Origin of the sequence: Streptomyces sp. NPDC058741, from assembly GCF_042746715.1 — a bacterium.
Lineage (GTDB): Bacteria > Actinomycetota > Actinomycetes > Streptomycetales > Streptomycetaceae > Streptomyces.
In genome coordinates, this window is record NZ_JBHYQH010000004.1 from 137293 (window position 1) to 193880 (window position 56588).

A 56588-nucleotide genomic window follows, 5' to 3' on the forward strand; every position below is an offset into this window, starting at 1 on the left:
CTGGCCTGTCGCGCCCTCCCCCGCACCCCCGAGCGCGAGCCCCGGTGCCGGTGTCCGGCGGCTTCCCCGTGCGTCCTGGCCTGTCGCGCCCTCCCCCGCACTCCCGAGCGCGTTCCTCGTGTCCCTGTCGTCAGGGACGCCACAGTGGGTGGTTGTCGTTCGCCCAGGTGCGGCTCACCGAGCCCGTGCGCATGCCGCGGCGGGACTCCGGGTCCGCCAGGGCCATGCCGATGTGGCCGGCCAGGACGATGCCGAGGGTGAGGGCCAGCCAGTCGTGGACGAACGTCGCGCTGGTGCGCCACAGGAGCGGGGTGAGGTGGGTGAGCCACATCATCAGGCCCGTGCCGAGCAGCACCACGCTCGCTCCGGCGATCCACGCAGCGTAGAGCTTCTGGCCGGCGTTGAACTTGCCCGCGGGCCGGGACGCGGGGCGTCCGTCGCGGCGCAGGGCGGCGCGCAGCCAGGTGCGGTCGTGCGGCCCGAAGCGGTTGAGGCGGCCGAGGTCGGCCCGGAAGGCGCGGGAGGCCAGGCCCGCCAGGACGGGCGCGGGCAGGGCGAGTCCGGCCCAGACGTGCAGGGTGACGACCAGGGCGCGGCGGCCGACGAGTTCGGCGAGCTGCGGGACGTAGAGGCAGGCCGCCGTGGCGAGGCAGACGCCCATCAGGGCGGCCGTGGCGCGGTGGACCCGGCGCTGGACGCGGGTGAAGCGCCGGATCTCCGCCGGCGGTGACTCAACTCGTGGGGGCATCGTCCCGTCCGTTCGAGCGGCCGACCCAGGCGTCGACGTCGTAGCCGCGCCTCTCCCAGTAGCCCGGCCGGACCTCGTCGGTGACGGTGATGCCGGAGAGCCACTTGGCCGACTTGTAGAAGTACATGGGCGCCACGTAGAGGCGGACGGGGCCGCCGTGGGAGTGGCCGAGGTCCTGGTCCCGCATGCGCAGGGCGACGAGGACGTCGGCGCGGCGGGCCTGGTCGAGGGTGAGGCTCTCGGTGTACGCGCCGTCGAAGCAGGTGAAGCGGATGGCTCCGGCGGAGGGGCGCACCCCGGCGGCGTCCAGGAGGCGGGACAGGCGCACGCCCTCGAAGGGGGTGCCGGGGACGCGCCAGCCCGTGACGCACTGGACGTCGCGGACCAAGCGGGTCTGCGGGAGGGCCTTGAGGTCGGCCAGGGTGTAGGTGGTGGGGCGGTCTACGAGGCCGTCGACCGTGAGGCGGTAGGTGTCGGCGTTCTTGCGCGGCACCGACGAGGTGACCGAGTAGTAGCGGAAGCCGCCGCCGTTCGGGAGCAGTCCGGTCAGGCCGGTGGGGTCCTTGTCGGCGGCGCTGCCGAGGAAGCCCTCCAGGCCGCGCTGCAACGGGGGCGCGGCGGCCACGCCGAGTGCGCCCAGGGCGAGCGTGCCGAGGAAGACACGTCGGCCGACCGGGGTGCCGCGCTGCTCGGGGGGTTCGTCGTTCACACCCTCAGGTACGTCCGCGTTCACGGTTTCATTCGAACACCCGCGGTCCCCGGGGTACAGGGATCGCGGGTGCTCGTCAGAGTTCCGTAACCACTCGCGGCGCGGACGGGGTCAGGAGGACGCGGCCTTGTCCAGCTGGAACGCCTCGTTGCCGAGGCCGATCCGGGCGTGCTTCTCGGGGGCGCGGGCGCGCAGCACCAGGCCCAGGACCAGGCCGGCGAGGAGCGCCAGGCCGATGATGCCGGGCAGCGCCCAGCTCAGCGCGGAGCCGGGGCCGGCGCCGACCAGCACCTCGAAGTCCTTCACGGTGTAGCCGGCGATGACCAGCAGGGCGAGGCACGCGAGCGCGGAGGTGACCAGCCGCCAGGCCTGGGCCCGGACGGCGCCGCGGCGGACGAAGAAGACGACGACCGACAGGGAGGCCGCGGCCATCAGGACGATCACGCCGAGGGCGCCGACGTTGCCGAACCAGGTGAAGAGGTGCAGCACGGGCGCGGTCGGGTCGCCGGACGGCTTGTCGTCGGCGATCGCGAAGGCGGTCACGACCACGACGGCGACGGTGGTCTGGAGCAGTGAGCCGGTACCGGGGGCGCCGCTGCTGCCGCTGGTGCGGCCGAAGGCGGCGGGCAGCAGGCCCTCGCGGCCCATGGCGAAGGCGTAGCGGGCGACGACGTTGTGGAAGCTGAGCAGGGCGGCGAACATGCCGGTGACGAACAGGACGTGCAGGACGTCGGTGAAGGTGCCCCCGAGGCGGGACTCGGTGAGGAAGAACAGCAGGCCGGCGCTCTGCTTCTGCGCGGTGCCGACGATCGCGGCGGGACCGGTGGCGACGGTCAGGGCCCAGCTGCTCAGGGCGAAGAAGACGGCGACGCCGCCGACGGCCAGGAACATCACGCGCGGCACGAGCACGTGCGGGCGGCTGGTCTCCTCGGCGTAGACGGGCGCCTGCTCGAAGCCGAGGAACGCGGCGATGCAGAAGCACAGCGCGGTGCCCACGCCCGCGCCGGTGAGGGTGCCGGGGTCGAAGGCGTGCAGCGACAGGCCCTCGGAGCCGGGGTCGGCGAGGGCGGCGACGTCGAAGATCACGACGAGGAGCACCTCGATGACCAGCAGCACCCCGAGCACGCGCGCGTTGACGTCGATCTTCAGCCAGCCGAGCAGGCCGACGGCGACGGCGGCCGCCAGGGCCGGTATCCACCAGGCGACCTCGATGTCGGCGTAGGTGGCGAAGAGGCCGGAGACCTCGAAGCCGAGGATGCCGTAGATGCCGACCTGCAGGGCGTTGTAGGCGACGAGGGCGACCAGGGCGGCGCCGGCGCCGGCGGTGCCGCCGAGACCGCGGGAGATGTACGCGTAGAAGGCGCCCGCGTTGTGAACGTGGCGGCTCATCTCGGCGTAGCCGACGCTGAAGAGGATCAGGACGACGCCGAGGACGACGAAGAGCAGGGGCTGGCCGACGATGCCCATCACCGCGTATGTGGTGGGCATGACACCCGCGACCACCATCAGGGGCCCGGTCGCGGCAAGGACGGACAGGAGCAGTCCGCCGGTGCCGAGCCGGTCGGCGCGCAGGGCGCGCTCCTGCCCCTTGAACGTGCTGATGCCTCCGCCGGAGGCTGACGCGTTCGTGGTCGTCTTCGTGCTCGAACTGTCCGTGGTCATCGGGAGGGCGTCCTCACTGGTCGGGGCCGGGGGGGTCAGGCCGTGCCGAGCGCGCCGTCGCGGGCGGCGGCGAAGGCGGTGTGCGGGTCGCGGTCCGGGTACGACCAGGGCGCCGGGGTGGCGTACGGGCCGATCCGGTGGAACAGGGCGGCGGCCTCGGCGCCGCGCCCCTCGCAGAACTTGGCGTGCGCGAGGAAGTTCAGGTCGATCAGCCGCCGCGGGTGGCCCTCCAGCTCCCACTCCAGCCACCAGTCGAAGGCTGCCTTCATCACCTGACGGGCGCGGCGGCCGGTCCAGTGGCCCGAGGCGGCCGGGGCGGCGGGTTCGTGCCCGGCGGCGGCCAGCACGCGGTAGCGCTCGGCGTGGGCGATGACCGGCAGGATGGCGAGCGGGGAGTCGGCGGGGGCCTGTTCGGCGGCCCAGTTGGCGAAGTCGTAGACCTCGTGCAGGGGGTCGGGGCCGGCCTCGGTACGGCGTCCGGCGAGCCGGGCGACCATCAGGTGGTGGGCGTGGTGGTGGTCGGGGTACCGGCAGCGGACCTGCTCGAAGGCCCGGACGGCGTCCTGGTCGGTGCCGGCCGCGCACTCCAGCATGAGCAGCCCGAGCCAGGGGGTGGGGTCGGCCGGGACGAGGGCCGCGGCGTCCCGGCAGGCCTCACGGGCACGGGCCGGTCCGCCCTTGCCGCGCAGGGCGCGCCGGACCTCGGCGACCGCGAGCAGGACACGGGCGTCGGCGGACTCAGGCTCGGCCAGCAGCCACTCGCGCGCCCAGGCGGCGGTGTAGCGCTCGCGTGCGAGGACGGTGACGCGGTGGCCGCGCCGGTCCCAGTCGTCCCCGGTGTGCACCAGCAGGGAGCGGGCGTTCTGCCAGCGGCCCTGCGCCAGGGCGGCACGCGCGGCGACGAGCTCGGTGTCGTCGAGTGCCTCGTCGAAGGACTGCGCCGGACGTCTGCGGCCGCGGCCGAGGCGAGGCGGGGGTGGGGGCACCGCTGGTCTTCCTCACGCGCTGTTCTGGTGTTCCGGCTCACGGCGGTGGGGGCGCGGATGCGCAGTGCCATGAAATGATCACGGACAGCCAAACCCCCGCCAACGGTTCACGTCAAGGGCCACCCGGGCGTTACACGCGTCAACTGGCGTCATTCGTGAGGTTGCCGTGATGGAAGGGACCCAAGAGGAGCCTGTGAGCGGCGTCCGACTTTTCCCTTTCATCTCTGTGATGTACGTCATAGCGTGACCCGGAGGCACCCCCGACGATGGGCAGGACGTACGGGGCGCCGGGCGGAGCCGGCCGGTACAGTCGGCCCCTGCGCAACCGTGACCCGGCCTGACGATCGAGGTACACCGCGTGTCGGTCCCCGTTCTCGTGCTCGCCCTGAGTGCCGCCTGCTGTCTGGGCTTCGGATTCGTCCTCCAGCAGAACGCGGCCCGACGGGCTCCCCTGAGCGACTTCCTCTCCGTCCGGCTGCTGATCGACCTGGTGAAGGTGCCGCGCTGGCTCGGCGGCATCGCGCTGATGGTGGCCGGCATGGCGCTGGGCGCCGCCGCGCTCGGCCAGGGGGAGCTGTCCCTGGTGGAACCGCTGCTCGCGACGAACCTGCTCTTCGCGCTCGCCCTCTCCCGCAGACAGACCCGGCAGCCGCTGGGCCGCCAGGGCTGGGCGGGCCTGCTGCTGCTGGGCGGCGGGGTGACCGCGTTCATCGTGGCCGGTCAGCCGCAGGGCGGCGGCGCGACCGCCGGTCCGGTGCGGCAGTGGCTCATCATGGGCGCCATGATCGGGCTCGCCCTGCTGCTCACGGCCCGCGGCAAGCGCTCCCGGCTGAGCTCCGGCCCGGTGCTGCTGGCCCTGGCCGCCGGGCTGCTCTACGGCGTGCAGGACGCGCTGACCCGGGTGAGCGGGCAGACGTTCTCCGAGGGCGGCCTCACCGGGCTGCTCACCGGATGGCAGCCGTACGCCGTCGTCGCGCTCGGCGTGGCGGGGCTGGTCCTGGTGCAGAGCGCGTTCGAGACGGCGTCCCTGCGCGCGTCGCTGCCCGCCCTGACCGCGGCGCAGCCGCTCGCCGGGATCGTCTGCGGCGTCGGTTTCCTCGGCGACCGGCTGCGGACCGACACGATGGCCCTGGCCTGGGAGTCCGCCGGGCTCCTGGCCGTGGTCGCCGGCATCGTGCTGCTGGGCCTGCACCCGGCGATGCCGCAGGGATCGGCGACGCCCGTGCCGGCGGCGCGGCTGCGGACCCAGTGACCCCGGCGTCTCGCGGGCTGCTTGGATGAGGGCATGAGCGCCGCTGAGGAGATCCTCGACATCGTCGACGCCGACGACCGGGTCGTCGGGCAGGCCCCCCGGGGCGAGGTCTACGCCCGGGGCCTGAGGCACCGCTGCGTCTTCGTCCAGGCCCGGGACGCCGGGGGCCGGATCTTCGTGCACCGGCGGACCCCGGTCAAGCTGGTCTTCCCCTCCCTGTACGACATGTTCGTCGGCGGCGTGGTCGGCGCGGGCGAGTCCTACGACGAGGCGGCCCTGCGCGAGGCCGAGGAGGAACTGGGCGTGACCGGCCTGCCCCGGCCGCGGTACCTGTTCAAGTTCCTCTACGACGACGGCGCCGGGCGGAGCTGGTGGTCGGCGGTGTACGAGGTCCGCTGCGCGCTGCCCGTGCGGCCGCAGACCGAGGAGGTGGACTGGCACGACTTCCTGCCCGAGGACGAGGTGGAGCGGCGCCTCCGGGACTGGGAGTGGGTGCCCGACGGGCTGGCGGCGTACCGGCGGCTCAGGGCCTTCCGGCCGGCGGGCTGAGGACCGGGCGCGCCGGGCGGCCGGGTAGGGTCGCGCACGTGATCGAGTTCGTACGGAACCTCCGGTTGTGGTTCGCGCCCGGCGAGGTGCGGCGGGAGGGCGAGACGCCCGACTACCGGTTCTCGCTGGCGAACGAACGCACCTTCCTGGCCTGGCTGCGCACCTCCCTCGCCCTGGTCGGCGGCGGCTTCGCCGTGGACCAGTTCCTGCCGGACCTGCGCTGGGGCTGGCGGGTCGGACTGGCGCTCGCGCTGCTGGCCGCGGGCGTGCTGTGCTCCCTGCGGGCGGTCAACCACTGGCTGCGCTGCGAGCAGGCCATGCGCCGGGGCGAGGATCTGCCGGTGTCCCGGTTCCCGGCGCTGCTGAGCCTGGTCGTCGCCGTCGTGGCCGTCGCCATGGTTCTCGTGGTGCTCCTGGGATGGGAGGCGTGAGGGCCGCGGTGGGCCGGCGGCCGGACCCCGACCGCGACCCCGGGCTCCAGCCCGAGCGGACCCGGCTCGCCTGGCGGCGTACGACGCTGTCGGCCACGATCGTCGCGCTGCTGGCCGTGCGGGCGGCGCTGCAGGGCGGGGCGTCGGCGACCGGCATCCTCGCCTGCGCCCTGACCTGTGTCGTGTGGCTGGGCTTCCTGGGCGTGGCCCACCGCCGCATCCGTGCCCTGGCGGCCACGGCGAGCCCGGCCGGGCTCGCGCCCCGGCACGCCACGGCGGCGGTGCTGTGCGCGGTGGCCATGGCGGCGTGCGGGGCCGGCGTCGTGCTCTGACACGGAGCACCCGGGCGTCAGTCCCACGCGTCGAAGAGCATTCCGCCCAGGTGGTGACGCCGTGGGGGCGCACCCGGCGCCACTCGGCCCGGATCAGGACCGTGGTGTCGACCGTGGTGTCGACCTCGATGTGGAGCGGAAGCGTGAGCCGTGCGCGGTCGAGCACGGCGAACCCCTGATCGGTGAAGGCGCGGGCCCATGGGTGCGGTGCGAGGAACTCGTCGGTTCACCCGTCCCGGCGTTCCCGGGCGGACGCGATCCAGGGTGGTGGGCGTGGCACAGGACGACGTACTCGCCGCCCCCGACGTCGGTGACCGTGGTGTGGAAGGAACGGGGGCACGCCTGTTCCTCGACCTCGCGCGCCCGGCCCCGGGCGGCCCCGGCCGCCGCGTACAGCGCCGCCCGGAACGCCCGCGGGTCGGTCTCCGGCAGCGGCCCGTCCTCCGGCCGGAAGAAGCCCGTGGCGCCGCGCGGCAGGGTGAACGCCGCGTCCTGGTCTGCGGTCACGGGGGCATTCTGCCGGGGGTACCGCTGCCGGCGTCGCGGCGGTGCCCCCTACTCCGGTGCCTCTCCCTCGGCCTCCCAGTCCACCGTCACCACGATCTTGCCGCGGGTGCGGCCCTCCTGGTTCAGCCGGTGCGCGTCCGCCGCCCGCTCCAGCGGGAACGTCTCGTCGACGTGCACGCTCACCACGCCCTGTTCCGCGAGGCCGGCCAGCCGCTCCAGGTCCTCGGCGTCGGGGCGGACGAAGTAGTAGCGGCCGCCGTAGTTCACCACGCCGTTGTCGGCGATCGACACCAGGCGGCCCTCGGGGGCCAGGAGGTTCGCGGAGACCTTCAGCGCCTCCCCGCCGACCGTGTCGAACACCGCGTCCACGCCCTCCGGCGCCAGACCGCGCACGCGCTCGCCCAGGCCCTCGCCGTACGCCACCGGCTCCCCGCCGAGGCCCCGCACGAAGTCGTGGTTGCGCTCGCTCGCGGTGCCGATGACCCGGGCGCCGAGGTGGATGCCGAGCTGTACGGCGACCGAGCCGACGCCACCGGCCGCGGCGTGCACCAGGAGCGTCTCGCCCCGCCTCACCCGCAGCACCCTCGTCAGCACCTGGTAGGCGGTGAGCCCGACCAGCGGCAGCCCGGCCGCCTCCTCCCAGGAGAGGTTGCGCGGCTTGCGCGCGAGGGTGCGCACCGGCGCGGCCACGTACTCGGCGAACGTGCCGCGGGACAGGAAGTCCTCGCGGACGTAGCCGATGACCTCGTCCCCCACGTCGAACTCCGAGACGGCCACCCCGGGCCGCACGACCACGCCCGAGACGTCCCAGCCGGGCACCACGGGGAAGACCGGGGCGAGAACGGGGTCGAGGTAGCCCTCCCGGGCCTTCCAGTCGACGGGGTTCACGGCCGCCGCCCGCACCTTCACCAGCACGGCGTCCGGGCCGACCTTCGGATCGCGCACCTCCCCGAACGCCAGCACCTCGGGTCCGCCGTACCGTGAGTAGCTGATCGCCTTCATGGCTCCGACCCTCCGGGCTGCGGGTGCGGGGTGCAAGCCGGATGGCCTGAACGGAGCGGCCGGGCACTCCCCGGCGCCGCGCGGCCGGGACCGGCGGCCTATCGTGGCCCCGATCACGTTTCGGTCCCGCTCTGGACGACATACCGACCGGTCGGCATCATGAGTCGGGAACGGTTCACCTGCCCGGAGGAGTGACGCATGAGCACCGACCACCCGCCCGGACTCGATCTCGACCGGCTGCGCGGCCTGCTCGACCGGGAGCGGCCCGGCCTGGTCGGCGGCCCGCTGTCCGGCCGGCTGGTCGAGGGCGGACGGTCCAACCTCACCTACGCCGTCGCGGACGGCACCCACCGGTGGGTCGTGCGCCGGCCCCCGCTCGGACACGTCCTGGCCACCGCGCACGACATGAAGCGCGAGCACCGGGTGATCAGCGCCCTGCACCCGACCGCCGTGCCGGTGCCGCGGCCGGTGCTGCTGTGCGAGGACGAGGAGGTGCTCGGAGCGCCCTTCTACGTGATGGAGTTCGTCGAGGGCACCCCCTACCGCACCGCCGACCAGCTGCTGCCGCTCGGACCGGAGCGGACCCGGGGCGCGGTGCTGAACCTCGTCGACACACTGGTCGAGCTGCACGCCGTGGCCCCCGAGGCGGTGGGCCTCGCGGACTTCGGGCGGCCCGAGGGCTTCCTGGACCGGCAGCTGCGGCGCTGGGGCAAGCAGCTCGACGCCTCCCGCAACCGCGACCTGGACGGCATCGACGAACTGCACGCCGCCCTCGGGCGCGAGCTGCCCCGCTCCCCCGCACCGGCCGTCGTGCACGGCGACTACCGCCTGGACAACGTCCTCATCGGGGAGGACGACCGGATCGAGGCGATCCTCGACTGGGAGATGTCGACCCTCGGCGACCCGCTCACCGACCTCGGCCTGCTGGTGATGTACAGCATGCCGCTCGGCATGCCCGAGTCCCCCGTGTCCACGACCGCCGAGGCCCCCGGGCACCCGGCACCGTCCGAACTCATCGAGCGGTACGCCGCGCACTCGGGGCGCGACGTCTCCGCGGTCTCCTGGTACACGGCGTTCGCCTGGTTCAAGCTCGCCGTGATCCTCGAGGGCATCCACTACCGCTACACGCTGGGCCAGACGGTCGGACGCGGCTTCGACCGCATCGGCGACCTCGTGCCCGTCTTCGTCCGGCACGGGCTGACCACGCTCCACGAAGGCCTCCAGGAGGGCTGATCCGCATGGACTTCGCTTTCGACGCGCGCACCGAAGAGCTGCGCGCCAGGCTCCTCACCTTCATGGACGAGCACGTCTACCCCGCCGAGGCCGTCGCGCACGAGCAGCACGCCCTGCTCGACTCGCCGTGGGAGACCCCGGCGATCGTCGAGGAACTGAAGGCCGAGGCCCGCCGGCAGGGGCTGTGGAACCTCTTCCTGCCGGACTCCGCCTACGGGGCAGGGCTCACGAACCTGCAGTACGCGCCGCTCGCCGAGATCATGGGCCGCTCACCGCAGCTGGCGCCGACGGTGACGAACTGCGCCGCCCCCGACACCGGGAACATGGAGGTGCTCACCCAGTTCGGCGACGAGCAGCAGCGCAAGCAGTGGCTGGAGCCGCTGCTCGCGGGCGAGATCCGCTCGGCGTTCGCCATGACCGAGCCGGACGTGGCCTCCTCGGACGCCACCAACATCACCACGCACATCGAGCGGGACGGCGACGAGTACGTCATCACCGGCCGCAAGTGGTACATCTCCGGGGCGATGCACCCCGACTGCAGGATCTTCATCGTGATGGGCAAGACCGACCCCGACGGGGAGGACATCCGCCGCCAGCAGTCCATGGTGCTGGTCCCCCGGGACACCCCCGGCGTCACCGTCCGGCGCGCCATGCAGGTGTTCGGCTACGAGGACCACTTCCACGGCGGTCACGCCGAGGTCGTCTTCGACCACGCGCGCGTGCCGGTGTCGAACCTCGTCGGTGAGGAGGGCGGCGGTTTCGCCATCGCGCAGGCGCGGCTGGGCCCCGGGCGGATCCACCACTGCATGCGGCTGATCGGCATGGCCGAGCGGGCGATCGAGCTCATGTGCCGGCGGGCGGTGTCCCGGACGGCGTTCGGCAAGGCGCTGGGGCAGCAGGGCGTGGTGCACAACTGGATCGCCGACGCGCGGGTGACGGTGGAGCAGCTGCGGCTGCTGGTGCTGAAGACCGCGTGGCTGATGGACACGGTGGGCAACCGCGGGGCGCACACCGAGATCCAGGCGATCAAGATCGCCACGCCCCGGGCGGTGGTGGACATCCTCGACCGGGCGATCCAGCTGCACGGCGCGGGCGGGGTGAGCCAGGACTTCCCGCTGGCGGAGCTGTACGCGGGGGCGCGGACGCTGATGATCGCGGACGGGCCGGACGAGGTGCACCAGCGGTCGCTGGCGCGGCGGGAGCTGAAGCGGTACGTGTGAGCCGGGGCGGGGGCGACGGGGGCGGCCGCCCCCGTCGCCCGCGTTCAGGGACGCAGGGCGCGCAGCAGCAGGTCGGCCAGGTGGTCGGCGACCTGCTGGGGGCTGAGCGGGCCGTCCGGGCGGTACCAGGTGGACAGGTGGTGGACCGAGCCGAAGTGGTAGTCGACCACCAGGTCAGCCGGAGTGGCCCGGGAGAAGACGCCCGCCTCCTGGCCCTCCTCGATGAGCGCGCGGAAGCGCTCGTGGTAGCGCCGGCGCTCGGCTCGGACCTGCTTGTTCTTCTCGGGGCTCAGGTGGTGCATCGAGCGCCAGAAGATCATCGCGTCGTCGAGGTTGTCGATGGTGGTCACGACGACGTCAGCGGCGGCGGCCCGCAGCCGCTTCTCGACCGGCTCGTCGGCGCCCGCGACGGCGTCCAGCCGCTCCTGCTGGATGCGCAGCACGCGCGCGTACACCTCGTGCAGCAGATCGTCCTTGGAACCGAAGTAGTGGTACAGCGCGCCCTTGGTGACCCCGGCCGCCTCGACGATCTCCTGCACCGAGGTGCGGTCGTAGCCCTGCTCGGCGAAGAGCCGGGTGGCGGCGGCCAGGAGCCGCTGCGGGACGGGGGTGCCGTCCGAGTCCGTGGTCCTGGGCACTGCCGCCACCTGCCTTTCCGTTCTGCTGTCAGTTGCCCTGCGTGCGGGAACGCAGTTCCCGACGGAGGATCTTCCCACTGGCCGTCTTCGGCAAGTCCGGCAGGATCTCCACCTGGCGCGGGTACTTGTAGGCGGCCAGTCTCTCCACCCCGCTGGGCGTCGGTGAGCAGGGCGAGCCAGGGTTTGGCGGCGTAGCGGGACCCGGTCACCGGGTGGCCTCCCACTGCTGCTGGATGCGGTTCATGCCGGTCAGCCAGCGGTCGGGATCACCCGCCCGGGCCTGGTGGTACGCGGCGACCTCGGGGTGCGGCAGGATCAGGAACCGGTCGTCCTCGATGCCCTTGAGCAGCGCGTCCGCCACCGCCTCCGGCTCGATGGCGGTCGGCTGCAGCACCAGGTCGCCGGCGCTGCCGGTGGCGGCCAGCATGTCGGTGCGCACGCCCTGCGGGCAGATCGCGTGCACCTTCACGCCCCGGTGACGGTACGTCAGCGACAGCCACTCGGCGAAGGCGAGCGCCCCGTGCTTGCTGACGGCGTAGGGCGCGGCCCCGATCATGGTGAGCAGTCCGGCGGCGGACACGGTGGAGACGAAGCGTCCGCTGCCACGCTCCAGCCAGGCGGGGAGCAGGGCGTGGGCCGCGCGCACGTGGGCCATGACGTTCACGTCCCAGGAGGCGGCCCAGGCGTGCTCGTCCAGCGGCCCGTCGGCGGCGCCGCCCTCGAAGCCGACCCCGGCGTTGGCGCAGTAGACGTCGACGGTCCCGTCGAGCGCGTCGCGGGCTTCGGTGAGGATCGCGGAGGCGTCGCCGGGCACGGCCGTGCCCCCGACCTCGTCGGCGGTGCGCCTGGCCCGCTCGGCGTCCAGGTCGTTGACGACGACCCGGGCCCCCTCGGCGGCGAAGCGCCGGGCGAGCGCGGCTCCGATACCGCCCCCGGCGCCCGTGACAACGACCCCGGCTCCTTGAAAGGCTCCCACCATCGGTCTCCTCAGTCGCGGTGTGGCAATGGCGTCAGACTAACCGGTCGGTATGTTTCAAGGAAGAGGGTGGCGCAGCACCCTACGGGCGCGGGGAACCGCACGCCCAGCCCCATCCGAACGGCACACGACGGATCACGGAGGCCACCTCATGCACCCCTCCAGGCGAGGCTTACTGGCAACGGCCACAACGGCCGTCACCCTGCCCGCCATCACCGCGGCGACAGCAGAGCGCCACCGGAAGCCGCGCACCGGCTTCGAGAACCTCGCGGCGTCCGGCTACGAGGTCCTGCGCGGTCAGCGCGTCGGCGTGGTCACCAACGCCACCGGCGTCACCCGCGACGTCCGCCACATCGTCGACGTCATGCACGCGGACGACCGCGTCGACCTCACCGCCGTCTTCGGCCCCGAGCACGGCTTCCGCGGTACCGCGCAGGCGGGCGGCTCCGAGGGCCGCTACGACGACCCGGCGACCGGGCTGCCCGTCTACGACACGTACCTCAAGAGCGGCCGGCCGCTCGCGGACGTCTTCGCCGCCTCCGGTGTGGACACGGTCGTCTTCGACATCCAGGACGCCGGCGCACGCTTCTACACGTACATCTGGACCCTGTACGACTGCATGGAGGCCGCCGCGCTCGCCGGGAAGCGGTTCGTGGTCCTGGACCGGCCCAACCCGGTCACCGGCCGGGCGGCCCTCGGACCGGTCCTGCACCGGGAGTTCGCCTCGTTCGTCGGACGGCAGCCCGTCTCCCAGGCCCACGGGATGACCGTCGCGGAGCTGGCGCTGCTGTTCAACGGCGAGTTCCTGACGGAGCCGGTGCCGCTGGAGACGGTGGCGATGTCGGGCTGGCGGCGCTCGGACTTCTTCGACGCCTCCGGGCTGCCGTGGGTGCCGCCGAGCCCGAACATGCCGACGCCGGAGACGGCCCTGGTGTACGCGGGGACCTGCCTGTTCGAGGGCACGAACCTGTCGGAGGGGCGTGGCACGACCCGTCCCTTCGAACTGCTCGGCGCGGAGGGCCTCGGCGGGAGCTGGGCGGCCGGGGCGAACGCCCTCGGACTGCCCGGGGTGCGCTTCCGGGAGGCCTACTTCACGCCCACCTTCTCCACGTTCCAGGGGAAGACCGTGGGCGGGGTGCAGCTCCATGTGCACGACCGTGAGGTGTTCGACCCGGTGCGCACGGGGATCGCCCTGCTGGTGACGGCCAGGAAGGCGTGGAGCGGCTTCGCCTGGCGACCCGACCACTGGATCGACAAGCTCACCGGCTCCGCGCGGGTGCGCACGATGATCGACGCGGGTGCGGACACCGACGAGGTCGTGGCCGGGTGGCAGGAGGAACTGGCGGCGTTCCGCAGGATGCGGCGCGCCTATCTGCTCTACCGCTGACCGTCCCGGCGGCGGGAGGCCTGCGCCGCCCCGCCGCCGGACCGGCTCGCCGCGGTGCACGGCGCCGTGGCTCCAGGGCGCGGTCGTGTGGTCCTTCGCCTGCTTGTTGTTCCGGGAGACGTAGTAGTCCTGGTCCATGGAGCCGGGATGGGCGGGGGGCGGGGTGTGGTCGGCCGGGTTGGCCGCCGGGTCCCAGCCCCGCCACTCGTACGCCGACCGCGTCCAGGCCGGGAACTCGGCGTCGACGCCGCTCGCGCGGAACGGGTTGTCGCCGCTGTTGCAGTACGCGGTGTGCTCGGAGTCGGCGTAGAACCAGGTGAAGGTGAAGTTGATGTGCCGCACCGCCTTCTGGAACGCCTCGGGCCCCTCACGAACTCCGGGTCGTTCAGCATCTGCAAGCCGATGATGGAGTCGGCCTCGTGCGGGAAGGACGAGCGCAGGGTGGTGGAGGCGACCTTCTTGCCGCCGACCGTGGCGCGGTACCGGACGGGTCCGTACCGGGTGCGCCAGACCCGCATGGTGTACGAACCGGCCGCGGTGCCGTCGGCGACGGTGGGCTTCCAGGCGTTCTTCCGCTCGACCTTCTCCATAGGCGTGCAGGTCTTCTTGTCCCGGACGATCGTCACGTCGTCGTGCCCGGCGGGCCGGACGGTGGAGGCGACCCGGTCGGCGGGGACGCCGAAGGAGGCGTCGTCGAAGAAGGTGCTGATCTTGCCGTCGGTGAGGCCCGTGTACCCCGTGGCGAGGGCCGCGTAGGAGCCGAGCTGGTCCTCTGCGTGCTCGGGCCGGGTGCCGAAGGGCTGGTTGAGGAGGATCTGGGCGAGGGTGGCGTTGCCGTTCCGGCCCGGCGGGAGAACGTCCGAACACTGTTTCCCACAGCGGTCGTTCGCGGTGGCCGTGACCTGCGGGGTCCCTGTTTCCGAGGCGGCCGCCGGGGCAAGCGGCGACAAGAGACCTGCGATGAGGCGCATATCGAGGCGGTCTTCAGGAACCCGGGGATTCCGCGGGGAGTTCTCATTCCGCCGAGCACGTGACGTGGGGCGCGCCGGGGCATGGGGGCTCCTCCCGAGGGAGGTGGGCGGGACGTTACCGCCGCTGTCCCCGCAGTTGAAGATGAACAAGCGTCACTTCCCGGAGACGACGCAACAGGCTGACAGAAGCAGAGCAGTTGCGCGACGGGCCTCTCCGGGGGCTTATGGAGGCCATTTGAAATCGGATGGAGCCGATTCGCTTGTCGATACGTCTACTCGGCGACGTCCTTACGACGACGCCGAAGTAACCGGATTACAGGTGCAGGTGTGACGGAGGTGCAGGACGATGGCCGGTTTCCGGAGTCTGGCGAGACAGGTCCGAGATCCGCGGTGCGATCTGGCCTTGCGGCGGTATTCGCTGCGCAAGTGCCTCGAGCGGTTCGCCCCCTACGGGCACAGGGCGACCTGGGACCATCTGTGCTCCCGGGCGGGGTTCGGCCCCGAGGACCGCTCCCCCGATCCGGTGCGGCTCGTGGCCGCACTGGACGAGCTGGAGGAGGCGCGGGCCGTGTGGCTGGCCTACGAGGTCGAGTTCGCCGAGCGCCGTAAGAAGGAGAAGTACGACGGACTGCGCAGGCCGGGCAGTGTGGACGACTGGCACCGGCTGACCTGGGGTGGTTTCGGTGTGGCGTGGTGCGACGATCCGGCGGTCCATCCCCGTGGGCCGCTGGCCGAGGTGCTGCGCCGGCTGATCACCGCCCTGGAGCACCAGCCGGGCTCCGGGTGCCCGGTGTGCGGCGGGCACCAGCTCGTCTGGAGGTACGACCTGGACCACGAGCCGTCGGCGGGCCCGGTCTGCACGGACTGCGGGATCCTGGTTCCGCGTCCCGTGCTCACGTCCGAGGCGCTGGCGGACGCCAGGCGGGTGAGGATGCTGGTGTCGGCTTGACGGACGCGGGTGCGCGGGGGGTGCGCCGGGGACGCCGCACCCCCACTGGGAGGACCGTCCTGCACCATCGGGTCATGGTGCAGGTGTGTCTCAACGGTCCGCGGACGGCCGCCGACGGCACGGCGGTGCCGCTGACGCCGGAGACCCTCGCCGACTCGGCCGCCGCAGCGGTCACGGCCGGGGCGACGGACGTCCATGTCCATCCGAAGACGCCGTGCGGTCGGGACACGCTGTCCCCGCGGGTGCTCACGGAGACGCTGTCGGCGCTTCGCGCGCGGGTGACGGTGCCGGCCGGCGCCAGACGGCCCCCGGACGCCGGGCGGCCGGTAGCGAGACGCACACGCACGCGGCGGGGGGTGCCCGCCCGCAGCGGTCGGCGCGTCGACGAACAGTCAGCCGTGACGCAACCCCATCGCGCCGATCCGAGGACGGACACCCCCCGGCACGGCCCCGGCCCACCCCACACGAAGACATGCAAACCGCACCCCCACCGAACCAGCCGCGGGCCCCCTACCCCCGCCCCCGTTCGACCATCAGCCGCGACCCCGCCCGGCTCTCGCCGAAGACGTCCCCCGGGTTGGACAGGACGCAGGTGTCGAGGGAGAGGCAGCCGCAGCCGATGCAGTCGGTGAGGTGGTCGCGCAGACGGTTGAGCTGCTTGATGCGCTCGTCCAGTTCGGCACGCCACGCCTCCGACAGATGCGCCCAGTCCTCCCGGGTCGGCGTCCGCTCCTCCGGGAGCTGCGCCAGCGCCTCCCGGATCGTCGCCAGCGGGATGCCCACCCGCTGCGCCGCCCTGATGAACGCCACCCGCCGCAACGTGTCCCGCGAGTACCGCCGTTGATTACCGGAGGTGCGCCGGCTGCTGATCAGGCCCTTGGACTCGTAGAAATGCAGTGCGGACACCGCCGCCCCGCTGCGCGCCGACAGCTGTCCGACCGTGAGTTCATGGATCTTCTCTGAAATCTGGGGCACCCCTCGAACCCTACCCAGTGGCCGTTGACACAGCCCGCACGACCGACCATACTAAGCAGTTGCTTAGAGATGCGGCGCGAAGGCGCGGACCCCGTACACGAGAGGCCGGAACGACATGGCAGAGCCGAGGATCTTCACCTCCGTCGACGACCTGAAGTCGGCGATCGGCGAGCAGCTGGGCCACACCGACTGGCTCGAGATCGACCAGAAGCGGATCGACCTCTTCGCGGAGGCCACCGGTGACCACCAATGGATCCACGTGGACCCGGAGAAGGCCGCGCAGGGCCCCTTCGGCACGACCATCGCGCACGGGTACCTGACCCTGTCGCTGCTGCCCCTCTTCGGCCCCCAGCTGATCTCCGTCGAGGGCGTGCGGATGGGCGTCAACTACGGGACGAACAAGGTCCGTTTCCCCGCCCCCGTCCCCGTCGGCTCCCGTCTGCGGGCCACCGCGCAGATCACCGGCGTGGACGACGTCCCCGACGGCGTCCAGGTCAGCGTCGTCTTCACCGTGGAACGCGAGGGCGGCGACAAGCCCGTCTGCGTCGCCGAGTCCGTCGCGCGCTACTACTTCTGAGCCACGCCCCTGCTCGGGAGCCGGGCCCCTACTCGGGAGCCACGTCCCGCGAGGCCCCGGCCCCGCCCCCGGCCCCCACCATCCGCAGCACGAGGTCGGCGTACAGCGCGCCGACCTCCTCCGGCGTGCGGGGCCCGCCGACGTTGAACCACCGCGCCACGTCGATGCAGAGCGACAGCACGGCCAGCGTCGTCCCGTGCACGTCGATGACGTCGAAGTCGCCCGACCGCACGCCCTCCTCGATGATGCCGCGCACCTCCGCGTCGACCTGGCGCCGCAGTCCGAGGATCTCGGCCCGCGCGTCGGGGCCGAGCGAGTCGAGCTCGTACTGCACCACCCGCGCGGTCGTCCGTCCGCCCGCGTGCCAGCGGACGAAGGAGCTCACCGCGTCGGCGAGCCGCTCGGTCGGGGTGCCCTCGCGCCGGGACGCCGTCCGCAGGATCTCCAGGGCCTTCTCGTGCCCGATCCTGCTGATGCGGTGCAGCAGCTCTTCCTTGGTCTTGTAGTGGATGTAGAGCGCGGCCGGGCTCATCCCTGCGCGGCCCGCGATGTCACGGGTCGTCGTGGCGTGGTAGCCACGCTCGGCGAAGGCCTCCACCGCGGCGATCAGCAGCCGCCGCGCCGCGTCGGGCGTGACCTCGCCCCACGCCTGCGCCTCGCCGCCGGCCGTCTCCTCCGCCGTACTCATCACGCGCCCCTCTCCACTGGCAGGGGCACCACCATACCGCCGAAGGTGAGCGAGCGCTTAGCGAGGCCGCTCGTCCCCGTCCACTCAGTGCTTGTCGAAGGGGGCGTAGGAGGGCGCCGCCGCCCCCGGACCCTCCTGCCGGTCCCGGATGACCTTGGCCAGGGTGAAGGAGGAGGTGACCAGGTACAGGACGGCGACGGCGAGGAAGCCCCGCACCCAGGCGTCGGCGCTCAGCCGGTAGATGCCGATGGCGGTCGCCGCCATGGCGACGGCGAAGGAGGCGACGGCCTGGCCGTAGAAGGCGGCCGTGTTCTGCTGCTTGCCCGGTGTCTCACTCATGGGCCCCAGCTTCGACGGGCGTGGCCCGCACCACATCCGCCGAGATACTCAGCCGCGTACTCAGAAAGGAGGCCCGGCGCCGCGCCCCCCGCGTCAGAACGCCGAAAATCCCGTCAGTGCCCGCCCGATGACCAGCTTCTGGATCTGACTCGTGCCCTCGTAGAGGGTCATCACGCGGGCGTCGCGCAGCAGTTTGCCCGCCGGGTACTCGTCGATGTAGCCGTAGCCGCCGAACACCTGCAGCGCGTTGTTCGCGGCGCGCACGGCCGCCTCCGAGGCGAACAGCTTGGCCTTGGAGGACTCCACGGCGAACGGCCGCCCCCGGTCGACGAGGTCCGCGACCCGCCAGGTCAGCAGCCGGGCGGCGTCGACGTCCACGGCGATGTCGCTGATCAGTTCCTGGACCAGCTGGTGCCCGGCGATGGCCTTGCCGAACTGCTCGCGCTCCCCCGCGTACCGCACCGCCGCGTCCAGGGCGGCCTGGGCTATGCCGACGCAGCCCGCGGCGACCGACATCCGGCCCTTGGCGAGGGCGGACATGGCGATCGAGAACCCCTTCCCCTCCTCCCCGAGCAGCGCGGAGGCCGGCACACGGACGCCTTCGAGGACCAGCTCGGCCGTGGCCTGGCCGCGCAGCCCGAGCTTGCCGTGGATGGTGCGGCGGGTCAGGCCGGGGGTGTCGGTGGGGACGAGGAAGGCGGAGACGCCCTTGTGCCCGGGGGCGTCCGTCGAGCGGGCGAAGAGCAGGACGACGTCGGCCCAGGTGCCGTTGGTGATGAAGATCTTGGTGCCGTCGAGAACGTAGTCGCCGCCGTCCCGCACCGCCCGCGTCGCGAGGCCGCCCGCGTCCGAGCCGGTGCCGGGCTCGGTGAGGCCGAAGCAGCCGACCGACTCGCCGGACGTCAGCCCCGGCAGCCACCGCCGCTTCTGCTCCTCGCTCCCCCAGGCGGCGAGGGTCTTGGCGACGAGTCCGAGCGAGACCGAGACGATCCCGCGCACGGACGAGTCGCCCCGGCCCAGCTCCTCGGTGACCAGGCAGTACGCGAGATGGTCACCGCCGCAGCCGCCGTACTCCTCGCCGATCGTCAGGCCCAGGAAGCCGACCTCGCCGAGCTTCCTCACGATCGACCGGTCGACCTCCTCGGCCCGGTCCCAGGCGACGGCGTGCGGGGCGATCTCACGCTCCACGAAGTCACGGGCGAGCTGTCGGACGGCGGTCTGCTCCTCGCTGAGCTCCAGGTTCACCACGGGCACCCCACTTGGAAGCGGTACATTTAAATTAGCACTGCTAGTTTCTGTTGGCAGCCCTACTATGTGCGCCATGGCCCGACCGCGCAAGCCCCTGCTCAGCACCGACCGGATCGTCGAGACGGCCCGCGCGCTCGTGGACGCGGAGGGCCTGGCGGCCGTCTCCACGCGCCGGCTCGCCGCCGAACTGGGGGTCAGCGGGCCCTCGCTGTACAACCACTTCCGCACCAAGGACGAGATCCTGGAGGCGGTCGCCGACTCGGTGAGCGGCCAGGTGGACCTGTCGATGTTCCAGGACGGCCGGGACTGGCGGACCGCGCTGCACGACTGGGCCGTCTCCTACCGGGCCGCGCTGCGCGACCACCCGAACATCGTCCCGGTGCTGGCCTCGGGGCCGGGCCGCCGCCCGGCGGGACTGCGCCTCGCGGACGCCGTCTACGGCGCGATGGTCGAGGCGGGCTGGCCACCGGCGCAGGCCACCTCCATCGGCGCGCTGATGCGGTACTTCGTGATGGGCTCCGCGCTGGGCTCCTTCGCCGGGGGCTTCGTGGACGACGCGAGCGCCTACGACCCCGCCGACTACCCGCACCTGCAGCAGGCCCACCTGCTGGCCGAGCAGCAGGAGAAGATCGACGAGCGGGCCTTCGAGACCGGTCTGACGGCCCTGCTGGACGGTCTGGCCCGGCAGTACGAGCAGGTGCGGCGGACCGCGTAGGGGCGGGCGACGGGACACTTCGGCCGGACAGTTCGGCACGGAAACCCTGGCACGAACACTTCGGTGCGGGCCGAACGGTCCGTGTTCCATGCTGGGGGCATGACGACGAAGGACCCCCGGGCAGGCGCGCTGGCCCGGCTCGCCGCGCTGCTGGCCGACGAGACCCGGGCGACGTGCCTGCTGGCGCTGCTCGACGGGCGGGCCTGGACCGCCGGCGAGCTGACGCGGCACGCGGGGGTCGCCGCGTCCACGCTCAGCGAGCACCTGGGCAGGCTCGTCGCGGGCGGGCTGCTCGCCGAGGAGCGGCAGGGCCGGCACCGGTACGTCCGGCTGGCCGACGCACGGGTCGCGCAGCTGGTCGAGGAGCTGGCCGCGCAGGTCGCACCGGACAGCACCGTACGGCCGCGGAGCCTGCGGGAGTCGAGCGCCGGTTCGGCGATGGCCCGGGGCCGCACCTGCTACGACCATCTCGCCGGGCGGCTCGGGATCACCGTCACGGACGCGCTGACGGCCCGCGGACTGCTGCGGCAGGAGAACGGGTTCGCGCTCACCGGCGCGGGGCTCGCCTGGTTCGAGGCGGCCGGTATCGGCCTCGACCGGCGGGGGCGGCGTCCCCTCGCCCGGGCCTGCCTGGACTGGACCGAACGACGGCCGCATCTCGCGGGCGTGGCGGGCGCGGCCCTGTGCCGGCACGCCCTGGAGACGGGGTGGTGCGTGCGCGTCGGCTCCGAACGGGCGGTGAAGGTGACGGCGGCCGGTGAACGGGCCCTGTTCGAGCTGCTGGGCGTCGAGGCCGCCGCCCTGCGCCAGGGGCTCTCGCGAGCCACCCCGTCCGAAATCCGCGAGCCTCCGGCCCCTCCTTACTCCTAGCCTCAGGAACATGATGAACAACCCCCCGAACGCGTCGGCCCGTCGGGCCGACCTGACGGCCGCCGCCGCGGCCGCGGTCACCGTCGTGCTGTGGGCGTCCGCCTTCGTCTCGATCCGCAGCGCGGGTGACGCCTACTCGCCGGGCGCGCTGGCGCTCGGACGGCTGCTGGCGGGCGCCCTCACCCTGGGGGCGATCTGCCTGGTGCGGCGGGAGACGTGGCCGCCGCGCTCCGCCTGGCGGGGGATCGCGGTGTCGGGCGTGCTGTGGTTCGGCTTCTACATGGTCGCCCTGAACTGGGGCGAGCAGCAGGTCGACGCCGGTACGGCCGCCCTGGTGGTCAACACCGGGCCGATCCTGATCGCGCTGCTCGGGGCCCGGCTGCTCGGCGACCCGATGCCGCCGCGGCTGCTGGCAGGGATGGCGGTGTCGTTCGCCGGGGCGGTCACCGTGGGGCTGTCGATGTCAGGCGAGGGCGGTTCCTCGGTGCTCGGCGTGGTGCTGTGCCTGCTGGCGGCGATCGCGTACGCCGGTGGCGTGGTGGCCCAGAAGCCGGCGCTGGGCTCGGCGAGTCCGCTGCAGGTGACGACGTTCGGCTGCCTGGTGGGCGCGGTGGTGTGTCTGCCGTTCGCGGGGCAGCTGGTCCAGGAGGCAGCGAAGGCCCCGGCCTCCGCCACGCTCAACATGGTCTACCTGGGCGTCTTCCCGACCGCCCTGGCCTTCACGACCTGGGCCTACGCCCTGTCCCGGACGACCGCGAGCCGGATGGGCGCGACGACGTACGCGGCGCCCGCGCTGGTCGTCCTGATGTCCTGGCTGTTCCTCGGGGAGGTGCCGGGGCTGCTCACGCTGGTCGGCGGGGCGCTGTGCCTGGCGGGCGTGGCGGTGTCCCGGTCGCGCTCGCGGGCGGCGGCCCGGGCGGGGGTTCCGGGAGCGGTTCCGGAACCCCGGCCCGAGCGGGCCCCGGACTCAGCTCGCTGACCCGGTCTCCTCCGTCCTGACCTCGGGCGCGGCCTCCCGCTGAGCCGCCCGCGCCCGGCCCGCGAGGACCTTGATCGACAGCAGGGCGATCACCGAGAGCCCGATGATGTAGCCGGACACGGCCATCGAGGTGCCGGTCGCCTCCAGCAGCAGCACCATGACGAAGGGCGCGAGCCCGCCGCCCGCGACGGCCGCGATCTGGTAGCCGAGGGAGGCGCCGGTGTAGCGCATCTCGGGCGTGAACAGCTCGGCGAACAGCGCCGCCTGTGGGCCGTACATGATGCTCAGGAAGCAGCTGGCGACGAAGGTGCCGACGGCGAGCCACAGCAGCGAGCCCGTGTCGATCAGCAGGAAGAGCGGCACGGCCCACAGGGCGATGCCGGCCGCGCCGAGCCCGTAGATCCGGATGCGGCCGATGCGGTCGGAGAGCGCGGCGGCGGCCGGGATCAGCACGAGCTGGGTGAGGCTGACGCAGAGCGAGACCAGCAGGACCGGGCCCTTCTCCATGTCCAGCTCACGGGTCGTGTAGTCGAGGACGCCGGTGATGAGGATGTAGAAGGTCGCGGTGTTCACGGCGAAGGAGCCGCCGGCCAGCAGGACCGTGCCGAGGTGGCCGCGCAGGATGGTGCGCAGCGGGGAGCCCTGCTCGGACTTCTCCTTCTCGGTGAGGGCGCGTTCGGCCTCCCGGAACGCCGGGGTCTCCTCGACGCGGGTGTGGATGTACCAGGCGAGGCCGAGGACGAGCAGGCCGACCAGGAACGGCACGCGCCAGCCCCAGGACGCGAACGCCGAGTCGCTGGTGAGCGCCCCGGCCGCGAGGAAGACGCTGTTGGCGGTGACGACGCCGATGGGGACGCCGAGCTGGACGACGCTGCCGTAGACGCCGCGCTTGCCCTCCGGGGCGTACTCGGTGGCCAGGAGCATCGCGCCGCCCCACTGCGCGCCGACCGCGACGCCCTGGGCGACGCGCAGCAGGACGAGCAGGATCGGGGCGGCGACGCCGATCGTGTCGTAGGTCGGCAACAGGCCGATGCCGGTGGTGGCGACGCCCATGAGCGTGAGGGCGAGGACCAGCATCGGTTTGCGGCCGCGCTTGTCGCCGAGGTGTCCGGCGACGATGCCGCCGAGCGGCCGGGCGAGGAAGCCGACGGCGAAGGTGGCGAAGGAGGCCAGGACGCCGGCGGTGGAGCTTCCCGCGGGGAAGTAGAGGTCGCCGAGGACGAGTGCGGCGGCGATGCCGAAGACGAAGTAGTCGTACCACTCGACGGCGGAGGCGAGCGCCGCCGCGGTGGCGACCCTGCGGCGGTTGCCGTCGGCGGGCGGGGTGGTGACGGGCTGAGCGGAAGGTGCCGTGTCCATGCGGTGCACGCTCCGGGGGGTGCGGGGACGGAACGGGGGGTGGCTCGGGTTCCGGGGAACGTACTGACCGGACGGTATGGACGTCAACGGGTCGTGCACCAGGACTTTCTGCCTGTACGTGGCATGCAGTGGGCGGCCGGACACGCCGGTGGCCCCGGCCGCGCGGAGGCCGGGGGCACGCGCATGGTGCCGTTGGACAGGGACAGGCCGGAGTGGCAGACCCCGGCGGCGGCGATCCGCACCCGGACCTGGCCGGGTCCGGGGTCGGGCAGCTCGATGCCGGTGATCTCCAGCGGGGACCCGACGGCGGGCAGGACGGCGGTGCGGACAGCCATGGCGGACGGACTCCCGGACTGGAACCAATGCCGTGCAGTTGGCGCTGCGTGGGGGGGCGGGTGGTCAGGACGTCGATGCTGATGGTGGCTTTGTAGCTGGTCCTGTCGACGGTGCCCCTGGCGTTGTGCTTCGAGATGGCGCGTTTGGCGACGCGTGGCCGGGTGCGGATGCGGCGGTCGGGCATGAGGTCGGCCAGGATCCGGCGGCCGATGGTGCCGACGAGGTCGATCGCGGTGTCGTTGAAGACGCCCGCGGCCTGGACGAGCAGATCGCGGGCGGTGTTCAGGGCGCTGGAGAGGCTGGCCGGTCGGGGTCGCAGTCCCGGATGTGTGCCGGTGGCATCCGCCATGGCCAGTCGCAGGACCTGGTGGGTGACCGGCAGTGCGAAGACCTCCCGGGAAACGCCGGCGGGGGTTCGGGCACGAAGGACCCGGCCGCCGAGGATGGTGGACTTGATCTCCAGGTAGGAGGTCTCGACCTCCCATTCAGCTCGGCGGCGGGGTGCGCGTGGGGATCGGTCGGGGTCGTGACGAGACGGTAGGCGTCGCTGCGGCGCCCCTGTGAGGTACTGACGGTGATCTCGCAGTTGATGACGCGGACCGCCAGGCGGCGATGGTTTTCCGGCGCCGGACGTCCCGGGCTCCCGGTCGTCACAGCACGGTGCCGGTCCGTCCCGGATGTGCGGCTCCTCACTCCTCCAGGTCGGGCAGGCGCGCCGGGTGCGGGCAGATGCGGTCGCCGTTCTGGTCGAAGACGAGGAGGTGGGCGAGGTCGACCAGGAGCGGCACCTGCATGCCGTGGCGCAGGGCGAGGTCGGGGGTGGTGCGGACGATGAGGTCGCTGGGCAGGCGGGGCTCGGCGGACGCGGGGCGGGGGTCCGCGTCCCCGGGGTGGTCCAGGGTGACGACGGGTCCGGCCCGTCCCGCCGCGACCGCGGTCCGCTCCCGCAGCCGGGTGAGGACCGAGCCGTCGCGGCGGCGGCGCCGGGTGGGGCGGCCGGGGCGGGGGCGGGGTGCCTCCAGGTCGGGGACGACGGCGGGGCTGGAGCCGGTGTCGAGGTGGACGAGGATCTCGTGCCCCTGGAACTCGATGTGCTCGACGAGGCCGGTGATCGGCACCTCGCCGGGGCGGGCCGCGCTGTGCTTGGCGATCCGCACCGCCTCCGAACGCAGGCCCACGATGACCTCGCGGCCCTGCTGGACCCGCAGCAGCTGGTGGTCGAGCGAGAGCGGCTCGGGCAGCCGCAGGAACTGCTTGCCGAGGCTGATCGTCATCGCCCCCTCCAGGGGCGCTCGCACCAGGCCCCGGAGGAGATTGATCCGCGGGGTGCCGATGAAGGCGGCGACGAAGACGTTGCCGGGCAGCGCGTAGACCACCCGCGGGCTGTCGACCTGTTGCAGGACGCCACCGCGCAGCACGGCGACCCGGTCGCCCAGCGACATCGCCTCGGCCTGGTCGTGGGTGACGTAGATCGTGGTGACCCCCAGCTCCTTGGTGAGCTGGGAGATCTCGGCTCGCAGATGGGTGCGGAGCTTGGCGTCGAGGTTGGACAGCGGCTCGTCCATCAGGAACGCGGAGGGGTGGCGGGCGATGGCCCGGCCCATGGCGACGCGCTGGCGTTCGCCGCCGGAGAGCTGCCGGGGCAGGCGGTCGAGGAGGTCCTCGATGCCCAGCATCCGGGCGGTGGCGTCCACACGCGGGCGGTGGTCAGCGCCGGGGGCCTCGATGCGCAGCGGGAAGCCGATGTTGTCGCGGCTCGTCATGTTCGGGTAGAGGGCGAAGTTCTGGAAGACCATCGCCATGTTGCGGCCGGACGGCGGCAGGTCGTTGGCGTACTCGCCGTCGAGGAGCAGCCGGCCCTCGTCGATCTCCTCCAGACCGGCGATCATCCGGAGCACGGTGGACTTGCCGCAGCCGGACGGGCCGAGCAGCACGAGGAACTCGCCGGGCGTGATGTCCAGCGACAGCCGGTCCACCACGCGGGCGCCTCGCGTGTAGGCCTTGCTCACGTCCTGCAGGGAGATGGCGCGTGTCATGAAGGGCCCCCGAGGGGTCGTCCGGGCGATGGTGTTCCGCGGTCGGAAGCCTCGTGCGGTCGTACAAGGCTGTGGGTCACGGAAGTTAACGGAATGTGCCCGGGTGGGGGAAGACACGGGTCGGAATCGGTGGCTTCGGTCCGTCTGGTGAGAAGGCGGACGGCTAGATTCAGCCGCCGGCGGCGGAGGGGGACGGGGGTCAGACGACGCCGGTGAGGTGGGCGAAGACGACGACGTTCCCGGAGTAGCCCTTCCGGCGGTCGTAGCTGCCGCCGCAGGTGATCAGGCGCAACTCGGGGCGCCCCCGGGCGCCGTAGACCTCCCGGCCCGGGAAGTCCGCCTTCTGGTACGCCTTCACCTTGTCCACGGTGTAGACGGCGGTCCGGCCGTCCGCGCGCCGGGCCTTGACGATCCGGCCGCGCTTCAGCTCGGTCAGCCCCGCGAAGACGGCGGGCCCGCTGTGCGTGTCCAGATGCCCGACGGCCACGGCGGTGCCCTGCTCCCCCGGCGAGGCACCCTGCCGGTACCAGCCGACCAGCTTCGGGTCGTCCTCGGGGGGCGCGGTGAGGCGGTGCTCCCGGTCGAGGCCCAGGGGGATGACGGGGGCGTCGAGGCGGAGATAGGGGATGAGGAGGCGGGTGGGGCGGGAGGGGGGCAGGGGGCGGGGAGTGCTGGGAGTGGGTCTGGCCGTGTCGCGGGGGTTGCGCGGGGCGTGCTCGCCGGTGCCGGGGTGGGAGCCGGGTGTGCGGGTGGCGGAGGTGGCGGGACGCGTCCCCTGGGCGCCGGGGGTGGCGGGAGCGGCGGGCCCGGGGGGTGCCTTGCCCTGGGGCGTGCCGGGGGCGGGGGCGGGCTTCCGGGGCTGGTGAGGCCGGGGGCCGGCGTCGTCGGGCGGAAGGGCGGGGTCGATGCCGGAGGGGTCCGGCAGGGCGGGCTTCCGGGGCTGGTGAGGCCGGGGGCCGGAGGGGTCCGGCAGGGCGGCCGTTCCGGTGCCGGATCCGGTGCTGCCGCCGCGGCCGGCGGCGGGCGCGCCGCCGCCGTGCAAGACTGCCGGTCACGGCTTTACTGAGGTCACAGCGGTGAGCTTTTCGGTGACGGCGGCGGATACCGGGGCCGTCGCGGGGGCGACCTCGACGGGCACGCCGTTGAGGACCGCGTTGCCCGACAGCGGGTCGAGGGACCGGCCGTCGAGGAGCTGGTTGACGTTGACACCGGGGTCCTTGGCGGCGTGGCCGAGGCGGGTGCCGGGGCGGTCGTGGCCCCAGCCGTGCGGCAGGCTCACCACGCCCCGGCGGACCGCGTCGGTGACCTCGGCCGGTACGGTCACCTCTCCCCCGGCGCCCTTGACGCGCACCTGTCCCCCGTCCTCGACGCCCAGCCGTGCGGCGTCCTCCGGGTGGAGGTGCAGGGTGCAGCGGTTGGAACCGCCGGTGAGGACGGGCACGTTGTGCATCCAGCTGTTGTTGGAGCGCAGGTGCCGGCGGCCGACCAGGACGAGTCCCCCGGGGCGTTCGGCCAGGGCCGCGCGCAGGCGGGGCAGGTCCTCCGCGATCGGGCCGGGCAGCAGTTCCACCGTGCCGGAGACCGTCTTCAGCGGTTGCGGCAGGCGGGGCCGCAGCGGGCCCAGGTCGATGCCGTGCGGGTGTGCGAGCAGCCGCCGCAGGGTCAGCCCGTCCGGCCGGACGCCGAAGCCGTCGCCGTAGGGGCCGAGGCGCAGCATCAGGTCGAGCCGCCGCTCGGGGCCGTTGTCGCCGGTGAGTTGGGCGGCCAGCTCGCGGGGGTCCCGGCCGTGCACGGGCGAGTGGGGCTCCTCGACCGCCTTGCCCAGGGTCTGGTCGACGACCATCCGGTCGACGGCGGCCGGGTCGGTGCCGTGCATGCCCGTCACCGCGAGGATCAGCCGGGCCAGGATCTCCGTCTCCGCCATGCGGCCCGGCTCCAGCGGGACGGCGGGGCGGGTGTAGCGGACCTGGTTGCGCACGGCGAGGGTGTTGAAGGCGAAGTCGTGGTGCGGGCTCTGGGAGGGCGGGGGCGGGGGCAGGACCACGTGGGCGTGGCGGGAGGTCTCGTTGAGGTAGGGGTCGACGCTGACCATGAAGCCGAGTGAGGCGAGCGCCTTGTCGAGCCGGTCGCCGTCGGGTGCGGACAGCACCGGGTTGGCGGCGACGGCGATCAGCGCGCGGACCGGCTCTCCCTCCTCGGTCGCCGTGTCGATCTCCTCCGCGAGGGCGGACAGGGGCAGTTCGCCCTTGGCCTCGGGGTGCCGGCTGACCCGGGAGTGCCAGCGTCCGAGGGCGAAGCCGCGGCCGGGTCCGGCGGGGCGGGGGGTCTTGTCGGTGGCGGCCTGCGGGAAGAGCGCGCCGCCGGGCCGGTCGAGGTTGCCGGTGAGGATGTTCAGCACGTCGACGAGCCAGCTGGCGAGGGTGCCGTGCGGGACGGTGCAGCTGCCGATGCGGCCGTAGACGGCGGCGGTGGGGGCGGCGGCGAGGTCGCGGGCGAGGGTGCGGATGAGCCCGGCGTCGACGTCGCAGGGCCCGGCGACGGCGTCGGGGGTGAACTCCTTCAGGGCGTCGGCCAGTTCCTCGACGCCCTGGACGTGCGGGATCGGGTCGGTGAGCCCCTCCTCGAAGAGGACGTGGGCCATCGCCGCCAGCAGCAGGGCGTCGGTGCCCGGCCGTACGGCGACGTGCCGGTCGGCGAGCCCGGCGGTGCGGGTGCGCCGCGGGTCGATCACGACGAGGGTGCCGCCCCGGGCCTTGAGGGTCTTGAGCCTTCCGGGGAAGTCGGGGGCGGTGCACAGGCTGCCGTTGGACTCCAGCGGGTTGGCGCCGATGAGGAGCAGGTGGTCGGTGCGGTCCAGGTCGGGCACGGGGATGGCGTTGGCGTCGCCGTAGAGCAGGCCGCTGGAGACGTGCTTGGGCATCTGGTCGACCGTGGAGGCGGTGAAGAGGCTGCGGGTGCCGAGGCCGGCGAGGAGCAGCGGCGGATAGAGGGCGCCGGCCATGGTGTGCACGTTGGGGTTGCCGAGGACGACGCCGACCACGTGCGGGCCGTGCCGCTCGACGATCGGGCGGATGCCGGCGGCGACCGCGTCGAAGGCCTCTTCCCAGGTGGCCTCGCGCAGTTCGCCGTCCCGGCGCACCAGGGGGGTGCGCAGCCGGTCGGGATCGGAGTCGACGGCTCCGAAGGCGGCGCCCTTGGGGCAGACGAACCCCTGGCTGAACACGTCGTCGCGGTCGCCGCGGGCGTGGGTGACGCGGCTCCCCTCGATGGTGAGGGTGAGGCCGCAGGTGGCCTCGCACAGGGGGCAGATTCGCAGGGCGGTGCGGGACACGTGGTCCTCCCGGGGTCGGCGGCCGCGGTGACGCGCGGACGCACCTGAGCATACCGACCGGTATGCATGACGGGGAGGCCCTGACGGATCCGGGGCCGACAGGGATGGGACCTTTGGCCGGACTCCTGTGACGTCACCGAAGCCCGACCGGCCCCAGGCCGGGCGTGCACCACCCGGCAGGCCGACGATTCCAGCCGAGGACAGCCGAAGCGTCAGTCAGTCGGAGAGTCGGACCCCCGAACGATGCCATGACCCATCCTCACGGTCAGTCGAGCACGCGGGACAGATAGCCCCGCAGCATCTCCCGGGCCTCGTCGATGATCCTCGGGTCCCCGTCCGGCGCCGTCCGGAACGCCAGCTGCACCAGGGCGTCGGCGGTCTCCACGGCGACGAGGAAGACCCGGCGCAGATCCCCGTCGGGCTCACGGCCGAGGTAGCCGGAGAGCAGCTCGGTGAGGCGGTCGGCGACGCGGTGGTTGGGTTCGGTGTGGCGGGCACCCACAGGGATCTGGTTGCCGAAGTCGACCAGGGAGAAGCCGGGAGCGGTGCGCTTCATCTCCAGGTACTCGTCGAGCACGGTGTCCAGAGCCGTACGCCAGTCCGCGCCCCCCGCGGCCTCGCGCAGGCGCTGGGTGACGCGGGCGGAGTACCGCTCGAGGTTGCGCTGCGCCAGGGCGTCGGCCATCTGGCGCTTGTTGCCGAAGAAGCGGTAGACCGAGCCGATCGGGACCCCGGCCCGCTGGGCGACGGCGCGGGTGCTCAGGGCGTCGTAGCCGACCTCGTCGAGGAGGTCGGCACAGGCGTCGAGGATCCTGGTCAGGCGTTCGGCGCTGCGCCGCTGCACGGGCGGACGACGGAGCGATGTCGCGTGGGGCACGGGCTTCATGATGCCCGTCCGGTGCGGTCCGGAGAACCTCGCGTCCCGGACTGTGACCGAAGGGCAAGGGTGTGCGTCGGCGGGTGCCGCCGGGGTGCCGTCCGCGCCGCCGCGCCCGGCGCCGGCCCGGAGGCGGTGATGTCGGCGGTGCTCTCCACGGGCTCGCCGTCCACCACCCACACCGTGCCGTCGTCGGCGTGGAGACGGGCGGTGACGTGGTGGGTGCCGCGCGGGACGAGGCGGGCGGCCAGCCGGTGTCCCGGGGCGTGCAGCCGGGCGACCAGGCGTCCGTCGACGTAGAGGTGCGCCAGCCCGCGCCCCGCCTCCGCCTCGGCCGCCGCGCCGGCCGGCGAGAAACGGAAGTTGCGCAGGATCAGCCGTACGTCCCAGGCGCCGTTCCGGCCCGGCTGCACCTCGACCCGCACGCCCGGCGCGTCCTCCCGCTCGATCTCCCGGTAGGGCCGGCCCTCCGGGTCGCGCTCCCGCAGGAGCTCGCCGACCGGTGCGGGCGACGCCCCGTTCTCCCCCGTACCGCCGGAGCCGCAGCCCGCGGATCCGGCCAGGAGGACACAGACCGCGAGCACGGCCAGAGGTCCTCGTGTCCACGACATGCCGGGAAGCGTAGAACACCTGTCCGGCTCGGCGGATCGTCCTCAAGTCGGGTTCCGGTCATCCCCCGAGAGGAGGGCGCGTGTCCCCCTTGCGCCGGGGAAATCGCAATCCTACGGTACTGCATAGGAATCGGACGGCAAGGGAGCAGCGATCATGGGCGATGGGGGCACCACCCGCGCGAGCGGGTTCGGGCGCGAGGAAGCACGGAAGACCGCGGAAGGGCTGACCCACCTCTCCGGCTTCGGCAACGAGCACAGCTCCGAGGCCGTGCCGGGCGCACTGCCCGAGGGCCGCAACTCGCCCCAGCGGGCCCCGCTCGGGCTCTACGCGGAACAGCTGAGCGGGACGGCCTTCACCGAGCCGCGGGCGCACAACCGCCGCTCGTGGCTGTACCGGATCCGCCCCTCGGCCGCGCACCCGGCGTTCACCCGGGCCCCCAACGGCACGATCCGCACCGCGCCCTTCACCGAGACGGTGCCCGACCCCAACCGCCTGCGCTGGGACCCGCTGCCGGACCCGGCCCCCGGGACCGACTTCCTGGCCGGCCTGTGGACCCTGGGCGGCAACGGCGACGCCACCCAGCGCACCGGTATCGCCGTGCACCTCTACGCCGCCGACGCCTCCATGGAGCGGGTCTTCAGCGACGCGGACGGCGAGCTGCTGATCGTCCCGGAGCGCGGCGGGCTGCTGCTGCGCACCGAGTTCGGCCTGCTCCATGTGGAGCCGGGCCACATCGCACTCGTCCCTCGTGGGGTGCGCTTCCGTGTGGAGCTCCTGGACGAGTCCGTCCGCGGCTATGTGTGCGAGAACTACGGCGCGCCCTTCCGGCTGCCCGACCTGGGTCCCATCGGCGCGAACGGCCTCGCCAATCCCCGTGACTTCCGGGTGCCGGTGGCCGCGTACGAGGACGTCGAGGGCCCGGTGGAGGTGGTGAACAAGTTCTGCGGCAACCTCTGGACGGCCACCTACGACCACTCCCCGCTCGATGTCGTCGCCTGGCACGGCAACCATGTGCCGTACGCCTACGACCTGCGCCGTTTCAATGTGCTGGGCAGCATCACCTACGACCACCCGGACCCGTCGATCTTCACGGTGCTGACCTCGCCTTCGGACACCCCCGGCCTCGCCGGGGTGGACTTCGTGGTGTTCGCGCCGCGCTGGCTGGTCGGCGAGGACACCTTCCGGCCGCCGTACTTCCACCGGAACGTGATGAGCGAGTACATGGGCCTGATCGAGGGCGCGTACGACGCCAAGACGGCCGGGGAGGGCGGTTTCGTACCGGGCGGCGGTTCGCTGCACACCATGATGTCGGCGCACGGCCCGGACCGGGAGACCTTCGACCGGGCCAGCGCCGCCGAGCTGAAGCCGCAGAAGATCGACGACGGCCTGGCGTTCATGTTCGAGACCCGCTGGCCGCTCACCCTCACCCCGCACGCGGCCCGCGCCGAGCACCTCCAGCAGCGCTACGACGACGTCTGGCAGGGGCTGGAGCGGCACTTCACCCCCTTGCACTGATCATTTCCTACCGGTACGGATGGCCCGTGACCTCCTTCGCCCCGGACTCGATCGTCCTGAACCGCAAGCTGCCGCTCTGGTACCAGGTGTCGCAGTCGCTGCGCGCCTCGATCCTCGGCCGCTCGCCCCAGGACCCGCTGCGCCTGCCCACCGAGGAGCAGCTGGCCGGGCACTACGGCGTCAGTGTGCTGACCATGCGGCAGGCCCTGAAGGAGCTGGAGGACGAGGGGCTGATCTCGCGCCACCGCCGCCGGGGCACGTTCATCGAGCCGGACGCGCGCCGGGGTTCGCCGGTGCGCCTGCTCGGCTCGGTGGACGCGATCGTGGCCCAGCAGTCCGGGATGACGACGGAGCTGCTGGACCACGGCACCGCGCCCGTACCGGGCGAACTCACCGAGTTCTTCCCGGATCTGGCCCGGGTGGCGACGTACCACCGGCTGCGCGGCGACGAGAAGACCGGGGAGCCGACGAACCACGCCCGCAACTACGTCCGCCCCGAACTGGCCGCGCGCATCGACCTGGACGACCTCGTGCGGTGGCCGATGACCAAGGTGCTGCGGGACGCGGTGGGGGCGGACATCAGCCGCATCACGGACACGGTGGAGGCGCGGCTGGCCGACCCGGAGACGGCCCGGCTGCTCCACGTGCCGCTGCTGAGCCCGATCCTGCACTACACGGGCATCACGTACGACACCGAGGGCCGGCCCCTGGACGTGGCCGTCATCCACTACCGCGGCGACCGGTTCTCCTTCACCGTGACCCTGGACGCCACGTGAGCGCACCGGCCTCGCGGGGGCGCGTCGGGCCGTTCCCCGCGCCCCTGCCGGGCACCGGACACGTCGTACGATGCCCGGCGTGACGCACGACGACGCTCCGCCGCTGGCGGACCTCATGCCGTGGTCCGTCGCACCGCCGCGGCTCGGCCGGGGCTGGCCGGCGGGCCCCGACGCGGCATCCCTGAAGGCCCGCTGGGACACCTTGGTGAAGGCCGAGGGGCCCGACCGCGAGGCCCTGTTCGAGCCGAGTCGCTCGCGTACCCTGCACACGGCGGTCGGCCAGCTGCCGGGCCGTGCGGACAGCGGCACGGAGAAGCTCGTCCGCACCTCGGGCCCGTGCCCGGAACCCGTCAGGGTGCTGTCCGCGCCCTACGACGAGCAGTGGCTGATCCCCGACCAGCGGCTGATCGACGCCGCCCGCCCGGAGCTGTGGCGGGTGGCGGACGAACGGCAGGTGTTCCTCGTGGAGGCACCGGAGACCCTGCTGGCGACCTCGCTGCTCCCCCTGCTCCGCACCGGCCGCGTCCGCCCGCTGTTCCGGCGGCCCGGCGGGCGCGAACCGAACCTGGCCCCCGGTCTGCTGGAGCACCTGGGCACCCGCCTGGGCGCCACCCCGACGCCGCTGGACGTCCTGGCCTGGATCACGGCCGCGGCCCGTCCGGACCTGAGCGTGCCGCTCACCGGGGACGCCGACGCGTGGGAGCGGGGCCTGGAGCGGGGGCACCGGCTGCTGTGGCTGATGCGGCGCGACGGCGAGCGCCCGAAGCTGCCGGGCGGCCGCCGCCCCTACGTCCGCGCCCCGCTGCCCTCCCGACCCCTGTCCCTGCGCTACGACCGGGACGAGGAGGCCCTGTTCCTGGACGAGGGCCGCGTCTCCCCCGTGCCGCCGGAGGCCTGGGACTTCGAGGTGGGGGGAGTGCGCGTCCTGGAGCAGTGGTTCGCCGCGCGCGTCGCCGCCCCCGAGCCGGGCACGCTGGCGGCGGTCCGCCCCGCGACCTGGCTCCAGACCTGGACGTCGGAACTCCTGGAGCTCATCACGGTCCTGGCGCTGCTGGCCGAGCTCCGCCCCCTCGGGGAGCCGGTGGCCCCGGCCCCGGTCACGGCGACGGACCTGCGGGAGGCGGGTGTCCTCCCCGTGCCGGCCGCGGCCCGCCGCCCGGCCTCCGTGCTGGCCGGCCCCGAGGAGGGCCCGGAGGGGCAACTCGCCCTGCTCTAGCGCGCGTCGGCGAGGAAGGCCGCGAGGCTGTCGAGGAGCATCGTGCTGCCCTGCTCGGCCATGTCGCGTTCCTCGGCGGTGTCACAGGTCTGGTGCAGCTCGATCCGCGTCCGGTGGTCGTCCTGCTCGTGCAGCTCCATGGTCATCGCGGCCGGTTCGGGCTTGCCGGGGAAGTCCATGCCGATCACCAGGCGCCGGTTCTCGGCGACCTCGATGTAGGAGCCGGTCAGCGGGAACCGCCCGCCGTCCGGGGTGACCATCGTCGCTCTCCACCCCCCACCCGGCCGGACGTCCATCTCGACGGAGCCTTCGACGGCGCCCGCCCAGCGCGCGTACTGCTCGGGGGTGGTCCACGCCCGCCACACGGCGCTCGCGGACGCGTCCAGAGTCCGGGTCAGGGTGTAGGTGTGTCCGTCGGCCGCAGAGGTCTGTCCAGAGCTCATCGTCGTTCTCCTGCGTCTCGGTCCCGTTCGGGTTGTCGCTCCTGTAGACGTCCGCGGGCGGGAGAACTCGTCGGTGGACCGGCCCGGTCAGCGCGCGTCGGGGTCGACGACGTCGAGAACGCGTTCCAGCGCCCGCCGCAAGACCGCCTCCAGGACGAGGCCGACCGGCTCGCCGTCGGCATCGCCCTGGTGGACCGGTGCCGGGTCGCGCACACCGGGTCGCCGGCGCAGCTCACGACACTCGTCGGGGCACGCCGAGGCGGTTGTGGCGGACCCGGACGCGCTCGTGGGGGCGGCGGGCGTGCTCGACCGGCTGACGGGGCGCAGCCGAGGCTCGACCGCGAGCGCAACGCCGTCGGCGCGATGGGCGAGGACCCGACGCCCACCCTCCCGCTGCTGGTGCGCGCCCTGGACGCCGCGGGCGTGCCGCTGCTCGACGCGAGCCTGCGGCCCCCGACCCTCGACGACGTGTCCCCGCGCCTGACGCGGGACACGGCCCGGACCCCCGGTGAGAAGGAGCGTGCGGCATGAGTTGCCGGCGTACGACGGAGCCGCGATGCTGGGCCGCCGGCTGACGCGGACGCGCAACAACCCGGGCCTGCTGATCCTGACCCAGGACGATGCCGGTCAGCATGCCGCTGTTCCTCGGTCACGTCTTCGGCAGCGCGCTCGTGATGCCGGGCGCGGAGTACCGGTCGTTCCTGGTGCCGGGCCTGCTGGCGGCGCCCGCCGCGGGCGGGATCATGACCGGCATGTTCCAGGCGGCCCAGGACACGTACCCGGGGGGTGACGAGCCGGTTCCGTACGCGACCGACGAGCCGGGCGGCCGTGCCGCTGGGGCAGGCCGCGGCAGATGGGGTGGCCACGGCGGCCGGGATGGTGCCGTTCCTGCCGGCGGCCCTCGCGGTGGGCCGGCGCGTCGAGGGCGGCCGCTCCGGGCGGCGGGCGGCGTCGCCCTGCTGCTGTTCCGTTTCGCGTGCATCTGGGCCGGGATCCACCTCGGCCTGCTCACGCGGAACGAGGAGGCGGCCGGTCAGCTCGGCGGCGCCACGTTCCCGCTGCCGCTGCTGTCCAGCGTCTCCGTCCCGGCGAGCGGGCTGCCGGGCTGGCTGCCGACGGTCGCCGAGTGGAACCCGATGAGCGCCGTGGCCACGGCCCTGCGTGTTCGGCAACGCGCCGGTGCCCGCGGGGGCGGCCCGGCCGGTGGGGCAAACGATTCCGTATCGGACGGATCCGTTCTTCCTCCGCGATTCGCATCGAGGCGTCCCCTCGGAAGTTGACTGTGCCCTGGGGGCATGGTTTCCACTCGCTCCAGCACATGGCGATTCCCGGCCCTCGAAGGAACGATTCTGATGGACCTACCACAGCCCGAAAAGAAGCGAAACGTGACGGACCTCCCGACTCCGCCGAAACCCGCGCATGCATGGCCGGTTGTGGACGACCGGCCCTTCGGCGCGCACTTGAGGATGAGTTGGTGGAAACCGCTGCTGGTCATCCTGCTGCCACCGGTGGTGCTGGTGGTGTTGCAGGTTCTGGGCTACCAGCTTGTCGGCGTCATCGAGGGAAGCGACGACCCCTTGGCGCCGGCCATGACGCCGTTGAAGTTTCTGGCCGTGAACCTCGCCACCATCGCGACGGGCGCACTGGCGGTACTGCTCCTGGCATGGTTGGGCAAGGTGCCCTGGCGCAGGCTGATCAGCTCACCGCGGCCCTTCGATCCCCGCCGGCTCACACGGTACCTGCTCGGTGCGGCGCTCCTGGTGGCTGCGGGGATCGGCGTGGTGGCGCTCATCGCTCCCGACTCTCCCGGATGGATCGCGTTCGGCGTGTCCGGCACGACCATCACCATTCTCCTGCTGACTCTGTTCACTACGCCGCTCCAGGCGCTCGGCGAGGAGCTGATGTTCCGAAGCGCTGCGCTGCCCGCCGCCGCATCCTGGGTGCGTGCGGTCCGTCCTGCCCTGCTTCTCGGCCTCATCGTCTCCAGCTTGTCCTTCGCGTTGCTCCACGGATCCTCGGATCCTTGGCTGTTCGGCTACTACGTCTTCATCGGCGTCTCGACCGGGCTGATGACGACGGTGAGCCGCGGTATCGAGGCACCCGTCGCCTTCCACATCGCCAACAACGTCCTCTTCACCACCGTGAATACGCTGATGTCGGACGGTGAGCCGTTCACCATCGACCGGTCCTCCGGCAGCGGGGATGCGTCCGTCCTGATCCTCGGGGCAGTCAACATCGCCATGCTGGTGCTCGTGTGGCTGCGTGAGCGACGGGTCCCGGCCACCCGCTGGCGCCGCGCCCCCGTCGAGTCGTCCCGCGCAGGTGGGTGAGTAGGTATGCGGCGCCGCGACATGCGGTGACACAGGAAGAGGAGACCATGGCCTGGAGCACTCGAAAGATCGCCGAGCTGTCAGGAATCACGGTGAAAGCCGTGCGCTACTACCACGAGATCGGCCTGCTCGAAGAGCCGGACCGCACATCCAACGGCTACAAGCAGTACGAGATCCGCCACCTGGTACGGCTCCTGCAGATCAAGCGACTGACCGGATTGGGCGTGCGGCTGCCACAGGTCGCCGAAATGGGAGAGAACCTGGACGACCAACGGTCCGTTTTCCGGCTCCTCGACACCGAACTGGAAGCGACGATAGAGCGGCTTCAGCGCATTCGCGAAGAACTGGCGGTCCTGTCCCAGCCCGGGGCAAGACCTGACCTGCCACCCGGTTTCAACACCGCCGCACAACACCTGCGCGACAACGATCGAGCGCTCCTCATGATCTATGGCCAGGCGTATTCCGAAGAGTCGATGGACTCGGTGCGTCAGATTCTCGAGGCACGCCCCAACGACGCCCTGGACGAGGAGTTCCGCGACCTACCCGAAGATGCCGACGAAGCCGCACGACAGGCACTCGCCGAACAACTCGCACCGCTCATGGACGACAGTACGTCCGCCAACCCAGTCACGCTGGAGCCTGCAGCACGTACACCTCAGCAGACCGAAGCGGCACGAAGCACCACCGGCCGCGCCCTCGAAGCGCTCTACAACCGTGCTCAACTCGACGTGCTGCGCCGGGCCCATCAGATACACACAGCCGGCATTGACACCGACTGAACCGTTCGTGGATGTTCATGCCGTGTCGCTTGTGCCGACCGGTGCGGTACGGGCTGTCGGCGACGAACCGGTCGATCGGCAGCAGGGTGCCGTCGAGGATGACGCATGCCTTCGCCTGGATCATCTGCGTGGCCTCGTCCAGGGTCGGCGCGGGGGCGGCAAGCACCTCGACGGCCTCGCGTGTGGAGCGGAACACGGTCGCGGCTGCGATGCCGGACCCTGCGGTGAGCTGGGCACAGGCATCTCCGCATCGCGGTGACCACCCCCCGTGCCGGAGTTCCGGTCAGTCGGAGGACTGTTCCGTGGCTGTGTGGGACGTGCCCCGGTGTGCTCGGAGGAGCCGGTGTTGCTCAGGGGTCAGGTCGACCTCCCCGATGGGGATTTTGTCACCGAGCAGGGCCGCGTGGGTGGCCTGGGACAGAGTGGGCGTCACTCCGATGATGCCGAGTTCCGTGAGCGTGACCATTCCCTCCGCCGGTGTCACGGGCGGGGGAACCGGGGGCCCGGACGTGGTGGAGGTGGCAGCGGTCTCGCCGTCGCCGTACGCGGGGACGGTCGGGGTCGCGCTGCTCGCGTCGTAGTGGTCCCTGCCGTTGTAGTGGATCTCAATCACTCGGGACGCGCTGCTGGGACCGACCCGCCGCGTGTCGGCCAGCCGACCCTCGAAAGCCACCTCGACCCTGGCGTCGAAGGTGTGGGCGAGCAGGGGCAGGAACACCTCGCCGATGTCGCTGAGGTAGCAGTCCTTCCAACGGGACACGGCGTCCAGGACCGTACGTGTCTCCGCGGTGTCCAGGGGCGCCGTACTCGTCGGGTACACGGCGGCCAGCTCCGCGCGCAGGCCCCCCTGCGACCGGTCGACCAGCGTCTCCGCGTCCACACCGTGGTGCGCGAGCAGAGAGACGAGCCCGGCCCGGTGCATTCGCGCGATCCGGTCCGCGAACTGCGTCACCGTCGACATGCGCAGCTGCCCGACGACGGAGTGGGGCAACCGCCCTTCGCTCGCCGTCAGGTAGGTTTCGACGGCCTCGCGCATCGCGTCGACGACGCCGGTCTCCGGACCGCCCGGGTAGTACTGGGTCGCGGACCTGACCACCGCGCGGTGGCTCAGGTCCCCGCGTACGCCACTCGGGTCGCCGAGCCAGGCGTACGCGTCGGGGTGGGACTCCGCCAGGCCGGGCAGCCGGCTGCGTATGTGAGCCGGGTCGCTCGCCATGAGCGAGAAGAAGAGGCACTCGCCGGTGCCGGGGACCCGCACCGGCCGTCCCCTCGCCGCGTCGGAAGGGCGCGGAGCGGCGGGCGGGTCCTGTTCCGGCTCCGGCTCACCGGTCACCGGCATGCGCTTCGGATCGTCGGACCGGGGCCCGGTCCCCGGCACGCCGGAGACGGACCCGACCGTCCCGTCCGCCGGATCGGCCCCTTCCCCCGCGGGCTGTGCCGTCCCGCCTGACGTCGCCGAGGGCGCCTTCGTCTCCGCACCGGACTCGTCCGTCACCTCCACCACCGCCTCCGGTACCGCAAGCTGGTAGTGGCGGCCGACCAGGCTCAGCACGACACGCGGCCTCGGGCCTTCTGACCGTACGTCCAGGGAGCCCGCCAGGTGCCCGGTCGGGTCGGGCTGGCCCGGCCCGAAGTCCTGGAAGCGCCCTTCGCCGTCGACGACCGTGATGTCCACGCCGAACGTCCGGGCAGCCAGCACCGGCAGCAGGTCCGCGGCCCCGTGGTCCCAGCCCACCTCGCCCTGCGCGTCGCCCGGGCGCATCAGCTGGGCGACGGCCAGCGCGGCCCGGGCCTCGGGGTACAAGGTCACGGAGTGCGGCATCAGACCCCCGAGTCCGTCGAACTCGCGTCCTGCGGGGGTGCCTTCACCCAGCGGCCCGGACCCACGCAGCCCCGCCCCGGTTGCTTCGGCGTCGCTGAACGTGTCGGTCTCGTCCGGAGCGACGGAGTCGAGCAGGTCCGCGTCCGACGGGTCCATGAGCCGGGCTGCGAGCGCCCGTCGCGTCGTGTCCACCGCTGCTCGCCGGTCCGCGATGTCCACCCCCAGGTCGGTGAGCAGGTGCGGCGCGCTCCTGCTCAGCCCTTCCACGAGGGCGTGCAGGAAGGCGTCCCCGTCCTTCGGCACGTCGTGCAACGCATACGTGACGTGGTCGGGCGAGACCAGCCGGGCGCCGTCACCGGTGCCGGTCCTGGTGTACACCGCCGGCCGCGGTGCGGCCCGCTGCCCGGGTGGCGGAGGAGCCACGGCCGGCTTGCGGTAGCTCACGGCCGGCGGCTCCGGCCGTCCCGCGAGACGGGCCAGACCCTCGGCGGTCGCCGCCTCCTGATGCCAGCGGGTGAGCTGGTCGGTCGCCGCGCGCACCCGGTGGTACTCGGCTGCCGCGGTCTCCGCCGTCGTCCTCAGCGCGTCGAGCAGAGCGCGCCGGTTGTCGAACGCCCTGACGGCGGCATCGCGCCGGCCGGTGGCCGCCGCGACCCGGAGCGCCGCTGCGGCCACCGCCTCCTCCGCCCTGGTCACCTCGCGGCCGGCCTCCTCCGCGGGCCTCCGCAGGACGGCGACCCGGGCCTCGACGGACCGCAGTTCTTCCTCGGCAGCGGCAAGCGACCGGCGGCCCTCGGTGATCTGCTCACGCAGCAGCTCCGCCCAGCCGTCGTGAGCGGCCTCACCGGCGGACTCCACAGCCGCCGCGAGGTCGGACCGTGCCGCTTCGACCTGCTCGCGCAGTGCGTCCCGGAGGGCTGTCGCCGCGGCCAGGGCGTCGCGGGGCGCCCGGGCGGCCCGGACGGCTGCCTCCAGGCGCCGGCCGTCCCCTTCGGCGGCTGTCTGCGCGTCCGCGAGGGTGATCTGCGTGGCGTCCCGCTCCTCCTTCAGGCCGATCGCCGGGCGCCGCTTCTTCCAGTACGCCTTGTCCGCGTCGACCCACGCCTTGCTCGCCGCGGCGACGGCATCCCACGCGGCGGCCACCCGGGCGGGGAAGTTCGTGTCGTCGATCAGTCCGAGTTCCCTGGCGACGTCGTCCCTGACCCAGGCCAGGGCGTACGCCTGGGAGCTCACGGCCTTGGGCCCGGGCCGGACGTGGCCGAAGGTCCCGCCGACGAAGCGGCCCACCCGGGTGTCCTTGAGACCCCGCCGTACGTCGGCGACGCTCAGCCAGGAGGTGGGGACGGCGAACAGGAACACCCGCCCCGTCTTGGGCTTGGTGTTGATGGAGGTCAGCTGGTCCGCCGAGGTGGGCAGCGCCTCACCCTCGGCGGCGTACGGCCCCGTGCCCGACCCGCCCAGCTGGTGGAGGCCGGTCTTGTCGGAGCTGATGAGCACGCCCGCCCCGAGCGCGGAGTCCTGGGTGTTCTCCCGGCCCACGGACGCCGCGGCACCTGCCCCGCTCCGCCGGAGTACCTCCATCTTCTTGCCGTCGGCGACGGTCAGCAGCCGGGCACGGCTGAAGTCGGGCTTGGCGTACAGGTCGAGCTGAGCCCGCTCGTCGCCGGCGATGTTCTTCTCGCTCAGCCCCGGGACGCCGTACCCCTGCGGGGTGGCCGCCCGGTGGTAGTACGCCGTCAGAGCGGCGTTGCCGGTGGCGTCTTCCAGCGCCTGGGCCGATCCGGTGCCCAGCCGGGTCAGCCCGGTGTCCCTGGCCCGGCGCGGCGCGTCGGGCCCGTCCATGGAGAAGCCGGCGTCGTAGGAGAGGGCGAGCGCATAGGTGTTCGCGACCTGGATGTCGGCGAGACCGACGATACGGCGCACGTCGAAGCCGTTCTCGGGGAAGTGGAAGGGCTTCAGTGCGCCGTCCCCGTGCGGTGTGTCAGGCCCCAGCGTGTACGCCGGGGGTTCCTGCCGGGGTGCGGCGAGACCGGTCAGTCGGGGCGCCTCCAACTGTCCGTCGTCCGGACCGGTCTCGGGTGTCATCAGGCTCATCGGGACGTGCTCGCGCAGCGTCCCGGCGGGGCCCTCCTCGGTGAGGACCTGCTTCCCGCGGAACCGGTCGAACCGGGCCCGCACCGGACCCCGTTGCCCGGAGGGCGGATCGTCGGCCTCCAGCGTGATCCGCAGGGTGTAGGGCGTCGCGATCTCCGCGTACGGTTCTGTCGAAGCCACGCGGAACACGGTCAAAGTCGATTCGGTACGGCTCTCGCCGCTGGTCTTCCGCCCGGAGCCGGTCTCCGTGAATGTGGGGCCCGCGGCCACCGCCGTGGCGTTCTCCGTGTGGACCGCCTCACCGACGAGGTACCCGAACTCGGCGCCCTCCGTGGACTCCACGCCCTCGGTGACGGTCTCGATCGCCCGCCGGTTCTCCTCCATCTCCACACTGTGGTCCAGCATCGTGAACACGGCTTCGCCGGGAACGAGTTGGACCCTGATCCGGACCTGCCGCCTCCCCAGGCGGACGCTGTGCCAGCCCCACGCCCCGGTGCGGGCCGGGACCGACGTCCCGCCACCCGTCATCTCCTTGTCCAGGGCACGCATGACCCGGGACGAGACCAGGGTGCGTACGCGTTCCAGGCCCGCGTCGTCGAGGCCGAGCGTGGCCACCCGCCGCTCGAACGCGGCCAGTACCGCGGACGGGTCCAGCGCGTTGACGGCGTACGTACCGAAGTTGTTGTCCCCGAGCCATGGTTGCGGGGACCAGCGCTCGCGGGTGTAACGCGGCACCTCACCCATGCCGTCGTCGATCAGCCCTACCAGGTGCGCGCTCTTCTCCGGCACATGGGCGAGCCAGCCGCCGGGCACACTCGTCATCCGCCCGGCCGCCGAGGCCAGCCAGCCGGGCACGAGCGGCCGGCCCACGGCGGCGGAGCCCAGCAGGCTGGACGCCAGCGCCAGCCAGTGCTCGGCGGTGCCCGACACCAGCACCTGGTGGCCGAAGCCCTTGCGGTTCATGTCGTGGACGAAGGAGCGGGTCACCGTCCTGCTCCTCTGGTCGGACCGCGACCAGGGGCTGGCGACGAGACCGTACGTGCCCAGCAGCCCGGGCCCGGCCGCGTGGGAGCTGGCGTAGACCAGCTGTCCGCCGGTGAAGAAGGTACGGGCCTTGGTGAGCTTCCCCGCCGACTGGCCGCTGCCGCCGAGCACCATCTCCGTGTCCATCGGCACCGCTCCGGTCAGCGCCCGGATGCCGTCCACCGCCGTGAGGTGCCGGAAGGTCGCCCAGAGGGTGGCGTAGGGGCCCTTGCCCATCAGCCCCGACGCACTCCACCCCAGCGGCCCGGAACTCTGGTCGAAGTTGGCCGTCAGGTACTGGGCCTGGAACGCCCGGAGCACGGCTTCACGGGTGGGCGCCCCCTCCTCGGTGAGCTGCCATGCCCCGCCCGACCCGGAGGTCATGACCTGACCGAGCGCCGCAAGGAGTGCGGGGGAGGGAACCACACCGACGGTCAGGAACGGATGGTTCTGCAGCTCCCGGAACATCCGCGAGCCCCGGCCGTCCGGTGTGACCGGGCCCGCTTCGCCCATCAGGTCGGCGGCGCGCACCAGGCCGCCGGGCCGGGACAGGTCGCCCAGGGCCAGCGCCCGCGCCCGCTCGGGCCGCAGGACGCGCACCGGCTGCGTGGCAACGGCCGCGTACGGGTCAGCCGTCCCCCGGCCGTGCGGGTCCACGGCGGGGGCGTGCGAACCGGGGATGCTGATGAGCACCTGCCCCCTCAGTGGTCCGCCACCGACCCCGCGCCCACCGGACGTGGTGCCGATGAGCACGTCCCTCGGCTGCCGGAAGACGAACGGCTGGGTCCCCAGCAGCCCCAGCGTCGCGGTTCCGCGCAGCAGCCCGCGGAAGCGCCAGTACCCGCCGCGGTCCACGGTGAGCGAAAGGTCGTAACGGTACAGGTGCGAAGGTCCGGCACTCACCGCCATCGGCTCGTATGTGGCCGTCGCACCGAAGCCGGTCTCCTCGTCGGCCTGCCATCCCGCGCGTACACCCGCACTCGGCCCGCCGGCGTTGTGCGGGGCACCGATGTCGTCAGCCAGCGGGTCACGAAACGCGATCAGCCCCTCGACCCCCAACTCCCCGAGGCGCTTGGCGCTCTTCTGCCCGTCCACCCGCTCCACACCGACCGAGCTGTAGCGCAGCCTGAAGTCGTCCTGCCCGCCCACGAAACGACGGTTGGTCAGCTCCCCCCGCAGCCATATGTAGCGGTGGCCCTGCCCGATCCGGCCGGGTTCCTCGAAACGGACCCGGATCCCGGTCGTGGTCAGCGCCTCCAGATTCCCGGCCATGCTCCGGTGCGAGAGCGCGGCGAGCACCTCGAGGGTGTTGGCCAGTGCCGTGCGGTACTCGTCGTCGCTGCGCCAGAGGGAGGACACCGGAGGGGCGCCGGCGTCCGGCCCCGACGGGCCCAGCAGGGCCGCCGTCCGCTCCCGCCACGTCCTGCGCTGCGGGGGCGCCAACTGGTCGAGCCGTGCGACGAGTCCGGGATAGGCCGCCGCGAGCGCCGTCAGCACCTCGTCGGCGAACGTGTCCAGAAGGGTGCGGGGCTGCCCGGCCGGGCCCGGCCCGCCCGTCCTCCTGCCGTCGGCGAAGGTGAACTCCTCGACCCGGTGCATGCCCAGGGTGGGCGGCCGGTCCCGGGTCAGGTACGCGGGGGCGAACGGCTCGGGCCCCCCTGCCCGCAGCGCACGCCGCAGCCCGTCGTCCCACCCGGCCAGCCGCCGCGCCTCCGTGCGGGTCATCCGGTCGACGCTCCATGTGTGGAACCGCCCGGCCCGTCCGGTGCTGCCGCTGAGCTGGACGTGGACCGTCTTGCGCACCAGGTACAGACCGGTGGGATCGCCCTTGACCTGGCCGGCCGACTTGACCGCCCCCGAGCCGCCGAGTCCCGCGGTGCGCGACACGGAGAAGAGATAGCGGAACGCCCCGCCGAACTGGAGCCGGAGGTTCAGGAAACCGTCCGCCAGGTCGAAGAAGTTGAAGGCCGGGCCCGCGACCCCGTCGATGCCGATCGCCGCCGACTTCTGAAGACTGCGCTCGTTGCGCACCGTCAGGGTGTTGATGTCGCGCATCTCGGCGTCGGCCGTCTCGGTGATCAGTGTCGCCCGCCCCGGCACGACGTCGACGACGAACACACCGAGAGGCGTACGGACCTTGTCGTCGGCGAACAGCGGGACGGTGGTGACGCGGCCTCTGGACAGGGCCGGACTCTGTCGTTGAAAGCTCAACGAGGAAAAGAAGGAGTTGAGTTCTTTGTAGGCGGTGCTGCCTGGCGCCACTCCGATCTCGGCCGCGGCCCAATCCCGTATCTGTGAGACGGGCCCGAACCCCTCCGTCCGCACCAGCCGGTAGGACGATTGCCGGTCGAGCTCCAGGGAGCGGGGGATCCGCCCGGGGACGGCCTTCGTCTTCGTCACACTGTCCTGCAGCCGCACGGACAGCCCGTCCCGCATCGCGAATCCGAAGACGGCGGGCGCGGTGCCGGTCACGGTCCGGCCCTGTGCGTCGGTCACCCGCAGCTCGTAGTACACGTGGTCCAGGTAGACCCGGGAGCCGTCCAGAGCGCGGGTCTCCGTCTGGGTCGTGCCGTGCTCGGTCTGTCCGTACGCCACCCGGTCGGTCCAGCCCAGCCGTAGACCTATCCGCCCGAAGCCGCTGAAGGCCACCGCCCCCACCGGTCCGACCGGCCCGCCCAGCGCCAGCTGGGTCACCGACTGCATGGTCTTGCTCTGCCCCGTCACCCCCACCGACCGGTGCATCCCGTCCACCTTCACAGGACTGCCGTACGTATCGGGGAACTGCTCCCACTCTCCGTAGTGGCGCACAGTGAGCGCCAGCATGCGCACACTGCCGTCCTCGGCCGTGTAGGGAAAGACGCGTCCGTCCCCAGCCAGCGTCTTGGGCTCGTGCGTGAACGCGTACGCGACATCGTCCATCAGGGCGGATCCGGCCGGGCGGCCCTTCCTCGACGGTGCCGGACGCACGGTGTCGCCGACCTGCGACAGCACCCGGCCGATCTCCGCCAGTGCCTGCTGCCTGCCGCGCAGGACGAGGTCGCTGTGCCCGAAGGTCATGCCACCCAGGACCAGGGGGAGCGGAACGTCGGACGGCGCGTTCGCGAGAAGTTCCACGACGTCGTCGATGTAGGCGGGCATCCGGGTGCCGTTGCCGAAGTCCACCGGCTCCCGCCGCCCGCCGAGCGGCCGGGGCATGTCCCGGTCCAGGACGGGCGGCCTGGTGCCGGGCAGGACGGGTGCGTACGGTTCCGCACCGGCTGTGGCCGGCCGCACGGCGGTCGGGGCGCCGGTGGGGGCCGCGGCGGAGGCGGCTGGGCCCGGGGCCGGAGCCGGGGCCGGAGCCGGGGCCGGAGCCGGGGTCGCGGCCGAGGCCGGCGTCGAGGGTGTGGAGCCGGTGGTGGGCCTGACAGCGGGCGGGTCCCCGATGTGTGCCGCGATCAGGTGCAGGTGACGCCCGCGCAGGCCGCCCTGGGCGAGCTCTTCGGGTGCGGGACGCCGGTAGTCCCCCATAAGGCTTCCTCGGACGTCCGGGCGATGAGGTGCGACGGCGTGCCGGGACTCGTCGCGCAGACCGAGCATGTGCGCGATCTCGTGCGCGTAGTCGACGGCATCCCCGTCCGCCCACCACGCGGACCGCGTCATCTGCCGGTCGCGGCCGATGAGGCGGACGTTGAGACCGTGCGGGTGCGGATCGTGCTCGACCTGCTCCAGGCTCACGTGCAGCAGGTCGCCGTTCGGCAGCCGGTGACCGGGGGCGTTGAACAGCGCCTCGACCCCGGCGAGGGCCTTCTCCCACACGCCCTGCGGCAGCCCGCCGGAACCGCCGACGCCGACCTGGACCGTCAGGTCGGTGAAAAGTTCGCCGCCTGCCTCGAAACGCCGTACGTCGAACTTCGACTGCACCACGAACTGGGTCGTGCGGCCGGGCCGTTGCGGGTCGGGAGGCGTCGACAGCGGATCGACCCAGGTGGACGAGCGGGTGTACGGTACCGCGCCGGCACGCACCGCCTCCCAGGCGGGTGACCCTGGGCCTCCGGGCCCGCCCGCGCCGGCCGCCCGGGCCACGCCGACGACCTCCGGACCGTCCGGTGCCCCCGCCCCCGTCGGCTCCTGCTGCCCGGCGGACCGGATGCCCGGCGACGGCGGTGCGGGAGGGGCGGGCGAAGGAGCGGACGCATCCGGGCCGGATACGGGTGCGGCGGCGGCCGTCGGAGCCGTGGACGACGGGGGAACGGGGGAGGGAAGGCCCGGCGCGCCCGCTGCCGATGTGGGGGGATCCGACGACGGCGGTGCCACGGCCGGGGCGGCTTCCGGGAGTTCGGGCGGTGCGTGTGCCGGTGCGGGGGCAGGTCCGTGCGCCGCCGTCGGGACACCGGCGGCCCCCGGGGCGTCGGTTCCGGCGCGGGCGGCGTGGGAGGCGGGGGCCCCGCTGCCGGTGGTCTCGGAACGGGCAGGGAGCTCCTGACCGTGGCCATCGGCCGGACCCGTCCGGTCCGCGTCGGGGACTCTCCCCACGGGCGGAGCGGAAGCGGTCGGGAGCGAACTGGTCGGGAATGACGTGGCCGGGGCAGAGGGGGCCGGTGAGGCGACGGGAGAGGACGGCGCCGCCGTGCGCGGCACGGTGGTCGCCTGCCCCGACGGCTCGCCGCCGAACTCGACGTCCCCGCCCTCACCGCTCAGCTCTCTCGCCCCGGCCGACCACTCCGGGCCCCCGACTGCCGCACCTCGCCCGGTGGTCGGGGGCCGTGCCGCCTCCGGGGCCGACGGTATGTCGGCGTCCACCGGCCACGGAGCGGGCGCATCCGCCTCGGAGCGCCCCGCCGTCCCCATCGCATGATTCGAGGTGGCCGGGACGAGTGGCGGCAGCCCGGTCCCCTGCGCGGCCGGACCTGAACCCGGCACGCCACCCCCGTGCGGAGCCGTGTCCCCCGTTCCGCTTCGGGCAGCGCCCGACGGCACCGGGGCAGGGGCTGTGACGGGCGTCGGGCCGGGCCCATGGGCCGTCCGCGGATACGCCGACGGGGCCGAGGACATCGCCGCAGGCGGTGTGGACGCCGTGGCGACCGTGGGCGTGGTGCCTACCGTGGCGGGCCCGGCCGGGGCCGACGGCAGGGTACCCGCCGGGGACGCGGGCGGCGCCACCGGTGACGACATCGGGGCAGCCACGGGCACGCTGGCCGCGGACACCGTGGACAGGGGCAGACCGTTCCCCCTGACGGTGGTGCCGGGACCCACTCCGGGCCCGGCGGACGACGGCACCCCACGCGTGCCCGGCGCACCGCCCCCGTCGGCAGCGTCCGATCGCGGCGGGTCGTTGAGCTCGCCGGGAGCCACCTCCGGGGCGAGGAACTTGTTGTTCAGCCGGAGTGCCGCTCCGCCGATCGCCGACTCGGCGTACATGCCGAACACCCCACTGGTGCCGGACCCCACGAAAGTCTCCCACGAGAACTCCCACGTCCCGTCGAAGGCTCCGGTGACCAGCACCTCCGCAAGGCTTTCACCGAGACCTGAGACGACGAAGGCCGCGGGGACGTCGTAGACGTCGTTGAGCCCCTCGGAGACGACGGGATGCCACTTCGTGACGTCTGTGTTCGGGTGGCCGCGGGAGGGGCCGCCACCGTTCCTGAACCAGTTCTTGAACGTGTTCGAGGCGCGTCCCAGGACGCTCTCGAAGAAGCCCCCGAAAGCACCGAACGCCGCAGCCTTACCGACGTCGCCCCAGTCGATGCCCGACGGTTTGCGGCCCGGCGGGTTGATCGCGATCTGGGCGAGGTTGACCGTCAGCATCTTGATCGCCTCAGCGAAGGCATCGCTGAGCGCGGGCGCGAGATGGGTCATCCGCAGCAGCCGGTCGATGATCATCAGCAGGGCCAGCCGGCTGCGGGCCCGCGCCAGCGCCATCTGGGAGACCGACGTACCGCCGGTGAAGAAAGCCAAGGCGGCCAGCACGGCGAGCTCGATCAGGAGCATGACGACCTCGGCGATGATCTCCCACTTCGACTCCTGGATCTTCATCGAGTAGTCGATCTGACCGCGCGCCAGGTCATCCAGCTGGTCGACGAACCCCTGGAGCCGGTCGGTTCCCCCGTCGTTCATCAGCAAGGACAGACCCTGGGTGTAGCCGCGCGCGACGTCCTGCGGAAGCGCGCGGCCGGCGTTGCGGACGGACTGCTTCACGGCGTCACGCAGTTCGAGTACGCGTTTCGCCAGGTCGAGGTAGAGCTCTCGGCTGTCCCAGGCCAGGTTTTCCCTGGCCTGTACCGGCATCTCACCGAGCAGGACCCAGAGCATCCTCCTGACGTCATCAGGAAAATCGATCTCCCGCACTCAGTGCTTCCCCTGCCCACCAGTGGCCTCAGGGCGCTCGTGGACCCTTCTCCCGTGGGCCTCGATCCGGTCGGTGACGTCGGCGCGGGTGCTCTCGATGTTCTCCAGATTGGTGAGCGTCGCCGAGACCAGCGCGTCCAGGGCCTCGTACAGTCCCTGGACGACGTCCGCGCAGTACGCGTTGTTCCGCTGGTACTGCGGCCGCACCTGGCGAGCGAAGTCGTCCGTCCAGCCGGGCCATGGCGTGTAGGCGCTCTCCTGCTGCCTGAAGTCCTGGACCATCCGCCTCGCCAGAGCGGGCAGGCTCTTCATCTCCTCGATACTGCGCCGCAGACCGCTCGGATCCGCCTCGTACACCCCGCTCACACCCGGTCCCCCTTCCGGGACAACGGCGCCCCGGGGCGCCCGCCACCGTGGAGGCCACCCGGACGCCCTGCTGCCCGACCGGTGCCTGACCGACCGTGGGCGGGCAGGCACGGGATCGTGAGATCGACCGCCCGTGCGTGAGCACGGACGGTCGGGCACGTTCCGGCCATCTGTGTGACGGTCATGGGCCCTCTCCTCCAGGAGCCGTGTACGCCCGGACCGACGTCGCCGGCCGAGATGCGGATCAAGCGGATCGTAAGCAATCAAGCCCCCCTCCCGAGGCTTCCCGAGCGGTGTGCGGACCGACCCTCGACCAGGATTCATGGGCGCGCTCCGGACCGTTGTCCGGCCGTTCACCACTCCCGGCCCATGCTTCGGTGGCACCCCTGTCTGGCCACCCCCGCACGCGGTTCTCCGCGGAACCCGCCCGCTGCGCCCCCGGCACCGCTCGGGACGACCGTCGACGTGCTGCGGCCCGGCCTCGTGCGTCCCGACGAGTACTCGCTCGGCGGGAGACCGCAGGGTTCGAGTCCGGTGGGCACTACGACAGCCGCCCCGGCCACCGGTTCGGTGCCGGGCACCGTCATCGCCGGCCACCGGACCCAGACGCGGGAGGTCGGTCGGCCGTCGCAGCCGATTTCTCCTCGAGACGGCCGGCCTCTTCCGGGGGACGTGCTCACCGGAACGGGGGTAAACGGACGACGGGCACCTCGACAGCTGCATCCGAGCATGCCCGCTTCACCGGGAAGCTCCAATGCTCAGCTGGCTACGCGTCCGTTCCGAGCAACGGACGCCCGAGTGGGAGACCCGCCACGCGGTCCGCTCCGGAGTCGAGGGAACGGTCAAGGTGAGGAGACATCAGGTTGGGGAGTGACCCGCTCTGTCATTCACGACCTGGAAGCGGTGGGTCCGGATTGTGGCGCAGCGCGTCCAGCACGGCGCGCACTGCCGCGCGGGGTGGTGAGCCGCGGCGGATGGCCGCCGTGATGGTGCGTGTCACCGGGGTTGCGAGTTCCCTGGTAGCTACGCGGTAACGGCTGTGGTCGACGGCCAGGCCGGGCAGCAGCGCGATCGACAGCCCTGCTTCGACGTGCTGCAGGGTCATCATGTAGTTGCTGAACCGTGACACCACCCGCGGCTCGAACCTCGATTGTCGGCACAGGCGTTGGGCGAGATTCGCCATGTAGGACTGCGGCATGTCGAACGCCCATGGCTCGTCCGCGTAGGCTGCGAGGTCAACGGCGCCGCGCCCGGCCGCGGGATGCTCGGGCGGGACCACCAGCAAGATCGGGTCCTTGGCCAGCGGTACGAGGTCGAGGTCCGGTCCCAACGGCAGCTCGTCAAAGTCCGTGGTCGTGATGACGATGTCCGCGTCGCCGATCCGCAGCGCGGGTACGCTCTCATGCGGCTCCAGCTCCAGCAGCTCGATCTCAAGGTGCGGATGCTCGCGCGCCAGCCGGGTCACCGCCGGCACGGCCATGGAGTGGATCGCGCTCTGGAACGCCCCCAGCCGCACCAGCCCGGCCGGTTCATCGCCGAACCCGCGCAGCTCCGTCTCGACGCTCTCCATGTGATCGAGGATGGTCCGCGCCCGCCGCGCGAGGATCAGCCCGGCCGAGGTCAGCCGCACCCGGCGTCCCGTCCGTTCGAGGAGCTGTGTGCGCGTCTCGGCCTCGAGCACGGCGAGCTGCTGAGACACGCTCGACGGGCTCAGGTTGGCGGCCTGGGCAACCGCCCGGACGGTACCCAGCGTGTCCAGCTGGCTCAGCAGCCGCAGCCTCCAGGGATTCATCACGCCCCCCATTGTTGTGCGGTTTCGCCGAACAGGACGGCCGGAATTGTGAGATAGACGTGTCGGTCACGCGGGCCCTACCGTCGGGGACATGGCTGCTTCGACCACCGCCCCCCTGTCCACCGAAACCTTCTGGGCCGACGCTGAGAGGCACCTCGTCCGCTACGGCGCCCAGTTCACCCACGAGATCATCGACCGCGCCGCCGGAAGTTTCGTGTTCACCGCGGACGGCCGGAGGATCCTCGACTTCACCTCCGGCCAGATGAGCGCGATCCTCGGCCACTCGCACCCGGAGATCGTCGCGACCGTCCAGCGTCAGGTCGCGACCCTCGACCACCTCTACAGCGGCATGCTCAGCCGCCCGGTCGTCGACCTCGCCCGACGCCTTGCCGACACGTTGCCCGCCCCCTTGGAGAAGGCACTGCTCCTGACCACCGGCGCCGAGTCCAACGAGGCCGCGATCCGGATGGCCAAACTCGTCACCGGCAAGCACGAGATCGTCTCGTTCGCGCGATCCTGGCACGGCATGACGCAGGCCGCCGCGTCCGCCACCTACAGCGCGGGCCGCAAGGGCTACGGCCCTGCCGCGCCCGGCAACTTCGCCATCCCCGTGCCGAACGCGTACCGGCCCGACTTCACCACGGCCGACGGCTCCCTGGACTGGCGCCGTCAGCTGGACTTCGCCTTCGATCTGATCGACGCCCAGTCGACCGGCAGTCTGGCCGCGTGCCTCGTCGAGCCGATTCTCAGCTCAGGCGGCATCATCGAGCCGCCGGCGGGTTATTTCGCGGCCCTGCAGGACAAATGCCGGAAACGCGGCATGCTGCTGATCCTCGACGAGGCCCAGACCGGCCTGTGCCGCACCGGGACCTGGTACGCGTTCGAACGCGACGGAGTCGTCCCCGACATCCTCACGCTGTCCAAGACGCTCGGCGCGGGACTGCCCCTCGCGGCCGTGGTCACCAGCGCCGAGATCGAGCAGGAGGCGTACGGGCGCGGGTTCCTGTTCTTCACCACGCACGTCGCCGACCCGCTGGTGGCTGCGGTCGGCAACACCGTCCTCGACGTCCTGAGCGGCGACAAGCTCGACGAGCGGGCGCGGTCGCTCGGCGTGTTCCTGCGCCGGGGCCTGGAGGACATCGCCGGGCGCCATGAGGTCGTCGGTGACATTCGCGGCCGGGGCCTGCTCGCCGGGCTTGAACTTGTCGTCGACCGCGAGACGAAGCGGAGCTCGGACGAGCTGGGCGCGCGGGTCACCCGGCGCTGCCTCGAACTCGGTCTGCACATGAACATCGTCCAGCTTCCCGGCATGGGCGGAGTCTTCCGGATCGCACCGCCGCTGACAGCCACCGAGGACGAGCTGTCGCTCGGCCTGGCAATTCTGGACGAGGCGATCGGCGACGCCTGCGCCGTCCTCTGATCATGCTGGTGGCGCCGGCCGGCTTTGGCCAGGACCGCTTGCGCCACGACGGCATCGACGGCGCCATCAGTGAGGCTCACCGAACGTCACCGCTGCTCGTGATCATCCGGATTCGCTCGGACACCGCTCATGGTCACGCGGAATTGCCCACGAAACCGCGGATCCTGGACATGGGCCGCCGCCCACGAGGGCGCGCAGGCTGCGTCCGTAGGCCCAGGCGTGCTCCCGGGCCACCGTCTCCGGCTGGTCGTGTCCGACCTGAGCCGCCATCCGCCCGTCCCCTTCGCGGTATCTGTACACGGGCGTCGGAAGCAGGATTCCGGGCGCGAGCCGTCCTGCTCGGGGTGTTCGTGCCGCTGGCCGTGCGCCGGTACGCGCACGGCCAGGGGTGAGCGGGCGGGCGGAGCAGCGGGCGCGGGCGATGCGCCCCTGTCACTGCCGGGCGGGGGTGAGGCATCGACAGGGGACGTACCGCGCTCGGGAACACGCCTGACGCTGCTGCGTGCCGTGGGGATGACGGACGGCGAGTGCGCAGCGGGCGCCGGGGGCGGTGCGACCGCCCGAGCGCGGGCCCCTACCTGCCGCCGAACAGCGAACGGCGCAGCCGGCGCAGCGGCGCGAAGAGCGAGACGCGACGCACGCGCGCGTTCCTGCCGCTGCGGTCGTGCGGCCGGCGCGCGGTCAGTTCACGCATCAGCGAGGTCGCCTCGACCGTCTCCCGCTGCGGGACGGCAGGGCCCCCCAGCACCGAGAGGTGGCGGTCGAGGCGCGAACTGGTCGCGCTGCTCCCGCAGGTGATCGCAGGGACCCTGGCCCTGCTGCGGACTGTTATCTGTTCCATGTCACTCCCCACCCGTACGAGTCCACCCGGCCCGGGCAGGTTAACCCTATCGCCCCGGCCGGGCACACGTGTATCGCGGTCACAGGATTCACCTTCCCCATAAGGGTGTTGACGATGTATCTCCGACTACTTTCCGAATCCAAGAGATTTCAGCGTGAGTTGGACGATGGGCTGGGTGGTGGGCCGCGCCGATCCCCCGTCGGGCTCGACGGTCACGGCCAGTGAGGTCGCGGAGCTGCCGAGACCGGTCGCGACCAGCGGAGTGTCGCCTTGGAACAACCCCAGGGAGCGCGGTTGCGCGCCCGGGCGCATGAGCCACAACTGATGCACGCGGCCGCGCGGTGGTGCGCCGTATCCATCGAGGGTGACCACCGCGCTCCCCTCCGTGGCGGAAGCGATCACTCCGATGGTGCGGCCCCGGGCGTCCCGTCCGTTGCTCGCACGGGCGTCCGGAGCCGAGAGAACGTGGGCGATCTCACGTGAGCGATCACGTTCCGCGGCGAGTTCGTCCTCGGTGCGGTTCGCCTGCACCGCGAAGAGCGAGGCGACGACGAGGGCCGCGGCGGCGGTGGCGGTGGCGAAGGGCACGAACAGCGGGATCCGCCGCCGCACCCGTTGCCGCGGCGGCGGCTGGGCGCCCCACACGTGCGGCGGCAGCTGCGTGGACCGCGTGCGGGCCTGGCCGCGCGCCGCCTCCTGCCGCGCCGGGTCCTGCGGGGTCGCACGGACGGCGGCCATGACCCGGTCGCGCAGCGCGGCCGGCGGCTGCGCGGCCGCGGACCAGGCGAGCCGGACGGCGTCCTCGGACAGGGCGCGCACCTCGGCGGCGCAGCGGCCGCAGCCCTTCATGTGCTTCTCGAAACGGACCCGCTCGGCCGGCTCCAGCGCGTCGAGCGCGTAGGGGGCGGCCAGGAAATGCGGGTCCTCGCGGCGCAGGAGGCTCATGCCGCTCCTCCCAGGCACTCGCGCATCCGGGTCAGCCCGTCGCGCATCCGCGTCTTGACGGTGCCCAGCGGCAGGGACAACTGCTCGGCCACCTCACGGTAGGTGTACCCCTCGTAGTAGGCGAGCGTGACCGACTGGCGCTGCAGGACGGTGAGCCGGTCCAGGCAGCGGCGCACCCACTCGCGCTCCAGGCCGGCCTCGACCTCCTCGGTCACGTGGTCGAAGGCGGGCTGGCAGGCCCGCAGCGCCTCGCGCTGCTCGCGCTCCCCGGCCGCGCGTGCGCTGCGCACCCGCTCGACGGCGTGGCGGTGGGCCAGGGTGAGGATCCACGACATCGCGCTGCCCCGTCCCGGGTCGAACTTCGCGGCGGACCGCCACATCTCCAGCAACACCTCCTGAGCCACCTCATCCCATTGGGCGGGGTCGCGCACCACTCGCCGTACGAGCCCGAACACCGGGCCGGACACCAGTCCGTACAAGTCCTCGAACGCCCGGTGGTTCCCCCTCGCCACGAGCAGCAGCAGTTCGTCCGCCTCCACTCGGTCCCCCTCTCCGAGCCCGCATCGGGCCTGTCCCCTCGCACGAGGCATTCGCAACGCACACACCTCCGGACGGTGCTACGGATCAGCGGGCCGAAAACGCGGGTCGCCGGGCGGTGAACCAACTTTCGCGACCCGCCGTGACCAGGGTTGAGATTCGACCAATCCGCTGCGCCGAGCGCTCCGAAGTGTGTGTGTCAGGCAAGTCGGCACGGAGGACGGACGGCATGACACCTCTCTCCAGGACCGGTGCGGGACGCAGGAGCATCGCGACCGCGATCTGTGGTGCGCTGGCCGCCGGCGGTCCGCCGCCACAGCGTGCACACCGCCGACGCCCTCGCCTGGGCGCTGCACGTCAACGGCCGGGACGAGGAAGCCCTGCCCTACGCCCGGCGGGCCACCGCCACCGGCTACCGCAACGCGGCCTTCCTGTACCACCGCGGGATCGTCGCGCGTGCCACCGGCGACGAGCGCGGCGCCCGCGAGCACCTGAAGGCAGCCCTGGACCTGAACCCCGGCTTCTCGCCGCTCGGCGCGCGCGAGGCCCGTACCGCACTCAAGGACATGGAGGCGAACCGGTGACCGCGCGCCGGCTGTTCGCGTCCGGCGCCGCCGTCCCCACGGCCGCCTGCGCGCTCACCCTGCTGCCCGCCACCGCGGCGAGCGCCCACCCGCTGGGCAACCACGACCACCCGCACGACCACAACACCCCCCACTCGCACCCCCACACGCTCGAGCACACCCACGGCGGGGTCACCCACAGCCACCCCGTCGCCCCCACCCTGCGCGGCACGATCCTCATGGGGTTCGCCGACGGCCTCGTGCCCAGCCCGTCCGCCGTCGTCGTGCTGGTCGGCGCGGCGGCCCTCGGACAGGCCTGGTTCGGGCTGCTGCTCGTCGTCGCCTACGGCGTCGGGCTGGCGCTGACGCTCACGGCCGCCGGGTACGCCGTCGTCAGGGCGGGCAGCGGCATGACACGGCTGCTGGACCGACGCCCCCGCTGGAGCTCCGGCCCGGTCGCCGCACTGGTGCGCCGGACCGCCCCGCTCGGATCCGCCTTCGCGGTCGTCGTCCTGGGGGCCTGACTCGTGTTCAAGGGGGCGGCATCCGCACTGGGCTGAGTGACGTTCGTGAGGCGATCCGACGTCGTGGGGAAAACAGACCTCATGGGGTTTCCGCCCGGCTGCGAAGGGGGGCACGGTGTAACGGAGAACCGGGCCGTGAGCGGGTGATCGCGGGCCGCTACCGGCTGCTGGCGCCGCTCGGCGAAGGCGGTACGGGGACGGTGTGGCGCGCCCGCGACGAGGTGCTGCACCGCGAGGTCGCCGTCAAGGAGGTGCGCGCCCCCGCCGGGTTGGCGGGCGACGACGTGCAGCGGATGTACACCCGGCTGGAGCGGGAGGCCTGGGCGGCGGCCCGGGTCGCCAACCGCAACGTGGTGACGGTGTACGACGTGGCGACCGACGAGGACCGGCCGTGGATCGTCATGGAGCTGGTGCGCGGGCTGTCCCTGGCCGAGGTCCTCGACGCCGAGGGCCCGATGCCGCCGCGGCGTGCGGCGCACGTCGGCGTCGAGGTGCTGGCCGCGCTGCGGGCCGCGCACGAGGCCTGGGTGCTGCACCGGGACGCATCGTGCTCCCGACTTCGGCATCGCCATGGTCGAGGGCAGCTCCGCGCTGACCATGACCGGTGAGGTCATCGGCTCGCCCGAGTTCCTCGCCCCGGAACGGGCCCTGGGGCGCAGGCCCGGACCGGAGTCCGACCTGTGGTCGCTCGGGGTGCTGCTGTACGCGGCGGTCGAGGGCTGCTCGCCGTTCCGCCACGACACCCCGCTGAGCACCCTGCGCGCCATCGTCGACGAGGAAC

Annotated in this window: 45 protein-coding genes and 8 pseudogenes (1 of these 53 running past the window's edge); 24 read left to right on the forward strand and 29 right to left on the reverse strand. The window is 72.8% G+C overall.

Translation table 11 applies throughout. The features are described 5' to 3' along the window. Positions 1 to 130: 130 nt before the first annotated feature. From ACFW6P_RS04785 to ACFW6P_RS04800, 4 genes are all read right to left on the reverse strand, one after another. Positions 131 to 748 carry a cytochrome b/b6 domain-containing protein gene (locus tag ACFW6P_RS04785; protein WP_386350654.1) on the reverse strand — a complete coding sequence of 206 codons (618 nt, stop codon included), beginning with the start codon at positions 746 to 748 and terminating at the stop codon, positions 131 to 133. Next, the gene (locus ACFW6P_RS04790) at positions 732 to 1457 is read right to left on the reverse strand and encodes a molybdopterin-dependent oxidoreductase (protein ID WP_386350651.1); all 726 of its coding nucleotides are present in this window, start codon (positions 1455 to 1457) and stop codon (positions 732 to 734) included. Before ACFW6P_RS04790 ends, ACFW6P_RS04785 begins: the two co-directional genes overlap by 17 nt. Before the next feature lie 111 nt (positions 1458 to 1568). Continuing rightward, on the reverse strand, positions 1569 to 3119 hold the full coding sequence (locus ACFW6P_RS04795) for an APC family permease (protein ID WP_386350649.1): 1551 nt from the start codon (positions 3117 to 3119) through the stop codon (positions 1569 to 1571). A 35-nt stretch (positions 3120 to 3154) separates the two neighbouring features. Continuing rightward, positions 3155 to 4105, reverse strand: a complete 951-nt coding sequence (locus ACFW6P_RS04800) for a hypothetical protein (RefSeq protein WP_386350646.1) — start codon at positions 4103 to 4105, stop codon at positions 3155 to 3157. A 358-nt stretch (positions 4106 to 4463) separates the two neighbouring features. On the opposite strand from ACFW6P_RS04800, the gene ACFW6P_RS04805 reads away from it, so the two are divergent. From ACFW6P_RS04805 to ACFW6P_RS04820, 4 genes are read left to right on the forward strand one after another with little or no spacing between them, the layout of a single operon-like run. Next, entirely contained in the window at positions 4464 to 5357 is an 894-nt protein-coding gene (locus ACFW6P_RS04805) for a DMT family transporter (RefSeq protein WP_386422939.1), read from the forward strand. A gap of 33 nt (positions 5358 to 5390) precedes the next feature. Then, positions 5391 to 5906: an NUDIX domain-containing protein gene (locus ACFW6P_RS04810; RefSeq protein ID WP_386350642.1), complete on the forward strand. Its 516-nt coding sequence runs from the start codon at positions 5391 to 5393 to the stop codon at positions 5904 to 5906. A 38-nt stretch (positions 5907 to 5944) separates the two neighbouring features. After that, positions 5945 to 6337 carry a YidH family protein gene (locus tag ACFW6P_RS04815; protein WP_386350639.1) on the forward strand — a complete coding sequence of 131 codons (393 nt, stop codon included), beginning with the start codon at positions 5945 to 5947 and terminating at the stop codon, positions 6335 to 6337. Then, on the forward strand, positions 6334 to 6669 hold the full coding sequence (locus ACFW6P_RS04820) for a DUF202 domain-containing protein (RefSeq protein WP_386350636.1): 336 nt from the start codon (positions 6334 to 6336) through the stop codon (positions 6667 to 6669). The genes ACFW6P_RS04815 and ACFW6P_RS04820 overlap by 4 nt, the downstream gene beginning before the upstream one ends. A 93-nt stretch (positions 6670 to 6762) precedes the next feature. Here the strand turns inward: ACFW6P_RS04820 and ACFW6P_RS04825 are convergent, their stop codons facing one another. Both ACFW6P_RS04825 and ACFW6P_RS04830 read right to left on the reverse strand, forming a co-directional pair. After that, positions 6763 to 7176, reverse strand: coding sequence for a hypothetical protein (locus ACFW6P_RS04825; RefSeq protein ID WP_386350633.1), 414 nt, complete (start codon positions 7174 to 7176; stop codon positions 6763 to 6765). 48 nt (positions 7177 to 7224) lie between these two features. Further along, positions 7225 to 8178, reverse strand: coding sequence for an NADP-dependent oxidoreductase (locus ACFW6P_RS04830; RefSeq protein ID WP_386350630.1), 954 nt, complete (start codon positions 8176 to 8178; stop codon positions 7225 to 7227). 198 nt (positions 8179 to 8376) lie between these two features. Here ACFW6P_RS04830 and ACFW6P_RS04835 point away from each other — a divergent pair, with 198 nt between their 5' ends. Both ACFW6P_RS04835 and ACFW6P_RS04840 read left to right on the forward strand, forming a co-directional pair. Beyond that, positions 8377 to 9411, forward strand: coding sequence for a phosphotransferase family protein (locus ACFW6P_RS04835; RefSeq protein ID WP_386350627.1), 1035 nt, complete (start codon positions 8377 to 8379; stop codon positions 9409 to 9411). A gap of 5 nt (positions 9412 to 9416) precedes the next feature. Further along, positions 9417 to 10631 carry an acyl-CoA dehydrogenase family protein gene (locus ACFW6P_RS04840; RefSeq protein WP_386422940.1) on the forward strand — a complete coding sequence of 405 codons (1215 nt, stop codon included), beginning with the start codon at positions 9417 to 9419 and terminating at the stop codon, positions 10629 to 10631. Between the two features lie 44 nt (positions 10632 to 10675). On the opposite strand, the gene ACFW6P_RS04845 is transcribed toward ACFW6P_RS04840, so the two are convergent. Beyond that, positions 10676 to 11269, reverse strand: coding sequence for a TetR/AcrR family transcriptional regulator (locus ACFW6P_RS04845; protein WP_386350623.1), 594 nt, complete (start codon positions 11267 to 11269; stop codon positions 10676 to 10678). A 205-nt stretch (positions 11270 to 11474) separates the two neighbouring features. Beyond that, entirely contained in the window at positions 11475 to 12248 is a 774-nt protein-coding gene (locus ACFW6P_RS04850) for an SDR family oxidoreductase (protein ID WP_386422941.1), read from the reverse strand. A 148-nt stretch (positions 12249 to 12396) separates the two neighbouring features. Here ACFW6P_RS04850 and ACFW6P_RS04855 point away from each other — a divergent pair, with 148 nt between their 5' ends. Then, the gene (locus ACFW6P_RS04855; RefSeq protein ID WP_386422943.1) at positions 12397 to 13632 is read left to right on the forward strand and encodes an exo-beta-N-acetylmuramidase NamZ domain-containing protein; all 1236 of its coding nucleotides are present in this window, start codon (positions 12397 to 12399) and stop codon (positions 13630 to 13632) included. Positions 13633 to 13680: 48 nt separating this feature from the next. Here ACFW6P_RS04855 and ACFW6P_RS04860 read toward each other — a convergent pair. Beyond that, positions 13681 to 14686 (reverse strand): annotated as a pseudogene (locus ACFW6P_RS04860) (hypothetical protein); the annotation flags it as partial. A 263-nt stretch (positions 14687 to 14949) separates the two neighbouring features. Here ACFW6P_RS04860 and ACFW6P_RS04865 point away from each other — a divergent pair. Further along, entirely contained in the window at positions 14950 to 15552 is a 603-nt protein-coding gene (locus ACFW6P_RS04865) for a hypothetical protein (protein ID WP_386350611.1), read from the forward strand. A gap of 74 nt (positions 15553 to 15626) precedes the next feature. Then, a pseudogene (locus ACFW6P_RS04870) lies at positions 15627 to 15902 on the forward strand (3-keto-5-aminohexanoate cleavage protein); the annotation flags it as partial. Between the two features lie 160 nt (positions 15903 to 16062). Here the strand turns inward: ACFW6P_RS04870 and soxR are convergent. Continuing rightward, complete coding sequence (gene soxR / locus ACFW6P_RS04875; protein ID WP_386350608.1) at positions 16063 to 16527, reverse strand: redox-sensitive transcriptional activator SoxR; 465 nt, start codon at positions 16525 to 16527, stop codon at positions 16063 to 16065. Between the two features lie 115 nt (positions 16528 to 16642). Here soxR and ACFW6P_RS04880 point away from each other — a divergent pair, with 115 nt between their 5' ends. Beyond that, positions 16643 to 17104 carry a MaoC family dehydratase gene (locus ACFW6P_RS04880; RefSeq protein ID WP_386422944.1) on the forward strand — a complete coding sequence of 154 codons (462 nt, stop codon included), beginning with the start codon at positions 16643 to 16645 and terminating at the stop codon, positions 17102 to 17104. 28 nt (positions 17105 to 17132) lie between these two features. Here the strand turns inward: ACFW6P_RS04880 and ACFW6P_RS04885 are convergent, their stop codons facing one another. The 3 genes from ACFW6P_RS04885 to ACFW6P_RS04895 all read right to left on the reverse strand — a co-directional run bounded on the left by ACFW6P_RS04885 (position 17133) and on the right by ACFW6P_RS04895 (position 19376). Continuing rightward, positions 17133 to 17792 carry a TetR/AcrR family transcriptional regulator gene (locus ACFW6P_RS04885; protein ID WP_386422946.1) on the reverse strand — a complete coding sequence of 220 codons (660 nt, stop codon included), beginning with the start codon at positions 17790 to 17792 and terminating at the stop codon, positions 17133 to 17135. An 84-nt stretch (positions 17793 to 17876) separates the two neighbouring features. Further along, positions 17877 to 18131: a YiaA/YiaB family inner membrane protein gene (locus tag ACFW6P_RS04890; protein ID WP_386350600.1), complete on the reverse strand. Its 255-nt coding sequence runs from the start codon at positions 18129 to 18131 to the stop codon at positions 17877 to 17879. A 93-nt stretch (positions 18132 to 18224) separates the two neighbouring features. Next, a complete protein-coding gene (locus tag ACFW6P_RS04895; protein WP_386422947.1) occupies positions 18225 to 19376 on the reverse strand; it encodes an acyl-CoA dehydrogenase family protein in 1152 nt (383 codons plus the stop codon). 76 nt (positions 19377 to 19452) lie between these two features. On the opposite strand from ACFW6P_RS04895, the gene ACFW6P_RS04900 reads away from it, so the two are divergent. The 3 genes from ACFW6P_RS04900 (at position 19453) to ACFW6P_RS04910 (ending at position 21943) form a co-directional block, all read left to right on the forward strand. Continuing rightward, positions 19453 to 20094, forward strand: coding sequence for a TetR/AcrR family transcriptional regulator (locus ACFW6P_RS04900; RefSeq protein WP_386350594.1), 642 nt, complete (start codon positions 19453 to 19455; stop codon positions 20092 to 20094). A 99-nt stretch (positions 20095 to 20193) separates the two neighbouring features. Further along, entirely contained in the window at positions 20194 to 20964 is a 771-nt protein-coding gene (locus tag ACFW6P_RS04905; protein WP_386350591.1) for an ArsR/SmtB family transcription factor, read from the forward strand. A gap of 10 nt (positions 20965 to 20974) precedes the next feature. Next, entirely contained in the window at positions 20975 to 21943 is a 969-nt protein-coding gene (locus ACFW6P_RS04910) for a DMT family transporter (protein WP_386350589.1), read from the forward strand. On the opposite strand, the gene ACFW6P_RS04915 is transcribed toward ACFW6P_RS04910, so the two are convergent. The 7 genes and pseudogenes from ACFW6P_RS04915 to ACFW6P_RS04945 all read right to left on the reverse strand — a co-directional run bounded on the left by ACFW6P_RS04915 (position 21932) and on the right by ACFW6P_RS04945 (position 30493). After that, a complete protein-coding gene (locus ACFW6P_RS04915; protein WP_386350586.1) occupies positions 21932 to 23302 on the reverse strand; it encodes an MFS transporter in 1371 nt (456 codons plus the stop codon). The two genes, ACFW6P_RS04910 and ACFW6P_RS04915, sit on opposite strands and share 12 nt — an antisense overlap. Positions 23303 to 23475: 173 nt before the next feature. Next, positions 23476 to 23637 (reverse strand): annotated as a pseudogene (locus ACFW6P_RS04920) (alcohol dehydrogenase); the annotation flags it as partial. 690 nt (positions 23638 to 24327) lie between these two features. After that, on the reverse strand, positions 24328 to 25674 hold the full coding sequence (locus tag ACFW6P_RS04925; RefSeq protein WP_386422948.1) for an ABC transporter ATP-binding protein: 1347 nt from the start codon (positions 25672 to 25674) through the stop codon (positions 24328 to 24330). Between the two features lie 199 nt (positions 25675 to 25873). Beyond that, on the reverse strand, positions 25874 to 26716 hold the full coding sequence (locus ACFW6P_RS04930) for a class F sortase (RefSeq protein ID WP_386350577.1): 843 nt from the start codon (positions 26714 to 26716) through the stop codon (positions 25874 to 25876). 9 nt (positions 26717 to 26725) lie between these two features. Next, the gene (locus ACFW6P_RS04935; protein WP_386350574.1) at positions 26726 to 29005 is read right to left on the reverse strand and encodes a molybdopterin oxidoreductase family protein; all 2280 of its coding nucleotides are present in this window, start codon (positions 29003 to 29005) and stop codon (positions 26726 to 26728) included. 265 nt (positions 29006 to 29270) lie between these two features. Beyond that, positions 29271 to 29891 (reverse strand): TetR family transcriptional regulator, encoded by a 621-nt coding sequence (locus ACFW6P_RS04940; protein ID WP_386350572.1) that lies wholly within the window; start codon positions 29889 to 29891, stop codon positions 29271 to 29273. Continuing rightward, a complete protein-coding gene (locus tag ACFW6P_RS04945) occupies positions 29888 to 30493 on the reverse strand; it encodes a hypothetical protein (RefSeq protein WP_386350570.1) in 606 nt (201 codons plus the stop codon). Before ACFW6P_RS04945 ends, ACFW6P_RS04940 begins: the two co-directional genes overlap by 4 nt. Before the next feature lie 154 nt (positions 30494 to 30647). Here ACFW6P_RS04945 and hmgA point away from each other — a divergent pair, with 154 nt between their 5' ends. From hmgA to ACFW6P_RS04960, 3 genes are all read left to right on the forward strand, one after another. After that, entirely contained in the window at positions 30648 to 32009 is a 1362-nt protein-coding gene (hmgA, locus tag ACFW6P_RS04950) for a homogentisate 1,2-dioxygenase (RefSeq protein ID WP_386350567.1), read from the forward strand. A 26-nt stretch (positions 32010 to 32035) separates the two neighbouring features. After that, entirely contained in the window at positions 32036 to 32785 is a 750-nt protein-coding gene (locus ACFW6P_RS04955; protein WP_386350564.1) for a GntR family transcriptional regulator, read from the forward strand. Positions 32786 to 32855: 70 nt separating this feature from the next. Next, positions 32856 to 34001 carry a type ISP restriction/modification enzyme gene (locus tag ACFW6P_RS04960; protein ID WP_386350561.1) on the forward strand — a complete coding sequence of 382 codons (1146 nt, stop codon included), beginning with the start codon at positions 32856 to 32858 and terminating at the stop codon, positions 33999 to 34001. Here the strand turns inward: ACFW6P_RS04960 and ACFW6P_RS04965 are convergent. Together ACFW6P_RS04965 and ACFW6P_RS04970 are read right to left on the reverse strand one after the other, a co-directional pair. Further along, positions 33998 to 34444: an SRPBCC domain-containing protein gene (locus tag ACFW6P_RS04965; protein ID WP_386350558.1), complete on the reverse strand. Its 447-nt coding sequence runs from the start codon at positions 34442 to 34444 to the stop codon at positions 33998 to 34000. The two genes, ACFW6P_RS04960 and ACFW6P_RS04965, sit on opposite strands and share 4 nt — an antisense overlap. An 87-nt stretch (positions 34445 to 34531) precedes the next feature. Next, positions 34532 to 34657, reverse strand: a complete 126-nt coding sequence (locus ACFW6P_RS04970) for a hypothetical protein (protein ID WP_386350555.1) — start codon at positions 34655 to 34657, stop codon at positions 34532 to 34534. Positions 34658 to 34807: 150 nt separating this feature from the next. Between ACFW6P_RS04970 and ACFW6P_RS04975 the strand changes: the two genes are divergently transcribed. The 4 genes and pseudogenes from ACFW6P_RS04975 to ACFW6P_RS04990 all read left to right on the forward strand — a co-directional run bounded on the left by ACFW6P_RS04975 (position 34808) and on the right by ACFW6P_RS04990 (position 37553). Further along, the gene (locus ACFW6P_RS04975) at positions 34808 to 34975 is read left to right on the forward strand and encodes a hypothetical protein (protein WP_386350553.1); all 168 of its coding nucleotides are present in this window, start codon (positions 34808 to 34810) and stop codon (positions 34973 to 34975) included. A 25-nt stretch (positions 34976 to 35000) separates the two neighbouring features. Beyond that, positions 35001 to 35662 (forward strand): annotated as a pseudogene (locus ACFW6P_RS04980) (ABC transporter permease); the annotation flags it as partial. A gap of 134 nt (positions 35663 to 35796) precedes the next feature. After that, entirely contained in the window at positions 35797 to 36774 is a 978-nt protein-coding gene (locus ACFW6P_RS04985; RefSeq protein ID WP_386350550.1) for a CPBP family intramembrane glutamic endopeptidase, read from the forward strand. 47 nt (positions 36775 to 36821) lie between these two features. Beyond that, entirely contained in the window at positions 36822 to 37553 is a 732-nt protein-coding gene (locus tag ACFW6P_RS04990) for a MerR family DNA-binding transcriptional regulator (RefSeq protein WP_386350548.1), read from the forward strand. Positions 37554 to 37563: 10 nt separating this feature from the next. Here ACFW6P_RS04990 and ACFW6P_RS04995 read toward each other — a convergent pair. The 4 genes and pseudogenes from ACFW6P_RS04995 to ACFW6P_RS05010 form a co-directional block, all read right to left on the reverse strand. Next, positions 37564 to 37806, reverse strand: a pseudogene (locus tag ACFW6P_RS04995) (IS5/IS1182 family transposase); the annotation flags it as partial. A gap of 30 nt (positions 37807 to 37836) precedes the next feature. Then, a complete protein-coding gene (locus tag ACFW6P_RS05000; protein ID WP_386422950.1) occupies positions 37837 to 48783 on the reverse strand; it encodes a hypothetical protein in 10947 nt (3648 codons plus the stop codon). A 36-nt stretch (positions 48784 to 48819) separates the two neighbouring features. After that, positions 48820 to 49185: a hypothetical protein gene (locus ACFW6P_RS05005; RefSeq protein WP_386350542.1), complete on the reverse strand. Its 366-nt coding sequence runs from the start codon at positions 49183 to 49185 to the stop codon at positions 48820 to 48822. An 883-nt stretch (positions 49186 to 50068) separates the two neighbouring features. Continuing rightward, positions 50069 to 50977, reverse strand: a complete 909-nt coding sequence (locus ACFW6P_RS05010) for a LysR substrate-binding domain-containing protein (RefSeq protein ID WP_386350764.1) — start codon at positions 50975 to 50977, stop codon at positions 50069 to 50071. Between the two features lie 91 nt (positions 50978 to 51068). On the opposite strand from ACFW6P_RS05010, the gene ACFW6P_RS05015 reads away from it, so the two are divergent. Further along, on the forward strand, positions 51069 to 52397 hold the full coding sequence (locus tag ACFW6P_RS05015) for an aspartate aminotransferase family protein (protein ID WP_386350539.1): 1329 nt from the start codon (positions 51069 to 51071) through the stop codon (positions 52395 to 52397). 574 nt (positions 52398 to 52971) lie between these two features. Here ACFW6P_RS05015 and ACFW6P_RS05020 read toward each other — a convergent pair. The 3 genes from ACFW6P_RS05020 to ACFW6P_RS05030 all read right to left on the reverse strand — a co-directional run bounded on the left by ACFW6P_RS05020 (position 52972) and on the right by ACFW6P_RS05030 (position 54722). Beyond that, positions 52972 to 53238 (reverse strand): hypothetical protein, encoded by a 267-nt coding sequence (locus tag ACFW6P_RS05020; protein WP_386350537.1) that lies wholly within the window; start codon positions 53236 to 53238, stop codon positions 52972 to 52974. A gap of 126 nt (positions 53239 to 53364) precedes the next feature. Continuing rightward, positions 53365 to 54183 (reverse strand): anti-sigma factor domain-containing protein, encoded by an 819-nt coding sequence (locus ACFW6P_RS05025; RefSeq protein ID WP_386350534.1) that lies wholly within the window; start codon positions 54181 to 54183, stop codon positions 53365 to 53367. Then, positions 54180 to 54722: a sigma-70 family RNA polymerase sigma factor gene (locus ACFW6P_RS05030; protein ID WP_386350531.1), complete on the reverse strand. Its 543-nt coding sequence runs from the start codon at positions 54720 to 54722 to the stop codon at positions 54180 to 54182. The genes ACFW6P_RS05025 and ACFW6P_RS05030 overlap by 4 nt, the downstream gene beginning before the upstream one ends. Positions 54723 to 55028: 306 nt before the next feature. Here ACFW6P_RS05030 and ACFW6P_RS05035 point away from each other — a divergent pair. From ACFW6P_RS05035 to ACFW6P_RS05045, 3 pseudogenes are all read left to right on the forward strand, one after another. After that, positions 55029 to 55304 (forward strand): annotated as a pseudogene (locus ACFW6P_RS05035) (tetratricopeptide repeat protein); the annotation flags it as partial. Positions 55305 to 55402: 98 nt separating this feature from the next. Continuing rightward, positions 55403 to 55807 (forward strand): annotated as a pseudogene (locus ACFW6P_RS05040) (sulfite exporter TauE/SafE family protein); the annotation flags it as partial. A 143-nt stretch (positions 55808 to 55950) separates the two neighbouring features. Beyond that, positions 55951 to 56588, forward strand: a pseudogene (locus ACFW6P_RS05045) (serine/threonine-protein kinase) (it continues 930 nt past the right edge of the window).

What these genes read in the sequence shown, in the direction of transcription:
- ACFW6P_RS04940 (WP_386350572.1), bottom strand. Translation starts at nt 29,891, where the DNA reads ATGAAGCCCGTGCCCCACGCGACATCGCTCCGTCGTCCGCCCGTGCAG.
- ACFW6P_RS04990 (WP_386350548.1), top strand. Translation starts at nt 36,822, where the DNA reads ATGGCCTGGAGCACTCGAAAGATCGCCGAGCTGTCAGGAATCACGGTG.
- ACFW6P_RS04905 (WP_386350591.1), top strand. Translation starts at nt 20,194, where the DNA reads ATGACGACGAAGGACCCCCGGGCAGGCGCGCTGGCCCGGCTCGCCGCG.
- ACFW6P_RS05025 (WP_386350534.1), bottom strand. Translation starts at nt 54,183, where the DNA reads ATGAGCCTCCTGCGCCGCGAGGACCCGCATTTCCTGGCCGCCCCCTAC.
- ACFW6P_RS04925 (WP_386422948.1), bottom strand. Translation starts at nt 25,674, where the DNA reads ATGACACGCGCCATCTCCCTGCAGGACGTGAGCAAGGCCTACACGCGA.
- ACFW6P_RS04880 (WP_386422944.1), top strand. Translation starts at nt 16,643, where the DNA reads ATGGCAGAGCCGAGGATCTTCACCTCCGTCGACGACCTGAAGTCGGCG.
- ACFW6P_RS04885 (WP_386422946.1), bottom strand. Translation starts at nt 17,792, where the DNA reads ATGAGTACGGCGGAGGAGACGGCCGGCGGCGAGGCGCAGGCGTGGGGC.
- ACFW6P_RS04985 (WP_386350550.1), top strand. Translation starts at nt 35,797, where the DNA reads ATGGACCTACCACAGCCCGAAAAGAAGCGAAACGTGACGGACCTCCCG.
- ACFW6P_RS04890 (WP_386350600.1), bottom strand. Translation starts at nt 18,131, where the DNA reads ATGAGTGAGACACCGGGCAAGCAGCAGAACACGGCCGCCTTCTACGGC.
- ACFW6P_RS04795 (WP_386350649.1), bottom strand. Translation starts at nt 3,119, where the DNA reads ATGACCACGGACAGTTCGAGCACGAAGACGACCACGAACGCGTCAGCC.
- ACFW6P_RS04855 (WP_386422943.1), top strand. Translation starts at nt 12,397, where the DNA reads ATGCACCCCTCCAGGCGAGGCTTACTGGCAACGGCCACAACGGCCGTC.
- hmgA (WP_386350567.1), top strand. Translation starts at nt 30,648, where the DNA reads ATGGGCGATGGGGGCACCACCCGCGCGAGCGGGTTCGGGCGCGAGGAA.
- ACFW6P_RS04975 (WP_386350553.1), top strand. Translation starts at nt 34,808, where the DNA reads ATGGGCGAGGACCCGACGCCCACCCTCCCGCTGCTGGTGCGCGCCCTG.
- ACFW6P_RS05020 (WP_386350537.1), bottom strand. Translation starts at nt 53,238, where the DNA reads ATGGAACAGATAACAGTCCGCAGCAGGGCCAGGGTCCCTGCGATCACC.
- ACFW6P_RS04810 (WP_386350642.1), top strand. Translation starts at nt 5,391, where the DNA reads ATGAGCGCCGCTGAGGAGATCCTCGACATCGTCGACGCCGACGACCGG.
- ACFW6P_RS04865 (WP_386350611.1), top strand. Translation starts at nt 14,950, where the DNA reads ATGGCCGGTTTCCGGAGTCTGGCGAGACAGGTCCGAGATCCGCGGTGC.
- ACFW6P_RS05010 (WP_386350764.1), bottom strand. Translation starts at nt 50,977, where the DNA reads ATGAATCCCTGGAGGCTGCGGCTGCTGAGCCAGCTGGACACGCTGGGT.
- ACFW6P_RS04850 (WP_386422941.1), bottom strand. Translation starts at nt 12,248, where the DNA reads ATGGTGGGAGCCTTTCAAGGAGCCGGGGTCGTTGTCACGGGCGCCGGG.
- ACFW6P_RS04915 (WP_386350586.1), bottom strand. Translation starts at nt 23,302, where the DNA reads ATGGACACGGCACCTTCCGCTCAGCCCGTCACCACCCCGCCCGCCGAC.
- ACFW6P_RS04960 (WP_386350561.1), top strand. Translation starts at nt 32,856, where the DNA reads ATGCCCGGCGTGACGCACGACGACGCTCCGCCGCTGGCGGACCTCATG.
- ACFW6P_RS04900 (WP_386350594.1), top strand. Translation starts at nt 19,453, where the DNA reads ATGGCCCGACCGCGCAAGCCCCTGCTCAGCACCGACCGGATCGTCGAG.
- ACFW6P_RS05000 (WP_386422950.1), bottom strand. Translation starts at nt 48,783, where the DNA reads ATGCTCTGGGTCCTGCTCGGTGAGATGCCGGTACAGGCCAGGGAAAAC.
- ACFW6P_RS04965 (WP_386350558.1), bottom strand. Translation starts at nt 34,444, where the DNA reads ATGAGCTCTGGACAGACCTCTGCGGCCGACGGACACACCTACACCCTG.
- ACFW6P_RS05015 (WP_386350539.1), top strand. Translation starts at nt 51,069, where the DNA reads ATGGCTGCTTCGACCACCGCCCCCCTGTCCACCGAAACCTTCTGGGCC.
- ACFW6P_RS04945 (WP_386350570.1), bottom strand. Translation starts at nt 30,493, where the DNA reads ATGTCGTGGACACGAGGACCTCTGGCCGTGCTCGCGGTCTGTGTCCTC.
- ACFW6P_RS04830 (WP_386350630.1), bottom strand. Translation starts at nt 8,178, where the DNA reads ATGAAGGCGATCAGCTACTCACGGTACGGCGGACCCGAGGTGCTGGCG.
- ACFW6P_RS04840 (WP_386422940.1), top strand. Translation starts at nt 9,417, where the DNA reads ATGGACTTCGCTTTCGACGCGCGCACCGAAGAGCTGCGCGCCAGGCTC.
- ACFW6P_RS04910 (WP_386350589.1), top strand. Translation starts at nt 20,975, where the DNA reads ATGATGAACAACCCCCCGAACGCGTCGGCCCGTCGGGCCGACCTGACG.
- ACFW6P_RS04835 (WP_386350627.1), top strand. Translation starts at nt 8,377, where the DNA reads ATGAGCACCGACCACCCGCCCGGACTCGATCTCGACCGGCTGCGCGGC.
- ACFW6P_RS04785 (WP_386350654.1), bottom strand. Translation starts at nt 748, where the DNA reads ATGCCCCCACGAGTTGAGTCACCGCCGGCGGAGATCCGGCGCTTCACC.